This is a genomic window from Pseudoduganella sp. OTU4001 (assembly GCF_038440195.1).
Classification (GTDB): domain Bacteria; phylum Pseudomonadota; class Gammaproteobacteria; order Burkholderiales; family Burkholderiaceae_D; genus Rugamonas.
Window position 1 is genome coordinate 1 of record NZ_JASATG010000003.1, and the last position, 56,875, is coordinate 56,875.

The window sequence follows — 56,875 nt, forward strand, 5'->3', positions numbered from 1 at the left end:
ACACAGTACGGCTTTTCCGGTAACGCATCCAACCAAGTTTTGGCAAGAAGATTCTGCAATTGCCCTGATCGAGCTTGATCTGCTTCGCATCCGGGAAACGGAATGCATCGCTGCATCCTTTGCGCTTATATCGGGGATATGCGGCACGTCCCGCGAAGAAATTCTTGAATGCCTGGTCCAGATGCCTTAACGCATGCTGCAACGCGTGGCATGGCGCCTCCCGCAGCCAGGGGGTCTCCTGGCTATGACGCCATAGGGTCAAGTTTTTCGCCATCGCCTCATAGCGGATATAAGGCTTTCCAGCGGCATGATTCTCCTTGAGCAATGTCAAAGCGCGATTGAAAACGTGACGGCAAGCACCAGAAAAGCGACACATTGCGCGCTGTTGCCGGCCATCTGGAACCAGCTCGAATCGGAAGGCTTGAAGGCGTACCATACCTTCAGTATAGTTTGGTCTATGACCAGTTCAAGCGAGCTCCGCCATGGAAGACATTGCGTCTTTATGATGCATGTCCATTTGGTCTTTGTCACCAAATACCGCCGCAATGTCTTCAACAGCGAACTTCTGGAAGACTTGCGCAAGGTATTCGCGCGCGTCTGCATCGACTTCGAGGCGGAGCTGATTGAATTTAATGGGGAAGATGACCACGTTCACCTGCTGGTGAATTATCCGCCCAAGGTGGCCATTTCGCGTCTGGTGAATAGCTTGAAAGGCGCATCCAGCAGAGTAATCCGGAAGAAGAACTACCCAAGCATCAGGCAGAAACTGTGGGGTGGAGCATTGTGGTCGCCCTCCTATTTCGCAGGCAGTTGCGGCGGCGCTCCGATTGCCGTGATCCGGCAGTACATTGAACAGCAGCAAGCGCCACATTAGGCAGTAAAGGACGGCTACGCCGTCCGCGCTCTTGACCCCGCCCTAAACGGCGGGGTTTGCCGCGCCCTCGATCAAGATATCGTTAGGTACTCAGTTCAAAGCCATGTATATTGAAACAGCTGTGTATGAAGCACCGCAAATAGCTGCCGGTCTCTCTCCCGTCTCGCGCAGTCCGGCGACTCCCGTTTGATTCCCTCGCTTGTTGGCCATGCTGGTTGCTGCCTATTAGCGAAAGCAACACCACCAGGGATTCAGATGACCAGAGCTTCAACAACATCGACTTCGCTGGACAATGTCGTTACGCGCGCCGAAGAAAGCGATCCGGAACTGCGTCAACGGCGCATTGCGCTGGACGAGGCCGGATTGCAGTTAAAGCAGTGCGCGCCGGACATGAAACCGCTGGCGCTCCAGGATTATCGGGCAGCGCTGCGCAACCTATTACATTATCTCAGCACAAGCTACATCAACTAGCTGTTCGCGCAGCGCTTGAGCAAATGTGCGAAACGGTGGGAACGCGGTCCGCAGAAACGCCTACAGCCGCTGCACCACGTGGATATTGATCGCCCGCATCCCGTACGCGGACTCATCCAGGTCATATGAAACCAGCTTCTCTTCGAGGCTTCCGGCTTGCTGCTGACCGACAAAGTCTCCAATATCTGCACTGACATCATAGCCCCCGGCGTCAGGCCTGATCTGCCCGATACCCTTCAACCGGCTAAACCAATGGACAGTTCCTGTATGCATACTCATGTGAGTCTCCTTTTTTGTGGACGAACGAATCCAGTTCTCAAGTAGAGCCAGCGGTCGAGGATCGGACGGGAATGGCGCAAGGGCCGAACAGGAAGGAAACAGGACGGTGACAAAGAACCGATTTGGGAGTCGCAGTCTATAGGAAAGTAGCAAGTTTACCTAGCACTGAGTGCAATTTGCAGGATACTTCCGCCAAACAACGTTTATACCAAACGAAAAGGCCTGCGATAAACGCAGGCCTTTTGAATTCTGGTGGGAAGTGCAAGTTTCGAACTTGCGCCCCCAGCAGTGTGAATGGGACTGTTTTCCTAGTGCGCGCCCAACTTTCGCGTCTTACGGTGTCTACAATTCAGATTCACCCAGGTTTTTCATACTTTTTTCATTCTCTGTCGCGCCAAAAACTTTCGTTTCGCCGTCGTACCCGGCCGCAAGTATACCGCGCGGAGATGGCGATGAGGCCACTTCGTTTCAGACCGCCGGAAGTGGTGCCGACTGCCGCACTCGGCGCCCGCTGTTCCCGTACTCAATCCGATCCAAATACAGGGCACTCAAGGGCCGGTATTGAAGGCAGGGCTTGTGCAAGCACTATGGCGAAGGCTGCGCTTCACCGAGCGGGTTTGCCATTTATGCAGAACAGTGCAGTAGCGCCACAATCAGTTCGGCGTGTCCCTGCTAAGGCGTTTATGCCGATACATCTCTTCATCGGCGCGGACAAGGTACTCGGACAGAGGCACGTCGCCAAAAAGGTCGCAACTTATGACCCCAATACTCAACGACAACGCGCAGCCTGCCTCCTTACCCACGTTGAACAGTGACATACGCTCTTCCAACCGTTTCACGATAGCGGGCGGCGTGGCGTTATCGAAGGTAAACGCAGCGAACTCGTCGCCCCCAACTCGCCCGACCACATCGGCCTCCCGGAATACACTCTTGAACATGGTCGCTGCATCGCGGATCAACCGGTCGCCCGCCGCATGGCCGAACTGATCGTTGATACGCTTCAACCCATCAACATCAGCGAAGATCACAGCGCACGCCATCCCTTTTCGGCGCGCGATCAGCAAACACTGCTCGGATTTGGACAGGAAGCCACGCCGGTTCTGCAACCCGGTCAGTTCGTCCTGTGCCGCCAGTTCGCGTGCCGCCACCTTTTCGTGCTCACTCACGCGGAGTTCTTCGATGTGGCGCGACTGGGTCGCCGCAAAGACCTGATACTGTTCATGCACCGCTTCCTCCCTATGCAACTGGACCAGAAGGCTGTTAAGACGAACCCCGGCCAAATCCGCGACCAGTGGCAGCAGCTTAAGTGCATGCTCTTGCATTGCCGCCGCAGGGGGCGCCTTCCAGCTCAAGGCAATATAGCCACCACCGGCTCCGCTCGACAAGGGACTCACGACTTGCATGCCATCTTCCAATGCTAAGGCCTCTGCAGCCTCGCCCTGTCCGCCGCCAATGACCAACTGGCGTACACTGCGGCACATCCGATGGTTCAGCTCCAGGCATGCACTGTCCAGCGGCGTGTCCAGGTAATAGCAGCTGTCGCCGCTATCGGCGTTACTGATGAGTAAGATTGCATCAAGCCGCAAAGCGGCCAGGTACTCCGCGATTGCGCGCAAGGCTGACTCGATATCGACGGCGCACATTAGCGCTTTCGCCATCCCGAACAGCAATGTGAGCTCGCTCTTTGTTGGCTTATGCCGTAACACGGTCTGCACTGCCCCTCCCGTTTGACCTGGCAAGATTGCCCGCAGCATCGTCGCACCTTGGACCTGCAGGACGGAACTGCCTCCGCACCGGCAATTACGCTGGCGCTTCTAACGGCGATTGCTATTTCGTGCGCAAAATTTCGTCTCAATAGGCATTTTCGATGATCCACCAAGTTCGGTAGATAGCACTAGGTTCCACCGACAAAGCCATGTATATTGATTGTACCGCTTCACAGCACCGCAAATTATTGCCGGTCTCCGTCCTGTCTTGCCGTTGGTGGCAACTCCTGCCCGATTCCCACGATTGTTGAACCTGCTTGTTGGCGCGCTTCGCCGGGCCAGTCCCGACCATCCATATCTTTCAGGAGCTTTCATCATGTCTACGCAAACCGGTACCGTAAAATGGTTCAACGACGCCAAAGGCTTTGGCTTCATCACGCCTGACTCAGGCGGCCCGGACCTGTTCGTCCACTTCCAGGACATCCATGCCCCGGGTTTCAAATCCCTGACGGAAAACCAAAAGGTCTCCTACGAACGCGGCACAGGCCCTAAGGGCGAGAAGGCGACGAACGTCTGTCCCACTTGAGTGCCCGGCAAGCGACGGGAACCCTTTGCCGAACCTGCGCACTGCCGGGGCTGTTCGGTACCGGTTCGCCTCCCCTTCCGCCGGGAGTTTGGCCTGGCATGATCGGAATAGTGAACCTGCTATGGTCAGTGGCTGCCCTGACGATATCCAATCCAGTCCACCGCAGCGCAACCACTGAAGCGGAGGCAATATGAAAGACGTCACCCGACCCAACGAAGGCATGGCCTTGGTGGTCTATGCAGCAATTGAAATGGACGCATCCTTCGGCTGCGTGTTCGCATGGCAACATATGCAAATGCATGCCGTTCCACAATGTGTAGCGATGAGGGTACTCTCCCTGCTTGGCCCACGGCGCGCCTCGACTTCGAATGGCCGGCGCTCAATTGAGCAAGTGCATGTTACAGAACATGCGGCAAAGCGCGCAGGATTGGCGACGGTCATCAAGTTCCAAGTCCCCAGGATAAACACCAAACTCTCCGACACGATCGACCAGGCGATCGAGATGATGGGGATGCACAATCGCTTCTACGCCGAAGCGCTGCTGCGCATCCATGCCGTCAAAACACCAGCTATCATGCGGGTCCTTTTCGATGCGAAGCGCCGAAGGCGCATCGCCTCACTGTTGGTTCCTCCACCGCCGGCCCACCGCTTACGATTGTTGCACACGGCCTGAAGCCACCGTCCCGCCAGCGGAAGTTGTGGTGCTGAGACGCCGCTTGCAGATCTCAGTTTCTTGGCTTCGTATCCTGCACAAGATGGCGGTGGATTTCGGCCGTCAACATTTCGATTCGCTCCGCCATCATCTTGGTGAGTTCTGTCAGCTCAGTGTTCTGACGGAGCAGCTCCAACATGCGCGCTGATTGCTTGGCCGAAGCAATGGCGATCGCTTCGCGGTGCTTGGCATCGGCTTCAGAGTGGGCCTTGTCCCGTGCCGCCTGTCGCGTTTGTGCCAGCAAGATCAGCGGTGCCGCGTAGGCAGCCTGCAAGCTAAACGCCAGGTTCAAGAGAATAAAGGGGTAGACGTCAAAATTCGTCAGACCCAACACGTTGGCTGTAATCCAGATGGCGACAATGATGGTTTGCACCCCGAGAAAAACCGGTGTACCGAAGAAGCGCGCAAAGGCTTCCGCCTTCAGTCCGAACAGATCACTCCCAAACGTCTTGGATAAGTGCTCGTGCGGGCGATGAAACCGCAAATGATCGATATGCAACTCGCTGGCCGACGACAAATTTTCTCTCTGAGATGAGTTCATACAAGCTCCACACATTGCCCGGAATTGATTCGTTCACTATAACTCAAGCTGTGAACGGCAATGCCAGTCCGCTGTCGCAGAACGTCAGTTCACCGATAAAGATAGTAATGGCCTTTCAATGTGCAATACTCCAAATAGGAAGGAAAAGGTCAATGATTCACGCTCCTGAGCGAACGCGTCGCCAAAACGTGTGGATGACCGAGCTCGTGCAATACGGCGGTTCCCTGAGGGGAGTTATTGGTCTCGCCGAGGCTCACCGCTACCTGCTGTCCCGATGCGTTCCGCAGCACGTCGTTGATCGGCTTCTCTCTTACGTTAGGGGCCCGCGCCGCTTATAGTGATACAGGATTTCTGATGGAGGGAACATGCCGATTTATCGTTCCGAAGGCTTGCGTGCATATACCGAGTTCGAAGCAGCGCTTGCTGAAGAACATGCGGTGGTACATGAACTGGCTCAATGCGCCAAGATAGACGTCTACAACCTCGTCGCAAGTGATCTGTTTGATCGGGTTGCAGTCGCACATGAAAAAATGTTGGCGGCCTATAAGACCATTGAATGCTTCAAGCAATAGCTTCTACTGGTTTGCTGCATCCAATTCACGTCATACCAGCAGCGCAAGCCGGTCAAGGCGAGGCAATTCCTATGCTGCGGAGCGCGCGATACGAATTCGCTATGTCCCGAGCATTTGCAAAGTGCTAGCGTACCTAACCGAATTCGATCACGTGCGAAGCGAGGAAATCATGAGGACTATCTATTCCGATCGAAGGCTGGACGGGGAACAAAACCGTCACCTTGATCATGCCGTCGACCTGGTGCGCACGCATGGCTGGCATTATGCAGTCGTGTACCTGCGCAACCAACACATTCCGGATGCGATCATTCAACGCGTACTCTTTGGTGATTGGCAGCGCCGTCGGGTATCGGCCAACAAGCTCGTCATCTGCCAACGCCTGCAGCCAGGCGGACCGGTGAGCTAACCGCCGCCCAGGCGCCGATCGTAGCAGCGCATAAGTGGCCGCCCTGTGACGCCATGGACAAGTATGGACGCCGCCACCACACCTAGGGTCAATGTCACCAGTTGCTGCGCAGACGCGCCCGAGACGCCATGGTTGAGCGCGAACTCCAGGTAATACACCGAACCTATACCACGGATGCCCAACCATCCGACCAGCATGCTCTGCTGCAGGGGAACCGCAGCACCAGCCATCCCCAACAGGACCGACAGCGGCCGCACCACCAGGAACAAGGCGGGAACAAACCACCATAGACTGGCGGGGTTGGCAATGTACGGCAACATGGCGCCAACCACCAGCACAATGCCGAGTTCAGCAATTCGCTCCAGCTGTTCATTGAAGCCAAGCACCGCACGCGTCATCACCCCGCTGGCGTGATGCGAGTGGGTTGCTGGCTCGTTCATGCCTGGCGCCATCGGCTTCGTCCCCAGCAGCGGAAAGTTACGCGCGCTGCGCAGTGCCATCCCGGCAAAGAACACCGCCAGGAAGCCGGACGCGTGGCACAGCTGGGCGGCACCGAACGAAATAGCGATCACACCGAGCGCCAGGAACTCGTCCAGACCTGTGGCACTTTGGTGGCGCGTCCGCAAGTAAACCACCAGCTTGCCAAGCAGCGCGCCAACCAACACGCCGGCTGCGATACCGCCGACCATCGACCATAACAAGTCCAGCGCCCACCACTGCCTGCCGGACTCGCCAAGGTCGTGCAACTGCATCAGCCCCAATCCCAACAGCACCAGAGGAAACGCGGTGCCATCATTCAAAGCCCCCTCCCCGGCCAAGCTGAACCGAGCGGTGTCATGGATGGCGCCAGGTTCCGCCTGGATAGCCGTCGCGAGCACGGGGTCGGTAGGGGCCAGTATCCCGCCCAGCAAAACAGCCACCCCGAGCGGCATGGCCAAACCATAAACGCCAATGGCAGCGATGAGGGCGACGGTAATGGTCATCGATATGAATGCGAGACGATACGGAGCGATCCAGCGCCGGTCCAGGATAGGCACCTCCAGCTTCAGGCCAACGGAGAAAAGCGAAATCAACAACGCAATTTCCGTCATCAGCTCAAGCGTGGCGGCATCCTTGATCGGATGCAGGTCGATAATGGAAATTCCCAACGGCCCCAGCACCATGCCCCCCACCAAGTAGACCATCGCGCCACTGAGCGGTAGGCGAGACAGCAGCGTCCCGGTCAGCATCATGGCGATCAGGATCAGTCCTGCCAACAGCGCCCAGCCTGGATTCGACATTGATTCCCCGTTATGCGCGTTTCCCGCAAGCCGCCCGTGCATTTATATCGCACTCAGCCCATCGCGCGCGCTCCTCTTTATGGTAGCGCATATAATGAAAGCAGGACGCCGCCACGCGCCTTCTGCTCCGACGGAGGCTGGCATGGGATGCATGTTTCAGTGGGCAGCTTGCTACTGCCGCGCAGATGGCAGTCTTGGTCGCGTGTACCTCGATCCAAGCGCAGAGCCTGTCGGCGTTGCACTGATGGATGCGTTCCTTCGTTGGGATACCGGTCAGCGACATCCGACGCGTGACACGCCAACACCCCATCCCGGAACACGGAGGCAACTTTGCTGCATGATTTCCTTCAATATAATCGCAGCGAGCTAATTGCGCGCTGCCGCGACAAAGTGGCTCTGCGCGAACATTCCGCTACACCGGAACAGCTACTGCATGGTATCCCGTTATTCCTGGACCAGTTGGTGAATGCGTTACGCATGGTACAAGCCGAATGCACTGGCAACGGAGAGGATCTTTGCGCCTTCGTGTCAAGCGGTTCCTCCCACGCAGCCATAGGGGCGGCGGCCACGCTAAATGGCCAAGATATGCTTAGCCTCGGATTCCGCGTCGACGAAGTGGTCCATAACTACGGCGATCTGTGCCAGGCCATTACCGACCTGGCGGTCGAACGCGACGCCCCGTTCGAAGTGGATGAGTTCCGCACATTGAATAGCTGCCTTGACGTCGCCATCGCACACGCCGTCACCGCTTTTAGCCAACAACACGAGGCGCTCGCTGCGGACCGTCATGACGCCGCGGAAAACCAGCGCATGGGCTTCTTTGTACATGAACTGCGCAATCTCCTCGGCACCGCCGAGCTAGCGTTTGCAGCCTGCAAAATGGGCAACCTCCCGCTCTCCGGCGCAACTGGCGGTATTCTGAACCGCAGTCTCGGCGGAATGGAAGGTCTGATCAACAGCACCATAGATATCGTCCGCGACAAGCAACTCCATCACGAACACGATGTGTTTTCCCTGGCCGACTTCATTGCGGAAGTGGGAGCGACTGCGTCACTGGCAGCGATTGCGAAGGAACGCAGGCTGCGGATCCTTCCGGTTGACCGCCAATTGGCCATTCGCGGGCAGCGTCCGATGTTGCTCGCCGCCATCATCAATCTGCTGCAGAACGCGTTCAAATATACGCACCCGCACACCGAAGTGACATTATCCTGTCACGCCAGTCCTGACCGTATCCTGATCGACGTCGCTGATCATTGTGGCGGCATCGGCCACGATTTGGCGAAGCGCATGTTTCAGCCGTTTGAACAAGGCAGCGCAGACCGCTCTGGCCTCGGGCTTGGCCTGGCTATCGCAAAGCAGTTCGTTACGGAAAATGGAGGATCCCTCAGCGTCCGTGACATTCCGGACATTGGCTGTGTGTTTACGGTCAGCCTTCCGCGTCATTCCATGCCGAACTAAGGACAGCGCGAACTTGTCGGCACGCATAGTGGCATAGTAATACCCGGTCATTGTGCAATACTTGATTCATGCCGAAGGAGTGCGCGATGAACGAAAATACCGGGACCACACGGCGTGAAGACGTTTGGACCGCCGCCGTTGTGCAATATGGCATCGTCCTAAGCTCGATCGTAGGAGTTGCCGGCGCTCAGCGCTATTTGCTGTCCCGCTGCATTCCCTTGCGCGTCGTCGAGAGGGTTCTGTGCGCCCCCATCGACTCCCGCCGCACGCCGACGCGCGCCAAAATGCAAACCGAGTAGAGTGCCAAGCCGGTCCCACGCGCTAGTGTGGCGCCCGTCCACGTTGCCGCTTGTGGCGATACATTTCTTCATCCGCCCGAGCCAGGTATTCCGAGAGCGTTTCCTCGCTATGGAGATCGCAATTGATCACGCCAATGCTCATCGACAACGCGAGCCCACGATTTTTATCGGCATTATATTGGGCGATCTTGGCGCGAATGCGGTCGACGATGGTCGGCGGTGTCGCATTGTCAAACGTGAATGCCGCAAATTCGTCGCCGCCGACCCGCCCCACCACGTCCGCGTGACGGAACGCTGTGGAAGATGTGCGCCGCATCGCGAATCAGCCCATCGCCGGCCGCAAGGCCCTGCTGGTCATTAATCAGCTTCAACCCGTCCACATCAGCGAAAATCACCGCGCACGCCAACTCCTGGCGGCGGGCGATCAGCAGGCATTGCTCCGATTTGCGAGGCGCTTCGACCTTTTCATGCTCACGCGCAGTTCCTCCATGTGGCGCATTTGGGTCGCAGCAAAGGCATGGTATTGCTCCTGCACTACCTCGTCCCGGTGTAACTGGCCCAGGAGGTTGTTGAGGCGGCCACCGGCCAGTTCTGCAACGCGTGGCAGGAACTGGAGTGCTTGCTGCTGCACAGCCTGCTGCGGCGGGACCTGCCAGCTCAGTGCGATGTATTCGCCGTTCGCGTCATCCGAAAACGGCGCCACCACCCTGTCCGATTCGATCGATCAATCATGTCAGGACGCTGGTTATGCTATCGTCTATTCTGTCGAATCCACCTGGTACAGTGCCATGTCATGCTTTCCAGAGCGCCGGCAGCAATGCGTGAAGGCAGCGGCCATTGATCATGCGATTGATCTGGCCTGCACGCATGGCTTGTCTTTTTCCTCGGCCTATCTGCGTAACCAGAATCTAAGCAGCGAGACGATTACGCGAGTCCTGTCCGGACCGCAGGACCAACATCGCAAGCATCAATTTTCCAGGCCACATGCCCAATCGCCATATGCATCGGAGTCGCGGGACTCCGGCAATTCATCTGTCCGACAGCTGAGTTATAGGTCGCGCCCGGAACTGGGTCCTTTGCGGTGATCGCGGGAAAGTGTAAGCGCTGAACTACTAATTAGGTAAGCGGACGATCACTGCGCCGTCGGTCCGAACATTTCCCAGTGCCGCTGAACTCAACGCGGGCGGCGGCTCGCATGAGCACCGATGCAGCAAGCGAAACTTCCACGCCTGCATCCATCGCAGCTTGAAATGCGGCCTCCTGGCCGAACTTATCCCGCGTCAGAAGCGCAAGCGATAATCTGTCGGCCGTCTGCAAGTCGGTTCTTCTGGTCATTACCCATAGTAGGACGCATGGAAGGATGGTGTCGCACGCAAGCCTGCCGGAACGGCGCTCAATTTCGGCGAAGCAACGATTCGTAGGCGGTTCGGAACTGATCGTCGCCAGCCCATTTCGCTGCAATTTGTTTGGCGCCCGCATTCGCCGAAGCGATCACAAACGAGGCATTACCTCGATGACGCAACACGAATGGGCGGTCCCGCTCCGATGCGCCAAAGAACGCCTGCGCGGCCTGGCCAGGATCGCTGTACTCCGTACCGCGCTGGCCGATCTTGCATATCACGGTGTACGCTGTCCCACCATTACGACCACCCGGCTTGCCATGCATCGACAAAGATCGTCATCGCATCCTCCAACGCGTTGATTCCTGATTAAACGGTCACCCAGAAAGGAATTATTCCGCTGGCAGGCAGAAATGCATAGTTGGGCGCGCGACAGGTCGCTATGGTTCCCCATCCAAAGTGCGACGCGGCCCGTAATTGATTACACGTACGACTACCTTAGCTGGAACACCAGACAATCGTAAAAACTCCCCGCTGACCCGAAAGCCCTGGCGGAAATTCAACTCAAAGCTCTTGCTTACGACCGCAGCAAGAGGGACATTCGTCCGACGCTCGATGTTCATTGCGTCACGCTTTCCGGTCGGGCCGAAGTCAGCGGCAGCAACACAGTGGCGGCACATCCCCCGCCTGGTGTTGCGCGACCCATCGTCACGGTGCCGCCATGCATTTCCACCAGCGAACGGACCAGGGAAAGACCAATGCCCGAGCCTGCCCGCGAATGGTTCTGCGGGGCCCCATTCTGCGCATACATGTCGAAGACGAAGGGTAGAAACGCGGGGGCGATCCCGGGCCCGTTATCCTGGACCGTGATGCTGGCGCTGGCGCCACTGCGCGCGACAAGCACTGAAATTGATCCCTTCGCGGGAGTGAATTTGACCGCGTTGGACAATAGATTAAAGAACACCTGGACCAGTCGATCGAAATCGCCCAGTACCAGGAGGGGATCCCGGCAAAATTGGGTGGTGAGCTTTTGCTGGCGCGCCTCGGTCAGCGGCCGTACCATTTCAAGGGCTGCCGCCATCACGTCGGCCGTCCTGACTTGTTGCAGATCAAGCGCGAACTTGCCATTTCGGATGCGCGTAACATCGTCCAGCCCGTTGACCATGTGTACCAGGTAGTCAAGCTGCCGGGTAAGCGTCTGGCGCAAACGAGGCAAGCGTTCGTCGGTGGCCGTTAAGGTATCCAACGATGTGGCGACCAGCTTGATCGGCGCCAGTGGGGCGCGCAATTCATGGGCAAGTACGGCAAAGAATCGATCCTGATTCGTTAGCGCGATCTCTGCCTCGGCTTGCGAATCCCGCGCGCTCAACGCAGCACACAAAAGATGCAGGTTAGCCTCGCGCAGTCTCAATATAATTGCGTTGTCGCTAGGCGGCCCCATCCCGGCTTCATTATCCAGCAGTTCCATCCCAGCCTCCGATTGGCGCTAACGCACTAGCATCCTGCCACGATATTCCTATCCCGGTCGAAGTCAAGGCTTTTCCCTACCCCTTACCCGCCATGGTCAGCGCAAACTCCGTGGCCGGCAACGGCGGGAACAGGTGGAATCCCTGGCCAGTGTCGCACGCATGCGCCCTTAAGAAGTCCAGTTGTTCCGCTGTTTCAATGCCCTCGGCCACAACATGATGGTGCAACCTGTTGCCAATACTGATCACCGAATCGACCAGCACTTCCTCGGATCCCGGATGGATGCCCGCAACAAACGTCTGGTCAATCTTCAATGTGTCGATCGGAAATCGCCGCAAATAGCCCAAACTGGAGTAGCCGGTGCCGAAATCGTCGATGGCTATGCGGATCCCGGCAGCACGCAAGGCCTCGAGTTTCTGGATCGTCGCCGCGCTATCGCGCATGAGGGTCCCTTCGGTTAGTTCCAGTTCGAGCGACTGGGGAGGCAGACCGGTCTGGGCCAACGTCGCGAATACGGCCTGCAGGAAGTCGGAGCATTCGAATTCCTGCGCCGAGATATTGACACTGATGGTCTGCAGCGCATAGCCAGTATCTTGCCACGCCTTGGCTTGCCGGCACGCTTCGCGCAAGACCCAGCGGTCGATCAACTTGATAATCCCGCACTCCTCGGCAAAACCGATGAATGCCTTCGGCAACAGCAGCCCTTTGGTTGGATGGTGCCAGCGGATCAAGGCTTCCGCACCGGCGGTGCGGCTGCTGGCCAGGTTGACCTGGGCCTGGTAGTACAACTCAAACTCGTTCTGCTCCAGTGCCTTGCGCAGATCCACCTCCATGTGATGCCGTGCCACGGCACGCACATCCATGGGAGGCTCGAAGAATGCGAAACTGTTGCGTCCGTGCTCTTTGACGCTGTACATCGCAATGTCCGCATTGCGCATCAGTGCGTCAATATCGGCGACGTCATCCGGATAGATGCTAATGCCGATACTGGCGCCAATATGGAGTACGTGATGTGCGATGTTATACGGTGCGGTCAGCAGATGATGGATATGGGCGACACGGGCAGAAACATCTTCCGCATGCGCCACATCCGCCAACATGGCCACAAACTCGTCGCCGCCCTCCCGGCATACGGCGTCCGAACCACGCACGCTGGCAGCCAGGCGTTGCGCTACAGCTTGCAGCAAGAGGTCACCAATGCCATGCCCGAGCGAGTCATTGACTACCTTGAACCGGTCAAGATCAATGAAGAGCAAGGCCAGCTTGGCTCCTTGCGCCGCCGCGTGCGCAATGTGGTCGGCCAGCTGTTTCTTGAACTGTCGGCGATTAGGCAGTGTGGTAAGGTGATCATGATGCGCGAGATGGGTCATCTCCGCCTGGGCGGCACGCAATTGTTGCGCTAGTTGTTGCGCATTGATGCCGGAGATGAGTAATTGCCGATTGGCTTCCTGAAGCCGGGCAATGTGATCGCGCAGTTCGCCTTGCAGGCGCGCGTTCTCAACTGCGATCAGGTCGGGCATGGGAGAAACTTTGGTCCGCCGTGGACGGCGTCCCGGCAGCGATGGAGGTTCCGCGACTGCAGACGGCCTGGCGGGATCTGAACGCCGGTCGCGCCTGGTCTTGCGCCGTTCCTCCCAGCTTGTCATACCTCCCCCCTATGATTCGGAAGTCTCACCTCGTCGCACCTTGATCGGACGGCCCGACAGGATGCCTTCGTAGTCATCAAATCCGGGACCAATCACAATCTTGTCGTCGGAAATGTCGAACAGCCGGATGGCCTTGCTATGTCCGCTGCCACGCACTTTCACAACCGAGATCACGCGCCGGAACTCGCCCGCCATTTCAATATAGCGCTGCATGATGATCGCGTCCGCCAGGAACGCGTTGCCGTAGGGGCTGAAACGCAGATCCGTATAGCGGTCCTCCAGTTCCGTGGTCATCAGCACCGTCACGCCCATGCTGGTCAGGACCGTTACCAGTCGGTACAGCGATTCCCGGAAATCATCCTGGAATGCAGGCGCCAGCGCGAGCTCGAAGCCCGACAGCGAATCGATCACCACGCGCTTGGCATCCAACGCGCGGATCATGGTCACCATCTCGTACAGTGTTTCGTCAATCGAGAGATCGAGCGAGTGCGTATCGATCACGCCGATTTTCCCGGCCCGGACAAGGTCATCGAGTTTAGGGCTAAGCAGCTGACTGGGGCTCTTCTCAAAGGCTGCGATAACGCCAGTCTCACCGTTGCGCACGCCTTCGGCCAGGAACTCGGTCGCCAGCACGGATTTTCCAGAGCCAGATGGCCCCACCAGCAGAGCCGAGTAGCCGGCGGGAATGCCGCCGCCCAGCATCTGGTCCAATTCAGCGACACCAGTTGACAAACGCCGCTGTGCGGCAGATGCAGGGCGATCGCTTCTTGACGTCATGCCGCGCGAGACCACGGCGCGCGGGAAGATGTGCAAGCCGTCCTTGCTGATCCGGAACGTGTGGGATCCTGGACTATTGGCCTGGCCCCGCATCTTGACGATCTGAATCTTGCGCACAACGGAGTTGCGCTGCGCGCTTTGCGACAACCAGAAAATCCCGTCGGCAATTGTGTAGACAGGGCCGGTCTGGGACTCGTTCTCGACATACTCGCCAATCAGGAAGGTCGTCGCATGCCAACTGGTCATCTGCATCGACAAGCGCTGGACGAAGTGCTGCAAATCAGCCGGCCCTTTGTCGTTGTAGTCACTGGCCTGGACGATGGAACGGAAGGAATCCACGAAGATCAGGCTCGGCATGAATGCCTTGGTTTCCTCCGCAATGCGCGCCAGCACCAGGTCATAGTCGCCACTCATAATCTCGTCTGCGAGATTGACGAACTTGACGAAGCTCCCGGCCTTTTTCAAGTCAAAAAAGGAAAACTGCTGCTGGTAGCGCAGCATCTTCAGCGAAGGCTCCCCCAACACCGTGAAGAAGATGGCGCGGCAGTCGGGCCCCGCCAATGAGAACATCATCTGATGCGCCAGCGTCGTCTTGCCGCATCCAGGCGCCCCTGCGATGAGGTTGAATGAAAACTCCGGGATACCACCTCCGAGCAATTCGTCCAGCCCGGGAATACCCGTTGCCAGGCGTTTGATGATTACCTTATTGCTCATGTCTAATTATCCTCGCCCAGGGCACCCAGGGCATCGTCTCCCCACGCCGCACGCAAAATGCCGTCGGTCAGGGAATCGCCAATTAAAGAAGCCACGAGGTCAACGAAACTCGACAGCAGGGCCGCGCTCGCCGCCAGTGCGTCCTCGTGGGTACGGGTTGCCAGCGTCAACCGAAGGTTGTCCAGTTCCGTCTCTGCGCTGGAGGCTGGTTCCGCGTTTATCCATGGATATGCTTGCGCGGTCAGGAAGAGCGTTCGCTCAAGCAGGAAATTGAAGCCATCTTCGCTCACCAGTGACGCCACCTGCAGACGCAGGGGGCGCAACAAAGCGATGAGCGCACTGCCCGGCTCACCGGCCGGCAATGACAATAGCAATTCCTTGATCTGTTGGCGCCGAGCCCCAGGGTTTTCCATATCAATCTGAATACACTGCGAATTTGATCCAATCGGACGTTGCATGCATTCAGGCAGGACAGCGCCGCATCGATCCTGTGCAAGTGGCGTGACGTCATTCGAGAACGGCTGCAATTTCAAATCATATATCATTCTCTGCGCCATTGATAGGCATACCATACGGGTTCCCCCCGGGCTCCGGCTGACCACCAGGCGGGCGCTGCGCGAGAGCTGCGTCGAGGTGTTCCTTCGCGTACTGCAGGCCAAGCGTCCGGGCCGCCTGCGCTGTCCAGGCAATCACGTCCACACGGTAATACCGGGGCAGCCGTTCGTCGATGTGCTGAATCGTCAAGAAGCAATGCCGTCGCGCACTGGTTTTACCCCGTTTCGCCTGATCCACCACGCAGCAAATCTCGTGGCTACGATAGAGTTCCATGGATTGCTCCTATGAGGCACGAATAGATTTGCCGCCGTTCCGCTCAGGCTACAGGAAAGCTGGCGACGACGTGTAGGCGCGCCGGCTCAATCACGGTAGGAGCGAACGCCGGAGGCCAGGAGGGCTTGCTGCCGCCGAGGCTGGGCTTGGCACTCCATACCCCGCAGCGCGCCTTCACGCATGGACCTGACCGCAGCAATGCCGTTGTTGCGCCGCGCACGCAAGGTTACCGTGGCCGTGTCCAGCCGCGCTATCTGGCGTACCATAGAATTGACGCTTCCAGCAATGGCCCCGCTCCACCGATGTGGGCCGGGGCGTGCCCGATTCTGATGTAGCACCTGGCCTGGCAAGGAGCACGCGAAACATGGAAACTCTCACCGCGAAAGCGCGCGAACGCGTTCTTGACATCCTGAACCGTGGCCGCGACATGACGCTGGCCACCGTCCGTCCGGATGGCTATCCCCAGGCAACCACGATCAGTTACGCCAACGACGGTCTGGTCATCTACGCCGGCATCGGCCTGGGCAGCCAGAAAGCCCACAACATCCAGCACAACAACAAGGTATCGGCCACCATCGATCTCGACTATCCCGACTGGCACCACATTCTCGGTCTATCGCTCGCCGGAACCGCCGAGTTTGTGCGGGGCGACCAACAGATCGCGCACGCGTCGCAGGCCCTGCTGCACAAATTCCCGCAGGCGGCAGAGTTCATGACGGCCGAGGGCACGCTGCCATGGCAAGGCATGCTATTGCTGCGTATTGTTCCGAGCGTGGTCTCCTTGCTCGATTACAGCAAGGGCTTCGGGCATACCGAGCTGTACGCGGTGCGCGGGCCGGCCTAGCCAGTGCTCAATGCGCGCGGTCGCGCGCGAAGTCGATAAACCCGCGCTCCACCGAGGTCGACAGCAGCCGCACCTGCAGCAGCTGTCCGAGCCGAGCATCGGGCAATTCGCCCACCAGGCGCCCTTCGGCTGGCGGCGCAAAGATCCTGACCCAGATCCCTTGCGTATTCACGCCCGAGACGATGGCGCGGAATACCTTCCCCACCGAATCGTGCAGCAGCAAGGCGGCCTCCGACTTGCGCATTTGCCGCTCCACTTTCCGCGCGGCGTCTTCCTGTCCCGTGCAATGCAAGGCCAGCTCGCCCAGCTCGCTCAGCGTGTAGGGCGGCGGGCTGCCCGCCAGAACGGCCTTGAGCAAACGCTGCGTCACCAGGTCGGGGTAGCGCCGGTTGGGCGCGGTCGAGTGCATATAGTCCTGGACCGCCAGGCCGAAATGGCCAATGGCGGGCTCGCCCTGGCGCTCCACCACATACTCCCCTGAGCCCATCAGCTTGATGATCTCCAGCGACAGGTCGGGAAAGCTGGCCGGCGCCAGGCGGTGTTGCCGCGCCAGGAAGTGCTCTAGCTTTGCGGCATCGGGCTGGGCCGGCAGTTTGGCGCCATAGCCATGCGCCAGTTCCACAATGCGCTGCCAGCGTTCCGGCGAGCGCACCACACGCCGCAGCGAGGTGGCGCCATGCGCCATCAGGAAACGGGCGGTACAGCCATTGGTGGCGATCATGAACTCCTCGATCAACTGGCGCGCCCGGTTATGCTCTTGCAGGCGGATATCCGCGATACGGTTGCCTTCAAACACGGCCCGCGGCTGGAACGTTTCGAACTGCAGCGCGCCCGACGCCAGGCGCAGCGACCTGAGCAACTGCGCCAGCTGATCCTGCAAGCGCAACTGGGCATCCAACCCGGCCACCGCCTGCACGGCCGGCGGCATCGGGGCCTCGCCCTGCAGCCACGCCGAGACGGCGTCGTATGCGAGCTGGGCTTGATTGCGTACCAGCGCGCGATAGATCGTGGCGTCGGCCAGCACGCCGGCCGCCGAGAAGTCCATCTGCACCACCACTGCCAGCCGGTCGGCATGCGGCGCCAGCGAGGTCAGGTCAGTACATAGGAGCTCGGGCAACATGGGGAAGCTGCGGGCCGACGTGTAGACCGACGTCGTATTGTGATGGGCATGGGCGTCGACCGGCGAATCCTTCTTGACCAGCGCATCGACGTCGGCAATGGCCACCAGCAAGCGCAGGCGTCCCGTGGCATCCACCTCGCACACCGTGAGCTGATCAAGATCGCGCGAGTCGTCATTGTCGATCGAACACCACAGCAGGCCGGTAAGCTGCCGTACCTGCGCGCCATCGTCGCGCGCCGGCCCGGTCAGCCGGTTAAGCTGTTGATGGACGGCAAGCGGGAACTCCGGTTCCAATCCCCTGCTGAACATGGCCAGCGCCGCGATGGTGGCGAGATTGGCGCGGTGATTCCTGATCGCTTGGCTCATCGTGTCACCCCGCAGGGCAGCCACCCGATTTCATCGCTTCGGCGCCGCCGGCGCCGCAAACAATCCACGCTGTACGTCCCGGCGGAACTGCTCCGGCCAGATCGAGCCATCGCCAATTTCATACTCCCGCACCTGGCCGGTAGGCAGACAGCGTACCAGCAGGCGCCCCTGGATGGGGAGCAACTCATCGCTTTGGGGGTCGGTCGTTTCGGACTCGGACAGCTGGAAATCATCGCGCCGCAGTTGCCTTTCGGCCAGCGTCCGCCAGAACTGCGCCATTTCATCGGGCTCGATCAGTTTCATCTCATACCTCCGCTTGCAGGCGCCGCCGCAGCGCCGACTCCATTTAGCCGTGTTCCCGACAAGGATGGCCTTGACTCAAGTCAAAAAAGGCACACAATCCGTAATTATCCCCCTCTTGCATGGTAGACGCTTCCGCCCCCGCCAACTAGCCTGAATCACGCGTGCCGGCACGGCGCTGCACAGACCGTGACACAGCAACAGTGGAGAATAGCGATGACAACATACCGATACTATCGGCGCGCGGCGGGCGTATTTGGTTCAGGGCCGAGCTCCATCAGCTTCAATGGGCGCCAGTACATGTACCGCGGCTACGCCTATGACAAATTCATCGACGCTTATCACTACGCGCAGTTGATGTTGCTCCATCCAACCCTGGCATTGCCGGCAGCGCCAATCGCCCTACCAATCCAGGTCCACGCCCCGGCCGCCGCAGATCGGCTGACCATGCGGCAGTTGGGCGTTGCGTATGCCGCGGGCCGCTACTTTTACGGCCCTTACCGCTATGATTGCCTGAACGATGCCTGCGATTTCGCCCGTTTGCATCCGGGGCAGGAGCTGAGCCAACCCAATGTGCGCACCGCACTGGAACAGCAACATATGAACCAACTCCAGCAGCGCGGCATGCTGGATGGGTCGGATTTGAAGTTTCTCCTCGGGGGGCGCCTGGGGCATTACGATATCTTCCCGCAGAATGCCCCTGTGGCGCTTACCTTCAAACTGCACCGGCAAGCCAAGCCGCTGGCGGCGCCGCATGGCAGCCAGCGGCCATAGTCCTGCCGGCCGCCACGCCAGTGTTCAACAGGAACATTCCCTTCGCCGCCTGAACTTCCAGGCGGAAGGCCGCTGCGCCTTCCGACGTCGGCCCAGCTTACAGCTGCTGCCGGGCGATCCGCCCTGGCCGTAAGAGCACCTGCGGCTTCTGCGGCGCCGGGCACAGGCACGCATCCGGCTCATCCTCATCGCAAGAGGAGAAGCCATCATGCCACGTCCCAACAACATGGCCTTCGGGCGACGCGCGCCGCTTGCTGCGATCCTGCTGAGCGCCTGCAGCGCCGGATGCGCCTTGCGGCTGCAGGTGGTCGAGCGCGACATGCTGCAAAACCGCGCGCTGACGCTGGTGCTGCACCATGCCACGGCGATCGCCAACCCGGCCCTCCTTCCCGCAGCGCTCGACATCCTGGCCCCCGTCCCCCCGGCGCTTGACCGCCAGGGCCCCTATTGGCCGCGCTTCGACACTGGCAGCGCCCCCGCACTTGCGTTGCGGGAGGCGTGCCGGCGCCACTGGCCAACTTGCCACTGGTGGCGGCGGGCGCACCGCTGCGGCAGGACGCCATCGCCCCCGCCTATCGCTGGCGCGCGCCTGTCCCGGGCGGCCACTGGCTGGTCGCCGGCCTCAGCAACTATTACGGGCCGCCTTCGCGCCTGCTGGTGGCGCCCGGGTTGCAACAGGTACTCGGACTGCAGATCCGCTCGCACTACGCGGCCCGCGTGGAGGACGGCGTCCACATCCTGCGCATGAGCATCGAGTTGCGCAACACTGGCGCACGGCCGCTGCACGACTTGCAGTTCCGCCTGTGCTTCAGCGACAGCGTAGCCGGTATCGGCAGCGCGCCGTCGCAACGGCTTTTTGTCACCGCCTTCCATCGCACCGAGGGCGCAGCCACCTATAGCGCCACCGCCACCGCGGATGGCCTGGGCCGGCGCGCCACCACGGGCCATGCCGCCACCGCCCAGGCGCCGCTGCTGCTGCCGGCAGAGGTGCACAGCTTCTCCATGGAGCTGCGTGGCCGCCTGGCCGAAGCCGCCGCCGAGCGGCATCCCGCCTACCTGGTTGCGCTGCGCGAAGCGCCAGGCGGTGAGCGGCTGTGGCCGGCGAGTGCCATCACGGGGGCCGACACTGGCCCAACGCGCTGGTACTACCGCCAGGCTGCCCTGCTGGTGCCCGCCCCCTACCGTTTTCTGCTGAACGACGAGCAGGCCGTCGTCAGCGCTATCTGAGTTCAGCGCGCTCGTAGAGCGACCGTTGAACATTGAGGCAACCTGGTTGGCAAACTAACCGCCCTCGCCCCTTTCAGACCCCTTCGACGAGAATCCAATTGCTGATGGCGATTTGAGCGCAATACCGAATAATCTACGAAGGAAGCGCCGTACTACCGAATCAGAAAGACGGCACCGATTCTCGAAACTCCGTACTCTTTCCGTACAATTCGCTTCAGCAACAAAAAAGGCCCGCATCGCATTGATGTAGGCCTTTGATTTTACTAAATAAATTTGGTGGGAAGTGCAAGTTTCGAACTTGCGACCCCTGCAGTGTGAATGGAGAAAAACGAAACTTTGGTGGACGTCGAGAGACCCGTTTTCATAGTGCGAGGCCGTCTTTCGTGTCTTTCGTTGTCTCCCCAAATTCACCCCGGTTTTTCATACTTTTTTCATACTCGATTTGCGGAAAACTTTCGTTTTCCAGTTCGAGCGCTGAGCGAAAAAACGAAAGTCCCGGTGCATCTCTGAACGTTGAAGCCCCTCCGCGCACCAGGCTGCCAATGGTGAGGGCAAGCCCGGTGGGGCCACCCTCGTCGCAATCCCAAGCGAGAAATGCCGAGTATGCCAGCCGGTTAACGTCATGGCAGTACTCGGAATACCGCACTAAATCTTAAAATCATCAAATGCGACGCGCTGGGCTCCAAACTCCTTCAACATCTCACGCGTAGCGTGGAGCATCGCCGGGGGGCCGCAGACATAAAAATCACTTTCGCGGGCATTCGTGTGATGGCGCAGGAACTCGTCCATAACCACCTGATGCACCATGCCTTGCAAAGGATAGGCTCCGCCGCCGTCGCCGTCGGACAACACCACATGCCACGAGAAGTTGGCGTGACGCCGCGCCAGCTCATCGAACTCTTCCCGGTATGGCACATCGCGCTCACTGCGCGCGCCATACCAGAAGTGGATCGGTTCCGACGCGCCCGATGCCAGCAGCGAATGGATCATTGCCCGCAGCGGCGCCATGCCTGCCCCGCCGCCGATGAAGATCTTCTCATTGCGTCCTTTGCGCAAAGCAAATTCGCCGAACGGTCCATTGAACGTTACCCTATCGCCAGGCTTGAGCGAATACACATACGACGAGCCCTTGCCAGGTGCGTGGCCGCTACCCAGCATGCCCGGCGTGAATCGGACCAGCAAGGACAGGCAGCCACCCGCTTGCGCGGGAGGTTTGGACAGCGAATATGAACGGCGCAATCCCGCTTTGGAGCGCAATACTGAAGGCAGTGAGATTGCCTTCCAATCGTCATGATGATGTTCCGGCAAATGAATATCACTCACGGCCAATTTGTAGCGCGGGATCTGCAACTGCACATAGCTGCCCGGCCGGAACTCAGGCCCAGCCTTCTGGTCAGGGCGCAATACGATTTCGCGCAGGAACGGCGTAATGGCAGTGACCTGCTCCACAACGGCTTCCCGGCTGACCATCAGCGCGGCACCGTGGCTGACAGCAATCTCCATGTCCCCTTCCACCACCATGCCGCAGGCTAACCGATGGCCACGCCGCACACGCTGCTCGGCGATGTGCTCCATATCGGACGAGGACGCCGCTGGCGCTTGGTGACAGGCCCGGACTTCGCACAAACCGCAGCTCTGGCCACCGCCGCAGTTGGATGGCAGTTGGATGCCGGATCGCGCCAGGGCATCGAACACCGAGTCGCCCACATGGCTCTTGACGATTCCCAGCCGTTTGCCAGCCTCGTCCAGCACGGTGATGTGTTTAGGCGGCAGCCAGCGCGCCGGCACGAACTCGTGCAACCGCACGCTGGTGCACAGCAACCAGAGACCAGTCAGCGCCATCCACAATCCCGCCCCGGCAGCCAGCACCACCAGCGAGTTATTGAAATCCTCGCGGCCGCTGTAATCCATGATGTGCAACATCCAGGCAATATCGAACAGGCGCCAGGTCGCATTGCGGCGTTCCAGGATACGTCCGTCTTCGGCCGACACATAGATCGTGGTTGCATCTTCGTCGTCGAAGTCCACGCGCCAGCTCGGACCTGAATGTTTGCGCGTTTCGAGTGTCGGCTGTTTCTGAAGTTGCGGCGTGCCTGGCTTACCGGCCCCCTTATAGTCTGCACGCGCCACTTCGAGCGCGTGTCCAGCCGTCACTTGCAGCGGCTGCCCACTGCGCGCATCGACCAACCAGGTGCCTTCGCTATTTTTCAGGCGGTAGGCCGGCACCTGCGCCAGCCAGTGGCTGTCAAGCGATTCGACCGGCGCCTTCGCAGCAGCCAGGATCGTAGCCGGCGGCATCAGTTCCGCCGCTGGCCAAACGGCTAGCGGCTTGGCGGGTGCACGATGTGCCTGCCCCGCGACCACATGGTGGTCGAAAAGGCTCATGACCAGGCCGCTGGCCAACCAGAGCAGGAACTGCAATCCCACCAGAAGGCCAACCCATTTATGTAGTTTTCGCAGCAGCGGAGTCATCGGGCAGTCCTCCGGCGCACGGTGAACCAAAGCAGCCAGAGGCCACTTAACGCAAACAGGGTTCCGGCCACGGAGGCCACGCGCAGCAGCGTGTTATTGACATCGGTGCGCTTGTCGTAATCCATGATGTGCAACATCCATAAGAAGTCGAATACTCGCCACAAAGTATGGCGTTTCGCAATGACTTCGCCTGTAGTGGGCGAGATCCACAGTGTGGTGAAGTCGTCATCCTCGAAGTCGGCGCGCCATAAAGGCGCCTTGCGAGAGGCCACTTCCTGCGGCAGCTCTTGCAGGAGGCTCATCTGCTTCAACCCGCCCTCGCCTTGGTACGCTTCCAGCGCCACGCGCTGCGCGCGCTGCTGGTCAAGCGGTTCGAGGCGCTTGCCGTTCCAGGCGTCGACCAGACTGATGCCATCAGCGTGCTTGACCTCATATACTTCCGCTTCCAGCAACCGTTTCAGCCGAAAGCCTGTCATCGTCGGAAACTGCGCGGCCAACTGGGCTGGCTGTATCCCCACTGCCTTCGCCTCCACCGGTGGGCGCTCGGCATGGGCCAGGTGGTCGCCATGGATGACGTCGATCGAGATTGCCGTCATGTATAGCCCGCTCGCCATCCAGAACAGCGCCTGGATGCCAACCAGCAGGCCGAGCCACTTGTGTAAGCGGCGTGACCAAAATGCTTGTTTCATAAAATCCTCAGTAATCCGTGCCGAGCTGGCCCTGTGGTGAAGTACACCACAGGGCCGCTAGCTTACATGCGATAGCTCAGTTTGACGTGCCAACGACGACCCAGCAAATCGTAGGTCATCGTGTCGGTGTTGGCGTCGGTCCAGCTCTGAATGAACGGAGCCTTCTTGTCCCACAGGTTGTCGATACCGAAAGCCAGTGTCATGGACTTGCCAAACGTGCGCTTGAACTGCAAGTTATGGTAGGTCACGCTCGGCGCATGGTCACCGATGTCGCCCGCACTTGCATTCAGGTCGGTTGCCTTGCCGATGTATTGCAGGCTGTACGAACCCGACCATTCACCACGCGACACCGTCAACGTGTCGAACGAGCGCCACTTGGTGAAACTACCGCGCCCGCCGGTGATCTTGCCGGCATACGCAAGCGTTTCACCGCCTTCGAATGGCGTGACATCATAATTCTTCAGATACGACGCTTCGGCATTCAGCGAAGCCTTGTATCCGGCGAACTGGAAGGTGTACAGGCCACCCAGGTCGAGGCCCGAAATGTTCTCATGCGCAGCATTGGCAGGCTGAGCGGACAGGAAGTCCACCTCACCGGTGAGGCTGTTACGAGTGAAGTGCTCGCTGCTGCAGAACAGGTGGCTACGTCCCGTGGATTCATAGCAAGCGCGCAGCTTGGTAGAGCCGTCGACGCGCGCAATTGCATCGGTGATCTTGAAGCGGAAGTAGTCGACCGTCAGGACCAGATCGCGGGCAAAGTCCGGGGTCCAGACGGCGCCAGCCGTAAAGGTGCGGGCATCCTCCGGTTTCAGGTTCAGGTTTCCGCCCGACGTCGTGAGCACCGTATTGCCCAGCTGCTTGTAGCCAACGGGCACGCCCGCCGCCTTGCAGTTCGTAGCAATGACCGACGACGCCGGCAGCGCGCTCCAGTTGCTGCAAGGATCGGTCGTCGTCAGATTGCCTTCCGCCGTACCGCCATACAGTTCAGGAATGCTTGGGATGCGGAACGCCGTCGAATAATTGGCGCGCAGTTTCAGCGCGGGACGCACCTGCCAATCGACACCCGCTTTATAGCTCGTGTTGGAACCAAAGAGCTTGTACTTCGAGTAGCGCACTGCCGTATTCAAGGCCAGCGAGTCCGCCAGCCAGTGCTTGTCGAGCAGCGGAATAGCAGCTTCGGCGAACACTTCCTTCGCGTCGTAGTCGCCGGCAATAGCGCTTTGCTGGTTGGTATTGGCAATGCCCGACACCGTCATCTGGTCAGGATCAAGCCAGCCACGATCACGGCGCAGCTCCACACCCGAAGCGAAACCCACGTCGCCAGCAGGCAAGGTAAACAAGCGGCCGCGTACATTGGCTGTCAAGCTCTTCTGTTCGTTGCCACCGTTATCGCGCAGATCGGACATGATGTAACGCAGCACTTGTGGCGTCACATCGCCAAAGCCCAGGTAATCGGCGCAGGGGATCGTTGCATTGGCCGCCGTACTGCAGACTGCGCGATTCAGGGTCTGGTCAACGCGGTCCAGGTTGGCGACGTTGGTTGTGGTGCTGACGCCAGTGTTGCGCCCATAGTTAGCCGCGACGTTCCAGTCCCAGTGCTCGCCGATCTTGCCATCCATGCCGACCACCACGCGCGTAGTATCGACCTCCTGCAGGAAGTGGCGCACGCCGGCTTCCTCAAGGCGGCGGCGCTGCAGCAGCACATTCTGGCCAGTCGGATTGGTCGGATGGTTGGCTGCAATATTGATCGGACGGTAGACGCCCAGTGCACCTGGCGTCGCCAGCTGCTGGGAGCGGCGGTTGGTGTACATCAGTTCCGTGAACAGGTGTTTGTCACCGTCGAGATTCAGGGTACCGAATGTGCTGAAGCTCAGGCGTTTGATCGGGTTGACAGCATTCAGCGATGGATTGCTGTTGTAGTTGTGCTTGTCGCCATTGTAGCGCTCATAGAAGTTGCCATTTCCGCCCGGTGTCTGGTTGAAATTGACACGAGTCCCATCGGCCAGCACGCCACGACCACCGATGGTGGACGAGCTACCCACGCATACCAGTTTGCCATCGGCTTCGCCCAGGCCACACGGGGCACGGTCGGCCATGTTGACTGTACCGCTGTCGGTGTAGTCGAGCGCGGCCATCAGGCTGCCACGCTCACCGTTGATGCCCCACGCCAGGTTCGCTGCCTTGTCGCGCGCATCATCGCGGGTGGTCTGGCCGTAACGTGCCGTCATTTCCAGGCCGTCGAAGCCCTTCTTGGTGATCAGGTTGACCACGCCCGCCACAGCGTCGGCGCCGTAGATTGCGGAGGCGCCATCCTTCAGCACTTCCATGCGCTGGATCATCGCCACGGGGATCATGTTCAAATCCACCGAGCTGTTGGCGCCTGTGCCGCCACTGACCACGCGGCGGCCGTTGATAAGTACCAGCGTGCGGTTCGAGCCAAGGCCGCGCAGATTCACTTGCGTGGTGCCGTAACCGTTTTCGCCCCAGTAGGCGTTGGTCTGGTTACCGGCAAAACCAGCCGAGGCCGACATGCGCTGCAGCAGGGTATCCACCGACGTGGCTCCCGAGCGCTCGATGGCGTCCTTGTCGATCACCGTGACGGCACCGATGCCTGTCATCATGGAGCGGTTCAGGCTCAGGTGGCTGCCGGTGATCACCACCTGTTCAACATCCTTGCCTGCATTCTGGGTTTGTGCGGTGGCATTGAGTGCAACGCCTGCGGCCAATACAGCTTGAATGGCGGTTGCCATGGTCTTTTGCTTCAACATCGGAACTTCCTTTCGCATCATTTCAGCCCTGGCCACAACAATCGATGCGTAGCGCTAGGGCGACTCCACTGCCGCGCAATGTGCGCGACGTCTTTTTCTGGAATAGCTGACCCGGACGACGGCGGGGAACCGTCTAGTCAGTTGTGCTTAGGAGAAATGCTGACGCGGGGGGCGTTCTAACCCCTCTGGGATATAGCCGACGTGAGATACCGGCAGCACTGCGAGATACGGCCTCGAAATTTCCCAAGGTGCGGGATTGCCGCTCAAGTTAGGCAGCGCGGCATAAGCACCGCAACACGTCACGCAGGGACCGCACACACTCTGATCCGCTTCCTGCGCCGGTGCTTTGACAACCTTCTTGATTTGCTTGGTGCCGTGCCGGCCCATTGTCGCCTTCTGGCGTTTCACCCGCTGCGAGACTTTTGCGTAGCCCGCATGCCCAACCTTCATGGTGTGCCCACTTGGTTGACGCTGGTGGCCAATATCGCAAGAAAGTTGCGCGACGCTGATCTGTGCCTGCGCCGGGAGCGCAAGCATCAGCAACCACAACAACCATGTCTTGACGAAACGATTCATGATTTTCAGTCTAACATGGTTTTTCAATGAAGCAAAAGCGCGCGTTCTGAATTGGCTGCCTCTATGTTTCCTGGATAAGACACTATGCGTGTTTGATACGGCCGGACGGCAGCCGGGGCGAAGTCAGGTGCCCCGGCTGCCTCACCTTGCAGGTGGAATCCTCGTCAGTCTCGATGCTTCGCCGGGAAGCCCGCCTCGGCCAGCGTGGTGCAAATATCCGCTACTGACACTGTCGATGACACCAGCACGGTACGCTGCGCTAGGTCGATCTCGAAAGTCGCTTCGTCATCGACAGCCTTGATTGCGCGCCCTACTTTGCCCGCACAACCGCCGCACGTCATGTCCTGCACTTCTAATGTGATCATAATGTCACTCCTAAATGATTGGAGCACCCAGTATCTGGCTTGCCACGGTGGGAAGGTCAAGCCCGGCACCCGCCCCATTCTCCCGCCGGGATAGGCAGGATCCAGCAGTCAGTCCTTCCCGGCGTCTTTGCAAATCGTGTAGCATCGTGCCTGCAAGCGCCCATGATTTCCCGCCCCAGACCCAATGACCAATTTCCACCGCCGTAGCATCCTTGTGTTGGGTTTGTTCCTGTGCAGCGCCATGCGCTCGACTGCTGCCGGAACCGTCCCGGTTCGCATTGCCCTGTCCGATGCCATGCCTCCCATCAGCTTTATGGAGCATGGCCAGGCCAATGGCATGTTCCGAGAAATGCTGGAAGCCTTGTTCGAGCAGGCCCCTGGCTATCGCGCCGAATTCAACGCCTATCCATGGGCACGAGCACAATGGCTGCTGCAGAATCACCAGATGGACCTGTTCCTGACCTTCCCTTCGCAGGATCGCCGGAAATACGCGGAGTTCACGCGGCAAGCGGTATTCACGCTCGATTATGGCAACCTCGTCTACCGCGCCGGCAACAGCAACGCCGACAAGATCCTCGCTGCCAACAGTTTCGAAGATCTGCGCAGCTTAGTGTTTATCAGCCAGGACATGGTGGCATGGGAGAAGGAGAACGTTCCTCCATTCATTTCCCGCTATAGCGTGCATAACCCAGCGGCAATCATGCATATGGCCTACCAGCGCAAGACCGGCGACTTCTTCATCATGCCGGTCGAGCAGGCAATCTACTATTCGAATATGCTCGGCTACCGCAAGCAGCTCGCGATTCGTAAAGTCGACTTCATCCCTAATAGTCAGGTGCCATTCCACATTGGCGTACGCAGGTCATACAGCGGCGGCGAGCAGCTGCTCGCCACACTTGAGGCAGCAATGAAAACGCCGGGCTTCCAGGCCAGGCGCCGGGCGATCGAACAGAAATACCGCACCCTGGCGACGGCACAAGCACCTCAGAGTGGCGCGTCCCGCTTGAAGTAAGCCGTCAGGCCGCCGTAGGCGGCGCCAGGATAGTCAACCACGACGCCGCGAACAATGCCGCCAGCAAGACCACCGCTTCGATCTGCAGCAATGCCCGCACAGTTGTCTGTGCGCGCGGATCCCGCACAACCATTGGCAGACCGAACAGCTTGTTAAAGCCCCCCAGACACAGGGCCACGGCAACCATGGACAGCTTAACCGTTAAGGCCATCACATAACCATTGGCAGGCAGCAGCGCGCCGACGCTGCCGATACGATGCCAACCGTTGTAGGCTCCTGTCACCGCGACGACTAATACGGCCACCATCGCCGCGTCGGACATGCGCGCGAGGTAGCGATTGGCATCCCCACCATCGACAACCATTGGCGCGCTGGGCGCCAGCGCGGGTCCTGCCGACACCAGGACAATGCCGAGCCAGGCGCCGATAGACGCCAGGTGCAGCGCCTCCATCACATGAGTTGCCGTCAACAACCCTGCCTCCCCAGCATGCCCCATCGACGCACGAGCGAAGGTCAGCAACAACAGCCCACCTAGTTCAACGGACCACCAGGCTCCCGACGGTGCAAACCATCGGAGCCCAAAGAGTGCGATAAGTGCGAGCAGGACGACGCAACCCGTGCGCCCGAAATCCGTACCCAGCATCGGCAGCAAAGCCTGGTACGCATCGGCCAGCGGCAGACCACTCATCGCCGCAGCTCCAGCCATTAGCACCAGCAGTGCGCCTACGATAGCCAGTCCCGATGCCCACAGGTCAAAGGTCCGCAACTGTCGGACCGCGTCTCCGCCGCCAGCGCGGCCCACCAGCCAACGTCGTGCAATCAGAGAGCCTACCAGCCAGCAATAACCGACCGACAGCATGAAAGCCGCCATCGCCTGCAACATCAGGACCGGATCCATCATTTCACCGTGAACTTGAACTCGCCGGTACGGCGATGCCCATCGTGGCCGGCGACCGCCCATTTCACCGTATAGGCGCCGGCGCCAAGCGCTGGCACGGCCAGTTTGACCGCCGCTGGGTTTCCAGCGTCCGGCACCGCCTTGCCGGCACTTACCTTATCTCCCTTGGCGTTGCTGACCGTGACACTGGTAAAGGCGGGCTCGATCTTCTCGTTGAAGGTAAGCACGATGTGCTGGGGCGGCGCTGCAAGCACCGCGCCGGACTGCGGCTCCGATGCTTTCAGCACGGCGTGCGCAGCTGCCAAGGGACTGGCCACGGCAGTTGCCAGTAGTGCGCCCCCGGCGATCAAAGATCGTAATGTCTTCATGATGTGATCTCGCACGCCTTACTTCGCGCCGTCCAGGGCCGTGACGGTCAGGGCGCCGTTCACCTTCTCCACCGTGAACTTGACCTTGTCGCCGGCCTTCACCTTCTCCAGCATGGCCGGATCCTTGACGCGGAACACCATGGTCATGGCACCCATGCCCATGTTCTTAAGTTCGCCGTGCTTGATGGTGAGTTTCTTGGCTTCTTTGTCCACCTTTTTGATTTCGCCGTCCGTGGTATCGGCAGCAGCCGCAGGAGCGGAATGCGCAGCATGGTCATGGTCACTATGCTGTGCCAGGGCCGGAGCGCCCATCAGGGTGGCGCAAACGAGCGCAGTTGCACGCAGGGTGTTGGTCATCGATTTCATCGCTATTCTCCTAATATGGTTGATTCAATGCTGGCTGTGGCCAGCGGGTTTGCGGACGTTGACTTCAACGTCTTTCGGGTACTTCAACGGCATCAGCTTGCCGCCCGCGTCGCGCGAACGCTGCGGTTCGGGCAAGCTGCCGGTCCATTCGTAGGCGACCGTACCGGCAGGATGCTGGTACCAGCCCGGATCACTATAGTCGCCGCGCTTCTGGTTCTTGCGCACTTTGAGCACGGTGAACATGCCGCCCATTTCAACGCCGCCAAACGGGCCCTCCCCTGTCATCATCGGCAGGGTGTTTTCCGGCAGCGGCATTTCCATGCCGTCCATAGAGCCACCTTTATCGCCCATCACCATGTAGTCCGGCACGATCTTGTTGATTCGTTCGGCAACACCGCGATGATCGACGCCGATCAGGTTCGGCACATCGTGCCCCATGGCGTTCATCGTATGGTGCGACTTATGGCAGTGGAACGCCCAGTCGCCCGGCTCGCTGGCAATGAACTCAATGGCCCGCATCTGCCCCACGGCCACGTCGGTCGTCACCTCCGGCCAGCGCGAGGCCGGCGGCGTCCAGCCGCCATCGGTCCCGGTCACGACAAACTCGTGGCCATGCAGATGGATAGGATGGTTCGTCATGGTCAGATTGCCCGCGCGGATGCGTACCTTGTCACCCTGGCGCACCACCATCGGATCGATCCCAGGGAACGCGCGGCTGTTGAACGTCCACAGATTGAAGTCGAGCATCGTGTTGGTCTTCGGCGTATAGCTGCCCGGCTCGATATCGTAGGCGCTGAGCAGGAAGACGAAGTCACGGTCGACGGCCATGAACGAAGGGTCTTTCGGATGGGTGATCCAAAAACCCATCATGCCCATCGCCATCTGCGTCATTTCGTCGGCATGCGGGTGATACATAAAGGTGCCAGGGCGGCGCGCCACAAATTCGTAGACAAAGGTCTTGCCCGGCGCGATGCCCGGCTGGTTCAGCCCCGTCACACCGTCCATGCCATTCGGCAGGCGCTGGCCATGCCAGTGCACGCTGGTATGTTCCGGGAGCCTGTTGGTCACGAAGATCCGCACCCGATCGCCTTCCACTACCTCAATGGTCGGGCCTGGCGATTGGCCGTTATAGCCCCACAAGTTGGCCTTCATGCCCGGTGCGAACTCGCGCACCACCGGTTCGGCAATCAAGTGAAACTCCTTGACGCCATTATTCATGCGCCATGGCAAAGACCAGCCGTTGAGTGTAACAACCGGGCTGAAGGGACGGCCGTTGGGTGGCGGAGGCGGCACGATGGTTTTCGCGCCGTCCATGATGACGGCTTCGGGCAAGGTTGCGGCGCCCGCCTTGCTGATGGCGGTGGCGCTGACAGCCACGGCGCCTGCACCTTTAAAGAAATCTCGTCGGGAAATCATTGCATGGTCCTTATTCGTTGGCGCCGGCGCCATTGATGGCGGCCTGCAGCGCGGTGTCGGCGATCCAAAAATCGCGCTGGGTTTCAATGGCGGTGTTGACACTGCTGAGTTGTTCGCGCGCGTCGGCCAGCAACTCGAAGACGCTGGCCAGCATCCCGTTGTAACGCAACAGGACCTCGTCCGAGATCTTCTTGCGCAGCGGCACCACGTCGTCTCGGTAGTGCCGCGCGATATCGTAAGTGGTACGGTAGGCGGAATAGGCTTCGCGCACTTCGGAGCGCGCCCGGACCGCCTTGTCCGCAGTGCGGTGCACCGCTTGCATGTACAGGCCCTGCGCCTCGGCCACCCGTGCGCCACCCCAGTCGAAGATCGGCAGTTCGAGGGAAATCTCGTAGCCATTCTCGCGCGGGGCGCCGTTGGTGCTCTTGTTTGCATAGCCAGCATCGAGCACATTGATGAAGCGTGTGGCTCGCGTCAGTCCCAGCGCGGACGCCGTCGCTTCCACGTCCCGCCGCGCGATCAGCACGTCGAGACGTTGCGCCATGGCCTGGGCTTCCGCATCCCGCCCATCGCGCAGATCGGTCGGCAAGTCCGGCAGGCGATCTGGCAATTGCAACGACTGCTGCGCATCCCACAGGCCCAAGAGGCGGACCAACTGCTCACGCGTGGCCGTTGCCTCGTGGCGTGCGCGTGCCAATTGCGTCTGCGTATCCTGATAAAAAGCCCGCTCGCGCGCCTGGTCCAGTTTGCTCCAGTTGCCAACCTTGGTCATCCGGTCGGCCAGCTCCACCGACGCTTCCGCAGCACCCCGGACTTGCTCGGCAAAGGCGGCCGACTGGGCGGCGGCCACCGCAGTAAAGTACGCTTTGCGGGTGGCGTTGGCCAACTGAACCGCCTGCCCCGCGGCCATCAGCTTGGCTTGTTCGAATCGTCGCTTCTCAATACCGGACCGGGTTGGCAGCGTCAACAGTCCGATCACATCGAACGAGACGCTGCGCTCGATCTCCACCTCGTCGCCGCCACGCATCTTGCCGAAGCTAAAGCCAGGATTGCGCATCCGGCCGGCCTGGACGAACTGCGCTTCGGAGACACCAAGCTCCGCAAGGCTGGTCCGCAAAGCGGGATTGTTCATCAGCGCAATCTTCACTGCTGCGTCCGCCGTCAACGGTTGCGCCAGCAGTACGCGTACTTCGTCGGAGGTGCGCTGGTCTCCGTCGGCAGTGGTTTTCGCCAGCACTACAGGCTGACCAACGCGTTCCTGGGTCAAGCGCGATACTTCGCCATAGCCGCCGTCGGCTGAGAAGTTCGCGCAGCCCGCCAATACGAGCACAGACACGCCGATCGCTGTCCGACGCAGGATGGGAATCAGTACAGTTGCCATGTCACTTCTCCTTCGCCGGTGCATGGTGCCCGTCATGCTTGTTGGTCGCAGGCTTGGCTTCTTTCGGTACCACAGGCGTTGCGGCGACGGGCGTAGCCGGCGGTGCCATCACATGATCGCTGTGGCCGGCGTGCCCAGCTGCTGCGCTTCCGGCGACCTGTCGGTTGGCGTCGACCCACAGTTGGTCCGGGGTCGACTGGTCTTCCATCCGCTTCCCACTATCGGAAAATACGGATTGGTATATCAGGGGCGCTACAGGCGCAGCCGGATCCGCCACCGCAGGCAAGGGCCTTGCGGACTGCGCGGATGCGGCAAGCGACACTGCGGCTACTGCCAGCGGCAGTAATCGAATAGTCTTCATGACGATCTCAATAGGTCAAAGCGGCTGGCGCGAGCCAGCGGGAGGCGGAACAGCGTCCGCAACGACTGCGGTCAGCAGGCGAGCCGAGGGGGGCGTTCGAGTGTAGGCGGGACGAATGCGGTCATCGCGGGTTCGCGCGAAGACCAGGCACTGAGAGAAGTAAAGTGGCCGGAAAGGCCAGCCAATGCACTTGGCGGCGCGACGGCACCGACACAGCAGTTGGCGCTGCTGTTGCACTTGGCGTGGGGACTTCCCACCTTGGCGATCTGGTCACCCTCATGGCAACACTCCGCCATACCAGCCATGTCGGCTGGTCCGGCCTCAGATTGCATTGCCATATGAGCATGATGCTCCGTCGCCATGGCGGCGCCGGCTGGCATGGCCGCAATCGCGCCACCCTGCAAAGGCAGGACTGCGATGACGAATACCAGCAAGTAATGGAGCAAGATACGCATGGAGGGAAATCTTAACCTAAATCAAGGAACCGCAGCAACAAGATCACTCTACACCTTCCCATGACAGGAAGGTCAAGGTGAATGCGCGACATGCGCGCAGCCACCCTGCACCTTCCAGTGCCTTTTCGACAAGTTCTTTCCCGGGCGTGCCGACCGCTCCAGCCCAACCACCGATCGCGCCGCGGACCGGACCGAAACGTAGCCGGCCAGTCCGCGTCGTCGCTACGCCGCAGTGCCCATCTTCTGGCAAGCGGCTGCGCAATCGCGGCACGCCTGCGCACAACGCTGGCAATGATCCATCCGGTGCTTGCCGCACTCTTCCGCACAAGCGGTGCAGACTTGGGCGCATAGCCGGCAGAATGCTGAGGCGTGGATGCTGGCACGGGCCATGACTGCCGCTGCCAGGCGGCAAACCTGGGCGCAATCGATATCATTGGCGATACATTTAGCCATCATTTGCATATCCTCTTCACGCAGACAGGATGCAGCGCAGTGGTCGCAAGCATCTGCGCAGCGATTGCAGGCATCAATACATGATTGGACGTCGAGCTGGTTCATGGTTTTACTCCTTTAGATCGTGTTCTTCGAGATTTCTGGCGTTGTGACCAGAGGGCGCGGCCGAAATGGCTTGCCCTGCCGCGAGTGGAGGCAGGCATGCGCCAGTGTTGTCTTGGAGTTGGCTTGCTAGCAGCCACGCTTAGGCGGGGGTTTCGGGCAAGGAGTGATATGGCTTTCAAATGAGACAGGCGCAGCGACGGTGACATCTGGTTGCGCCCCCTGGGCGAGCGGCAGCTCAATAAGTGGTGGTGGCGCCGCCGGTCCTAGTCCACATGACATACAAGGATGGCAAGGTTTCAACTGCATATCCTGCACGGCAGAACTCCCCGCACCCTCCGCGCGAGCTTTGTGACATGGCTCCTTCTGCGTCTCAGCGACGGAGGAAATGCGGATCAACAAGCCAGTGCGCTGTTGCGTTCGGTCACAACATCCCCCGGTGGCGGCCGCAAGCCCTTGCAGCGGCACGCACACCATCAACAAACACAGTAGCCATGTTCGAAGCCGACGGTTCATCGCCATAGATTACAGCGCACACAGGTTTCGCGCGACACGGTTCCGCGCGGAAATGAGTCCCCATTTCGCGCGCCGGTTCCTTCACAATTCCTATGCTTTCTGCAAGCGTCGTCGCCGCAATAGAAGATAGGCCGCCGGCACCACGAACATCGACAGCAACGGTGCCGTGATCATGCCGCCGACCATGGGCGCCGCTATCCGTTGCATCACTTCCGATCCGGTGCCGCCTCCGATCATGATCGGCACAAGACCCGCAATGATGACGGCAACCGTCATGGCCTTGGGCCGGACCCGCATCACGGCCCCTTCCATGATCGCCGAAAGCAGCCCAGGTTCATTATGTTGCGGGCGCGGCTCCCAGGCATGCTTGAGGTACAGGATCATGATTACGCCAAACTCGGCCGCAACACCTGCCAGCGCAATAAAGCCAACGCCCGAGGCAACCGACAGGTTATGCCCCAACGCCCATAACAGCCAGATGCCTCCAGCCAAGGCGAAGGGCAACGTCGCCATGATCAGCAGCGCCTCATCGACGCGCCGGAAGGTCAGGTACAACAGCACAAAGATGATTAGCAACGTTGCGGGCACCACCACCTTGAGCCGCGCCGTGGCGCGCTCCAGGTATTCGAACTGGCCAGACCAGGATATGGAATACCCAGGTGGTAAAGTGACTTGACTGGCGACCACCCGTTGCATCTCACGTACCGCCGAGCTCAAGTCTCGTCCGTGAATGTCAACGTACACCCACCCAGACAGACGCGCATTCTCGCTACGCAGCATGGGCGGACCGTCACTGATACGCACAGAGGCCACATCCGATAGACGCAACTGCGCGCCGCGTTCCGTCAACAGGGGCAAGTCGCGCAGGCTTTGCAACGAATCGCGCAACTCGCGTGGATAGCGCACATTGATCGGGAAGCGCTGCAACCCCTCAACCGTCTCGCCGATATTGTCGCCGCCAACAGCACTGGAAATGATGCTTTGCACCTCGTCGATATTCAGGCCATAACGTCCTGCCGCCCCCCTGTCGATGCTGATATCCACATAGCGCCCGCCATTGAGCCGTTCCGCCAGAGCGGAGGAGACGCCGGAGACTGGCTTTACCGCCTGCTCAATCGCGCTGGCAATGCGGTCGATCTCTTGCAGGCTGGTACCCGCGACTTTGATCCCGACCGGACTCTTGATCCCGGTCGCCAGCATGTCGATGCGGTTCCGGATCGGCGGCACCCAGATATTGGCCAGTCCCGGGACTTTGACCACGCGGTCCAGCTCCGCCACCAGCTTGTCCGGTGTCATTCCGGCCCGCCACTGGTCGCGCGGCTTGAACTGGATGGTGGTCTCGAACATCTCAAGTGGCGCCGGGTCGGTCGCCGATTCGGCGCGGCCCGCTTTGCCGAACACACTGTGCACCTCCGGCACCGTCTTGATCAAGCGGTCGGTTTGCTGCAGCAGCTGCTGCACTTTGCCTGCCCCCAGGCCGGGCAATGCCGACGGCATGTACAACAAATCCCCTTCGTCCAGCGGCGGCATGAACTCGCCACCAAGATGCAGCAGGGGCCACAACGACAACACCGCCAGCGCGGCGGCCAGCGCCAACGTCGCTTTAGGCCAGGCCAGCACCCGCACGAGCAGTGGTCGATAGGCGGCAATCAGCCAGCGGTTCAGCGGATTGGCATGCTCATCCGGTATGCGGCCTCGAATCAAGTATCCCATCAAGACCGGAATCAAGGTTACCGCCAAGCCTGCCGCCGCCGCCATCGCGTAGGTTTTGGTGAAGGCCAGCGGTGCGAATAACCGCCCTTCCTGGGCTTCCAGTGTGAACACCGGCACGAAGGACAGCACAATGATCAGCAAAGAGAAGAACAGGGCCGGCCCCACCTCCGCCGCCGCCACGCCGATCACCCGCCAATGCTCTTCACCTTCGAGAACACCGTCTGGGTGTGCATGGCGCCACGCTTCGATATGCTTGTGCGCGTTCTCGATCATGACCACCGCCGCATCGACCATGGCGCCAATGGCAATAGCAATCCCGCCCAGCGACATGATGTTGGCATTCACACCCTGGTAGTGCATGATGAGGTATGCCGCCAGGATGCCAAGTGGCAGCGACACAATCGCTACCAGTGCGGAGCGCAAGTGGAACAGGAACAGCGCGCACACCACGGCGACCACAACGAATTCTTCCAGCAGCTTGTGCTCCAGATTGGTCACCGCGCGCCGGATCAGGTTAGAGCGGTCATACACCGGCACGACCTCGACCCCGGATGGCAGGCTGGCCTTCAACGCGGCCAGCTTCCCCTTGACGGCGTCGATGGTCTCCAGGGCATTCTTCCCCGACCGCATGACCACCACGCCGCCCGCCACTTCGCCCTCGCCATTGAGGTCGGCGATCCCGCGCCGCATTTCGGGGCCGAGCTGAATCGTCGCTACGTCGCCCAGCCGCACTGCCACACCAGATTCGCTGGCACTCAGGGGAATCTGACGGAAGTCGTCCAGCGTGCGCAGGTAGCCCGACGCACGCACCATGTACTCGGCTTCCGCCATCTCCAGCACCGATCCACCAGTCTCCTGGTTGGCGCGCCGGATTGCCTCGATCACCTTGCCGTGCGTAAGGTTGTAGGCCCGCAGCCGCGCAGGATCAAGGACAACCTGGTACTGCCGCACCATGCCGCCCAGGCTCGCCACTTCGGCTACATTGGGTACCGCCTTCAACTCGTACTTGAGGAACCAGTCCTGCAAGGCGCGCAGTTGGGACAGGTCATGCTTACCGCTGCGGTCCACTAGCGCATACTCGAAGACCCACCCAACGCCGGTCGCATCGGGTCCCAGAGATGCACGCGCCTGCGCGGGCAGCCGCGCCTGTACCTGGTTCAGGTATTCCAGCACGCGCGAGCGCGCCCAGTATGGATCGGTACCGTCTTCGAAAAGCACATAGACGAACGAATCACCGAAGAAGGAGTAGCCGCGCACGGTGCGTGCCCCTGGCACCGACAGCATCATGGTCGTTAGCGGGTAGGTCACCTGGTTCTCCACGATTTGCGGCGCCTGGCCCGGATAGCTCGTGCGGATGATCACCTGCACGTCGGACAAGTCAGGTATCGCATCAAGTGGCGTGCGTTGCAACGCCCAGACACCCCACCCCGCCAGCATTGCCGACGCCAATAGCACCAGGAAACGGTTGCGGATCGACCACAGGATCAGTTGGGCGATCATTTGCGTTCTCCATGCTGGTGCGCGTCGCCAGCCGCGACGGGCGCCATCTGTGTTACCTCAAAGCTGCCGTCGGCACGCTGGACAAAGCGGAAGGTGACCCGCGTTCCAGCTGCCACACCAACAGGTACACCGCCGCGCGGCAGCTTGAACCCCATGGTCATGGCAGGCCACTTCATCGTGGCGATGGGGCCATGCGATAGCGTGATCTCTTCCTTGTCGATCGATTCCACCAGCCCTTCCCCCTGGTGCGTCATGGCAGTCACGGCGCCTTCCATGCGCTGGGTGCTGCCTTTCAGGCTCGCTTCCGAGTCAATCAGGAACTGACCCGAGACCGCAACCTTCTGCCCCTCCTGCAGCCCCGCACGGATTTCCGACTGACCGTTGGCTTCAGCACCCAGTTCCACCTGCACCGGCGCGAACTTGCCCGCGCCCTGCTCCAGCATCACCACGCTACGCGTGCCGGTACGGATCACCGCCTCCGTTGGGACCAGCAGGACCGGCGCCGCATTGCGCGCGGCAAAGTCCATCGTCACGAACATTCCCGGCATCAGGCGTCCACCCGGGTTGGACAGGACGATCCGGGCGCGCACCGTACGCGTAGCCGGGTTAACCTCGGGCAGGATGGCCGCAACTTTACCGCTCAACTCCTGCCCTGGCTCTGCCGTTGTACGTGCCGTCACCTTGCTTCCAGGCGCCACCCGGGCCAGCACACTTTCCGGCAGTTCCGCGTTAACCCAAACCGATTCCAGGCCGTTGATGCGGTAGAGCGGCGCCCCCATGGCGACAGCCATGCCTTCGCGCACCAACAACTCGGTGACTACGCCGCTACTCGGCGCTGTCAGCGTCTGGCGCGTCTGCACGCGCCCTCCTGATTCGACCTGTCGGATCTGCTGCTCTTGCATCCCGGCCAGGCGCATGCGCTGCCGCGCCCCGTCAATCATGGCGGCGCTGGCGGACTGCATTTGCCGCACGGCGAGGAACTCTTCCTGCGCGGCGATCCATTCAGGCATCGTCACTTCCGCCAACGCCTGCCCCTTGCGCACCAACTCGAGAGGACTGCGCACGAGTACCCGCTCCACGAATCCATTGGCACGTGCCTGCACGACCGTCACGTCCTGTTCATTGAAGGCGACATTACCGACGGCCGACAGCGCCTGCGGCAGCGCTGCGCGCGTCACGGCGACCGTACGCACGCCCAGGTTCTGCTGTACCCGCGGGCTGATGCTGACACCCCCGCTATCGCCCGCGTCGTCGGAATACACAGGCACAAGCTGCATATCCATAAACGGCGACTTGCCGGGTTTGTCGAATTTCTGGCCAGGGACCATTGGGTCATGCCAATACAGTGGTTTGCGTTCGCCTGCCACTGGCGCAGCAGCAGACGCGGCCGACCGTTTGCCGAGCTGGTAGGCACCGAAGACGCCAGCGACTGCCAGGATGGCAGCGATCGCCAGCGCCAAAACTACGTTTTTGTTTGTCATGGATTGACTCGCTTAAGAGTTACAGCGCCGTCCTGCGCCGAAGCCGAGATGGGAGCGATGAAGGTCAGCTGCGCCCACACTCGCGCGTTTTCACGTTCCAGCTGTAGTGCCTGCAGGCGCAGTTCGCTTTCGGCGCGCTGCGCCGAAAGCACGTCGACCAGGCTGGCCTTGCCGCCCCGGTACGCCGCTAGTACCGAAGCGGTGCGTTCGCTGGCCAACGGCACCAGCTCCTGCCGGTAGCGTGCGATCCGGGTGCGCCCCGACTGCCATTCAGCCAGTTGGCCCCGTACTTCGGCGATGTGTTCGCGCAGGGCTTCGTCGCGCTCGGCTTGCGCCTGATCCGCCTCCGCCAGCTTGGCCGATGTTTCACGATCCTGGCGCCGCTTCCGGTCCCACTGGAGGGGCACCGACACGCCAAACGACACCATATTCGGATAACCGGACCCGCGTTGCTGCAGCGCGATCTCCACGCTCCAGTCGGCGTGACGGTTAGCGCGCGCCAGTTCCGCCTCGGCCTGGGCCAGGTCGGCCTGCCGCGCCAGCACGGCCACCTTGGGATGGTGCGCAAGCGTCACGTCAAGCGATCCCGGGTCGATGCTGACCGCACTCGTATCCGGCTCGCCTGTCAGTACCGTGTCTACGGGCAGGTCCGTCCAGCGCGCCAACATGATGGCTGCAGAACGCGCCTGGCCTTCCAGTTCGGACGCGCGGTTTTCCAAGGCAAGTAGCGCGACACGCGCCTCCAACACCGATGCCGGAGTGCTGCGGCCACCTCGGAACGCCGCCTGGGCTGCGGCAATCTCGTCGCGGGCCTGCCTCGTCTGCTCCGTCAGCTCACGGAGCATACGGTCGAGGTAGTAGCGGTCCAGCCACGCGATCGCCGTATCGCGCTCAATGGCAGCCGTCACGACGGCAGCTTCCGCCCGGCTTCGGTCGGCTTCGCGCGCGAAACGGAGCGCGCGCCAGCGCTGCTTCTCACTGCTCGTGAGCTCCTGCATGATGCCGATCCTTCGCATGGTCATGAAGTCTGCCCCCAGCTTGAAGCGCTCGGGGCCGCCTACGGGAAGATTGTCGATACCAGCCTTCAGGACGGGATCAGGTAACTGCGCGGCAGCCACGGTCATATCGTCGGCAGCGGCAATCGCATGGCCGCGAGCTGCTAACTGACGTGAGCGCTCAAGAGCGCGCGCCTGCGCTTGCGCCAACGTCAGCGACCGCGGCGCCGCTGTCGCCATGGTGGCTCCAAAAGCGAGCAAGCATGCGAGCGCCACTCGTCGCCGCAGCGACAAATTGATGAGGGAAAACATGAAACCTCCAGATTGCAATTAAAATATCTACGCGTAACCCGCACGGGCCGACGCGATGTCAATTCAGGCAATCAGGAAGTCAAATTCGGAAACAGCAATGCGCAATGGCAATAGGTGGGGCGACTTGCCGTCCCCAGTCAGGCGGTGCGACTGCACCGTAGAAAGGTATCGGTGTCCAACTTGCTGGTGTGACATGGCCTGCGAAGTCAGCCGCAAAGAAGGGCAATACCAGCGGCGCATCAGGTTTGTCCAGCGATTGTTTCGCCGCCTGGTCGACAGCTTTCGCCTTGCAAAGACTCGGCTGGCTGGCGTCCATGCCAGCGCAATTGACACCAGCCGCTGCCAGATCCCCACCTTTCGGGCAGCTATAGGACGCCACAGCCAACTGCATGAACAGCAGACTGAAGAGCGTCACCACTGCGGCGACAAATCTGGATCGACGGCACATCTTCATGGCGCGATCATATCCCTGTTCGGTGCGCCTTTCAAGTCCACCGGCTTGCCAGCGTGCCTCAGTCGCAGCGCATTGGTAATCACTGAGACCGAACTGAGGCTCATCGCCAAGGCTGCGACCATGGGCGACAACAGCATGCCATTCACTGGATACAACAAACCGGCAGCGAGCGGAATCCCAAGTGCGTTGTAGACAAAAGCAAAGGTCAAATTCTGCCGCATATTGCGCACCGCATCCGACGAAATTGCCCTGGCACGCGCGATGCCGCGCAGGTCGCCCTTGACCAGGGCAATGTGGGCGCTGTTGATCGCCACGTCCGTCCCAGTACCCATCGCTATGCCGACATCTGCTTTAGCCAGTGCCGGCGCATCATTGATACCGTCCCCTGCCATTGCCACCACGCATCCCTCACGCTGTAGTTGTTCGACCAGCTGAAGTTTATCTTGCGGCTTGACTTCCCCATGTACCTCTCCGATGCCAAGTTGCTGCGCGACCCAGCGCGCTGTGGTCGGGCCATCTCCGGTCGCCATGATAACGCGGACGCCCAAGCCGAGAAGAACCCGCAACGCTTCATAAGAGCTCTCCTTGATGGGATCGGCAACCGCCAAAATCCCAGCGAGTTGCTTGTCGACCGCCAACAGCATGACGCTGGCACCACGCCCGCGCAATAGTTCGGAAGCTTCGCCAAGCTCTTCCCACGGCACGCCATCAGCGTCCATCATGGCAGAGTTCCCAAGCGACAGATACTTGCCCTCGACCTCGCCGCGCACACCGATGCCACTCGCCGATTCAAACTGCGACGCTGCCGCCAGCGCGAGACCTTGGGCTCGCGCATACGCCACGATGGCATGCGCCAGTGGATGTTCGCTGCCCTGGTCCAGGCTGGCGGCCAGACGCAAAACCTCCGAATCCTGCCACCCTGGCGCAGCCACGACGGTATCGAAGACGGGCTTGCCCTCGGTCAGCGTGCCTGTCTTGTCCACGATCAGCGTGTCTACCTGGCGCATGCCCTCGATGGCAGCCGCATCGCGAAACAAGATACCCAGGGTCGCCGCGCGCCCGGTCGCGGCCATGATCGACATTGGTGTCGCCAATCCCAAAGCGCAGGGACACGCGATGATCAGAACCGCCACAGCATTGACGAAACCGAATACCCAGCTAGGTTGCGGGCCGAAAAGGCCCCATACCGCGAGCGTCACGAACGCGATCACTACCACCGCCACGACGAAGTAACCTGCCACGACGTCGGCCAGGCGCTGCATTGGGGCACGCGAGCGCTGCGCTTGAGCGACCATGTGCACAATTTGCGCCAGCATCGTTTCCCCACCGACGCGTTCCGCCCTCATCACCAAACTGCCGCTGGTATTCAGGGTGGCGCCGACCACCTTGTCTCCTGGGTGCTTCGTCACTGGCAGCGGCTCGCCCGTCAGCATCGATTCGTCGATCGCGCTGTCGCCGCTGACGACGGCTCCATCCACGGGCACTTTTTCCCCCGGACGGATGCGCAACAGGTCGCCGACATGGACGTGTGCAAGCGGGATGTCATCTTCCGCACCATCATCCCGAATCCGCCGCGCCATCTTAGGCGCCAAACCCAGCAGCGACTTGATGGCCGCCGACGTCTGAGATCGCGCCTTGAGTTCAAGTATCTGACCCAGCAAAGTCAGTGATACGATCACCGAGGCGGCTTCAAAATAGACTCCAATTCGCCCGTGCTCCATGAATGACGGAGGAAAAATGCCAGGCATCCAGGTCGCCAGGACGCTATATCCAAATGCCGCCAACACGCCCACGCCGATCAACGTCCACATATTCGGGGCCAGATTACGGACCGATGCCACGCAGCGTACCAAAAACGGCCAGCCCGCCCATAGCACGACGGGCGTCACCAGCGCCAGTTCGATCCAGCTTTGACCAGCCAAGCCGTGCGGGAAGAGTCGTGGTCCGAGCATCGCCAGCACCGTGACGACCACCGTCAAGGGCAGCGTCCACCAGAAGCGCCGCACAAAGTACTTAAGCTCGGAATCGCCTTCTTCATCGAGCAGTGGCAGCACAGGCTCCAACGTCATTCCGCACTTGGGGCAATTTCCGGGCGCGCTTTGGCGCACCTCGGGGTGCATCGGGCATGTATAGATCGTTGCGCTAGCTTCCACTAGTGTCCGCCTCCCCCGAACTTGCGTGCCAGCCAGGTGAATGTGAATCCCATCGCAAAGGCCCACAATCCCATCACCCAAGCCGCACTGAAGTAGGAACGCCAATTGTAGCCTTGTCCAGGCATCAGCCGCGCAAAGTCCATGCCGTGGAACAGATCGCTCACAAATGCGACGAAGGCATCGGGCCACCAAAGGGCCGCCACTGTGCATAAGCTATAGAACAGCAGAACTGTCAGGGCTAGAGCGCATCCACTCGCAACGGGTTTCATGATCCACTCCATTGTCGCCCGATGGAAGGAACGAACGCGGGCGTGACCCGTGCGTACTCGCGGTAGATGTCACCGAAGACCGCCTCCGCATCGCGCTCTTCGGCATGCGCAAGACGCATGTACACAACGACCAGAACCGGGAACATCAGAAGGGTTAACAATGTCGGCCATTGCAGCAGGAACCCGAACATTATCACGACAAACGCGACGTACTGCGGATGCCTGATCCGTGCATACAATCCTGTTGTCGCGAGTCGGCGTTCTTGTTGCGATTTGAACAAAACGTTCCATGCGGATGCCAGCATGATGAATCCGCCAAGAATCAACAGATTGCTGATCAGGTGGAATGGGCCGAAATGCGGATTGAGACGCCAGCCGAACGCGATTTCCAGCAAGTGCCCGGCATCATGAGACAAAAAGTCAATGCCCGGGAAGTGGCTGGACAGCCACGGCATCAGCAGGTAGATCGTCAGTGGGAAGCCGTACATCTCCGTGAACAACGCTACGATGAACGCTGAAAAAGCGCCCAGCGAGCGCCAGTCGCGGCTGCTACGCGGCCGGGAAAAGCTGAAAGCGAAGATGATAAAGATGGCGGCGTTCAGAGCGACCAGCGTCCACAAGCCATAGGCGTCGTCATGTTTCATGGCAAGTGTTCCTTGCGATTGTGCGACTCGGATTCCATTTCTACGCCATGACCCACATGGCCAACGTGGTGGCCGTGATGGTGAAATAGGTGCATGAGCGGGCACGCGAGCAGCAGCAAATAGGGTAACACTCCCATCAAATGCGCACGATGTTCCGACCAGAGGAAGAATGCAGCGACTGCCAGGAAGCCATACAGCACCCACCGGGCACGCCTGCGCGGTGCATTGTTCATCATGACCTCCTAATGTCGCTCTGTCCTGCAGGCGTCCTTCATCATTCGATGCTCGCTTAGCATCTGCTCCATCATTTGCTGCATGAGCGCCTGGTGCTCGGCAATCCATTGCTCGTGCTCCTGCATGGACATTTCTTTTGGAGGCTTCATTGAGCGCATTTGATTGATGGCATCCTCCATCATCTTCATGTGCTGGGCCATGAGGTCACGCTGTTCGGCGCCTTTTGCTGCTTCCGCAGCGGCGAGCTTTTGCTTGGCTGCCGCAGCCATTCGCTGTGCAACGCGCATGGACTCATCCGGGCCGGCAAACACGCTGCCAGAAGCGAGGGCAAGGCTAATCATTAACATCCCGGCAGTTCGTGTACTCATGATGGATCTCCTAAGGTTTAGTGCGGCTGCTTTGAACGGGTCTTCGGTTCGAGCCTAGTTCTTCGTGTCGCCTGCCGATGCCGATTTGCCAGCCCCACTGGCTTCCGGCTTCTTCTCCTTGCGAGACTTCCTCTCCGGCACCCACAAGCCTTTACCATCGCGCATGTGGTTGTGCGGCGTAACGGTGGACTTCTTTTCTTTGTCAGCTTGTGCAGGGGCGGAGGACTTCACATCGGACTGGGCTGACTTTTCCTTCGGAGCGTCCGCGCTCGAGGCTGGAAGTACTGTGACAAATGCCAGAGAGGCGACGATCTGGCTAAGGATTAGGCTGAGGTTGGTTTTCATCATCACTCCTTTACGGTTACGCGGGAAAGATCTGGAATCACCTTACCCCCCGCGAGCGCGACTAACCATGATATAGATCATTTTTTACATTCAAGTCACTTTCTTCTGAGAGGACCTGAGCTTGCGCCGTCCCACCTTCCATGCTTCCAGCACCAACAACGGTACACTCCCTATGGCGAAGGACAACAGGCAATCCTCAATCGACAAAGGCGCAATCTGTAGCGCCGCCTCAAAAGCAGGCACATGATGAATTAGCAATTGCGCTATGACCGAGGCCACCACGACCGCAAATAGGCGCCCATTCGTAAGGAAGCCAAGCTCAAAGATGGTCTTGTCCGCGCTACGGGCACCAAATGAACGGAACAGTTCTCCAAACACAAGGCTGGTGAAAGCGAGATTGCGCGCCTGTTCCAGCCCCCGCGCCTCCAGCGCCCAGGCAAACACGGCAAGAGTCAATCCAGCCTGCATGAACCCTACCAGCACGACTCCCACCCACTCCTGTCTCCCGAGAAGCGGATCGGTGGGCCGACGTGGCGGACGTGATAACACCGCAGGATCGGTTGGTTCGGCTGCCAGCGCCAGGGCCGGCAAGCCATCTGTCGCCAAATTGATCCAGAGGATATGTAGTGGTAACAATGGGAACGGTAAGGCCAGTAGTGCCGCGCCAAGCATTACTGCCAATTCCCCCACATTGCCCGCCAGCAAATACGCCACGGTCTTCCTGATATTGTCAAAGATCCCTCTGCCCTCCCGGAGCGCGGCGACGATGCTGGCAAAATTGTCGTCCGTTAAGATCAGATCAGCAGCCTCCCGTGTCACCTCCGTTCCAGTGATTCCCATCGCGATCCCGACATGCGCTTCTCGCAAGGCGGGCGCATCATTCACCCCATCACCGGTCATCGCCACCATGGCTCCTCGCGCCTTCCACTCCCTGACAATACGCAGTTTGTCCTCTGGGGTCGCACGCGCGTGCACCCAGTCGCGCGCGCTTTCATCGGGCCGGATGATTCCCATTTCCAGCGCAATTGCTTTGGCCGTTACTGGGTGATCTCCAGTGATCATGACGGTCCGCACACCTGCTTGCTGAGCTTGGGAAACGGCTGCGATTGCTTCAGGCCGTGGGGGATCAGAAATGCCAACCAGACCCAACACGGTCAGTTCTTCCTCCCGCGCCATACGTCCCGTGGCAATTGTCAGAACGCGTAAGCCGCGCGCCGCCATTGCCGTCGCCGCCTCCACGACTCCTGGAGGCAAATAGGTCGCCTGCTGGAAAACAGATTCCGGTGCGCCCTTCACGTAAAGGATGCCATCGGATCGTTGAATGGCCATGCGTTTCCTGGACGAATCAAACGGCAGCACCGCCACTCTAGGGACATCCGCTTCGAGCGCTGCCCGCTCGATTCCCTGTTCCCGGGCCGCGATCAGCAGCGCGACTTCCGTTGGATCACCCACCCCGCCGCCACTTGGCGCCAGTTCCGCGTCGCAACAAGCTGCCGCCGCAAACAGCAACGCACGCTTGTCTTCGGCCACGACCTCTCTTACGCTCATAGCGCCAGCAGTCAACGTCCCTGTCTTATCCGTGCAAATGACGGTTGTACAACCAATTGTTTCGATCGCATGCAGCCTGCGGACCAATACCCGCTGCACCGACATGCGCTGCATCCCTAGCGCCAAGGCGATGGTTACGACCGCCGGCAGGCCCTCAGGGACAGCGGCAACCGCCAGGGAAACAGCCGATATGAGCACGTTCTGCCACGACTGCCCCTGCACCAAACCCACTAGCGCGACGACAGCGACTACAGCCAAGCAGAGCCCAATTAGCAAATGGCTCAGTTTCTCGAGTCTGGCCTGCAATGGTGTTGGCCCCTCCGACACGGACTGCAGCAGCCGTGCAATCTTTCCCAGTTCCGTGCGCGAACCTGTTGCAATGACCACTGCCGCGCCGGTTCCGCCGACGATTGAAGTGCCCATGTGCACTGTGTTATGCCGCTCGGCCAAGGGCGTGGAAGGGCTGTCCGGAGTCATTGCTTTTTCCACAGACATACTCTCGCCTGTGAGCGACGCCTCGTTCGCTTCCAACGCATATGAAGCGGTAACCCGGGCATCTGCCGCCACAATGTCGCCTGCTTCCAACAACAGAATGTCGCCAGGTACGACGTCTGCTGCAGGGATCAGTGAACTCGCGCCATCACGCAACACTCGCGCGCGAGGCGCAGTAAGCGACCGCAACGCAGCCATCGCCCGTTCCGCCCGATACTCCTGAAAGAAGCCTACTAGACCGTTAATAACGAGGATGCACGCGATCGCTATCGCATCGAGCCACTCGTCCATCGCCCAAGAGATGGCACTAGCCAGCACCAGCAAACCAATCAGCGGGCTCAGGAACTGGTCAAGCAGTAGTCGCCAAGGCGACTTTGGCTGTTCTTTTTCCAGCTCATTGCGGCCACATTCAACGAGACGCCGTGCTGCCTCCATTTGGCTCAATCCCGTTTCCTCAGGCACCCTTGCGGTGTTCATTGACCTTCTCCAATTCTCACGTTTTCCGGGCGCCATTGATGACGACGCCATAACGTATAAGCTGCTGGCAGCACCAGCAGGGTCAGAATCATGCAAGACAGCAGACCGCCAACTACCGGCGCTGCCGTGCGTGCCGTAAGGTCGGCGCCCACGCCACCTTCCCAAAGCAAAGGCAACAGGCCGAGCACCGTGGTAGCGACGGTCATCACCAGTGGTCTAACGCGGCTCGAAGCGCCATCCAGAACCGCTTCGTCGATATCACTTGCCTGGCGAAGCCGCCCTTCCTGGCTGTAGCGCTGATAGGCCTGGTCCAAATAGACGATCATCACGATTCCAGTCTGGCCCGCTACGCCGCCAACAGCGATCATACCTACCCAGACAGAGGTCGAAAGGTTGTAGTCCATGATCGACAGCAGCCACACGCTGCCGGCTAACGCGAACGGGATCGACAACAGAACGAGCAAAGTCTGTTGCCAACCACGTAGCGAGACATACAGGAGTCCAACAATCAGCACGAAGGTAATCGGCAACATCACCAGCAGCCGCTCCTCCATCTCTTGCATGAACTCGTACTGTCCCGTCCATTGCAGACGATAGCCCGGGGGCAGCGTCAAATTTTCCGCCACGATGCGCTTGGCGTCGCTTACCCAGCCGCCAATATCGCGCTTGCTACTATCGAAGTCGGCGAATACAAATCCAACCAGTACGCCCCCCTCATCCTTAATCATGGGTGGGCCGCTCACAACACGAATTTCGGCCAACTCCCCTAGGGGCACGGTTGGACCCAGTACACGCCCCGCATCGACCGGGTCATTGTTTCCAACACCCTGGGGCATGCCGCCCTGCCGCATGTTGGCCGCCGCCACTGTACCCGCGCCTGCGGCGCCGGACATCCCATACATTCCCCCTGCCGTACCGCCGGCGGCGGCCAGCGCTGGCGCGGCAGACGAGACGCCGCGTCCACCTTGCTCTGGAAGTACGCTAAATGCAGCGCCACTGACCGCAACTGGGACCAGTAACGCCTTGAGCGCAGCCGGGTCGGAGCGGAAGTCGGCGGCATACCTCGCATTCGCAGAGAACCGCGAACGCCCCGCGATCATCGTCGATACCGGCATGCCGCCTACTGCCGCTTCGACGATCGAGTGCACGTCGGCCACCGTTAATCCGTAACGGGCGATTGCGTCTCGCCGAGGAATGATGTCAATGTATTCGCGCCCGGTCTGGCGTTCAGCGAACGTACTGCGGGTCCCCGGTACAGTCCGCAGGAGCCCTTCGAGCTGCAAGCTCAAACGTTCGATCTGCACAAGGTCGTCGCCAAGCACTTTGACACCGACTGGGGTACGTACGCCGGTAGAGAGCATGTCGATGCGGGTCCTGATTGGCGGCGCCACCGCGATCTGGTATCCGGGCATTTGGAGAGCGCTCGCGATTTCCGAAGACAATTCGTCCAGGGTAAAGCGCCGCTGCTTGGGCCAAATCGCTTCGACCATGGGTGTAAAGACACCGAGACGACGATCCGCATGCCAACGCTTGGCGGGCCGCATTGGCCATTGCTCACGCGGCTTTAGCACCACTGTGATTTCGTTCATATCCAACTGGGCGGGATCGGTCGCCGTCTCGGCGCGGCCTGTTTTTCCATGGACAGAGAGGACTTCCGGAAAAGCCTTGATCGCACGATCCTGTTCAATCAATGCGCGCCTGGCTTCCTCGATCGAGATTCCTGGGAACGTGGTCGGCATGACCAACAGCGAACCCTCATTCAGGGGAGGAAGGAACTCCGTACCCAGCTTCATAAACATCGGAATTGTCGCAATCACCACAATCGCCGCAGCCGACACTACGGCGATACGCCACTGGATGACCTTGCGTGCAATGGGCCGAAAGGCGCGCGACAGCAATCGGTTAACGGGATGCTCTTCCTCGGTGCGAAAGCGACCGCGCAAGAGCAGCACCATCAGTGGCGGCGCCAACGTGATCGAGAGCACCGCCGCAGCGAACATTGCCACGGTCTTGGTATAGGCAAGCGGATCGAACAGGCGCCCGGCCTGACCGGTCAAGGCAAAGATCGGGAGGAAGCTCACCGTGATGAGCAGTAATGAATAGAAGATGGGACGTCCCACCTCCTGACACGCTTCGATAATGATGCGCTTGCGGTCGGCGTCCGGACCGGCAGCGGCCAGCCGCACGTGTGCGTTCTCGATGAGCACGATCGCCGCATCGGCCAACTCGCCTACGGCAATGGCAATGCCACCCAGCGACATGATGTTGGCAGTCAGCCCCAGATAACGGAATGCTATGAACGACAGCAATACGGAAGTCGGCAGGATAATCATGGCGATCAATGCTGAGCGCGCATGGAACAGGAATACCAGGCAAACCGCCGAAATGATCAGACCCTGCTGCAACAAGGTCTGTACCAGGCTGTCGATTGCGCCCTCAATGAGCTCTGAACGGTCATACGTCGGAATGATTCGCACTCCGGAAGGCAACGCCAATGCCGCAATCTGCGCCTTGATCGCCCTGTTTACCTGGAGCGCGTTAGAGCCGATCCGCATAACAACGATGCCGCCCACCGCCTCGCCTTCGCCATTCCAGTCAGCAGCGCCGCGCCGGATCTCCGGGCCGTACTGCAGCGTCGCGACATCACGAAGTCGAACCGGAATCGCCCCTGGCCCCAGTTTGACCACGCTTTCCTCAAGATCCTGCAGGGACTTGACATAGCCCCGTCCCCTCAGAACGTACTCTCGGCCCGCCATTTCCAGAACGCGCGCACCCACCTCGGAATTCGCCCCTTGCACAGCCCGTGAAACATCGCTCGGCGTCGCCCCGTATTGCAGCAGCTTCTCGGCGTCCATCAGGACCTGAAACTGCCGCTCGTACCCGCCCAGGGAGGCCACCTCCGCAACACCCGCGACGGCTTGCAGCGCGGGCCGGATCGTAAAATCCTGCAGTTCGCGCAAGCGGGCCAGATCGAGCTGCCCCGAATCGTCCTTAATGACATACTGAAATACCCAACCGATCCCGGTCGCATCGGGTCCCAACTGGGGCGCCACATCGGGTGGCAGCGCGGCCCGTGCGCGGTCGATTTGCTCCCCGACACGCGTTCGGGCCCAGTAGATGTCCGTCTTATCCTTGAAAATGACATAGATGAAGCTCATGCCAAACATGGAATAGCCGCGAACGGTGCGCACTCCCGGGGTGCTTTGCAACGCTTTTACCAATGGATAGGTCACCTGCTCTTCCACCAGATCCGGTCCTCGTCCCATCCATTCAACGAACACGATCACCTGTGGGTCACTCAGATCCGGCAGCGCATCGAGCGGTGTTTTCTGTATAGAGTTGACCGCCCATCCTGCCAACAGCAGGACTGCCGCGAACACACTCCAACGATGGGTCGCGCACCAGCCAATGATCCGCTCAATCATGCTGGTGCTCGCTTTCTGTCTTTACCGTTTTCTCAGGAGCTGGCCGATTCGTACTACTTCCATGACCACCGTGGGTAGCCTGCCCACCAGAACCGCGCAGGCGACTCTCCGAATCAAGCAAAAATACACCTGATACGACGACCATGGCCCCCGGCTCGATCCCATCCAAAATTTCGATCTTCTCACCGCTACGGCGACCTACCCTTACCCGGCGCGGAACATATTTTCCATCAAGCGCCCGTTGGTAGACATACTGCGCCTCGCCCGTGTCGACCACCGCCTCGCGCGGCACCGTCAATGCCTTCCGCGCCGGCGCTTTGATGGCGGCTGTCCCATACATGCCTGGCCGCAGCAACCCGTCCGTGTTTTCTAGGGCGAAGCGCACCTTCAACGTCCTGCTCTCGCTGACCATCGGTTCGATGAACTCTATTTTTGCGGTTCTGGACAGCTGGCCGAACTGGAGTTGTGCAACCTGTCCAATTCTCACCCAGTCCGTGGCAGCCACAGGCACATCGGCAATGGCCCAGACCCGCGAGAGGTCCAGGATCACAGCGATCTCAGTCGAAGGATCCACTGCGGTTCCAGCCGCCACGCCGCGATGCGCCAGGATGCCACTTCCGGTCGCGTAAAGCGTCACTACCTTGCGAGCCTTGCCAGTGGCTTCAATGCCCTCGATCTCACGCTCGCTCATGCCGAAGAATTTGAGCCGGGTCCGTCCGCTTTCGACCACCGCGCTGGGCGGGCCAACGAATGCACGCGCCGCCAGATGGTCTAATTGCGATGCGTAGAGCTCTTGCGAGAAGATGTCGATAATCGGCTGCCCGGCTTTGACGCGCTCACCAGTGTTTGGCACATGCAGCTTCTCAACCCAGCCGCTGACCCTGGTATGAATATGGAAGATGCGCGATTCATCAGGAACGATCGTCGCGGCCGCACGCTGGTCTTCAACGCTCTCCTCCAGGGTCGCCGGCGCAGCCCTCAGCCCGATACTGCGTTCCTGCCCCTGAGGCAAAGTCACCTCCGCGCGGCCATTGTTTGCCGCAGTCCCATGGGCCGGCTGTGGTGCGGGCGCCGACGTGGCGTGCCTCGTTTCCGGCCACCAGCGCGCCAGCACTAGTGCGAAGACCAGCCCGCCAACGAATGCTGCAAACAATTTCAGCTTAGCGTTCAATTGGATTCTCCAGCAAAACTTCCGACCGCGTTCATATAGCGCGCCCACGCCACGCCGAGCGCACTCTCTGCCATCGCAGCGTCCTCCTCGACCTGCCAACTGGCCTTAATGGCTTCCAGTGCATTTACCAAAGGCGCCCGCCCGCTGGCGTACTCTGCCACTGCTGGCGCAATCAGCCTTTCGGTGCGCGGCACAATATCGGCACCAACGGTGTCCAGGCTAGTGACAGCTCCGCGCAGAGATTCGAGCGCAGCGATGGTCTCTCCCTCGATCATCCTCAACATACCCTCGCGGTCGGCTTCAGCCATGCTCTGCATGGCGCGGGCCTCCCCTACGCCAGCCTTAAGGCGGTCGAACCAGATCGGCACGCTGATGCCAACCATGAGCATGTAGCCCTTCCCACCAGCCATGGTATCGGCCTTACCGACACGGACCATCGCCATCGGCTTGTACATGGATTTCATAACCTCGACTTCGGCACGGCTGCGCGCGATCTCCGCCTGGCTGATCTGGACGCCGGGGTGGTTCTGCAGGGCTTGCTCCAGCGCAGAGGCCGTGCTGGGAACATTGCGGATCTGCCTGAGCAACCGCTCCGTGTCCAGTGGCGGGACTGCCCTGCCGGTTGGCTGTCCAATGGCTGCGTTGAGCATCGCCTCTGCAGACCGGGTCTCGGCCTGCAACAGTGACTGGCGATTGCGAAGACGCGCCGACTCCGCCTCCAACCGCAGTACGTCAAGTTGGCCCCCGCTTCCGGACGCATGGCGGGAAGCGGCCATACGTGTCAGCTGTCCTACCAGCACAACCTGCTTATCGAGGATGCCGACCATACGTCTTCGCTCGTGCAGCATGAAGAATGCCGATGCCACTTCAGACTGGATTTTCAGCAGAACCTGCCGCGACTCTCCCTCTACACGTCCAACATCGGCTTCCGCCGCGGCGCGCTTATGGGAACGAATATGTGACAGTGGGAAGGATTGCTCGATGCTCAAGCTACGGTCAGAGCGCATCATCTTGTCCACCGGCTTATGGTCGATGGCTGGCGTGATCACGGGATCATCCAGCGCCGACACCACGACCGGGCGCAAGCGCGCCGCTTCGATGCGCGAGGACGAGGCCTTAAGTTCGGCCCGGGCTTGGCGCGCAACGCGGAGCGCATCCGTCAGCTCGAACGCTTGCCCAGGCGGTGAGGCGTTCGCGGTCTGCCCCGAGTATGCCGGAAAGAACAATGCTACCGCCACGATCCAGGCTATGGACCCGCGATTGGAGCCTCCGATGGGTTTCTTGCGCATAGCTCGCTCCGGTTCTTTTTTTGCGTTTTATGGGCCATGTTAGGCGGCCGCCACGTCCCACGGGAATGATCTAGGTCAAATCAGCGCCCCCTGGTGACCGATTGCATGGCCAGCGCCAAAGCTTCGGAAATGTCAATGCCGGCACACGCATGCTCGATAGTGTTGCAGCCGACAATCTTCGCCACGCCGCAGGCGCTCAGCGCAGCGAACGCATCCCCGGCAAAGATAGGATGCACCACGGCGCACACCGCCGGTGGCAGCGCGGTGGTCTTGAGGTGCGCTACCGCCGCCATCATGGTGCGCGCGGTGGAGGCAATATCATCCACCAGAACAGGGGTATGCCCATGCCAGCGCCCGATGTCAGGCACCGAGACCTCTACGTCGCGGTCACCGTGGCGGGTCTTTTCCAGCACCGTGAACGGGCACCCAACTGCGCTGGCCACCTCTTCGGCCCACTGTTCACTCTCGGCGTCCGGCCCGATCACTAGTGGCTTGTCCAGATTGGCGCCAATCCAACGGAAGATGGCAGGCGCGGCATGTGCAACTCCAGTGTTGATGGGGTAGATCTCATCAAGTGCGCGAATTCGGTGAAGGTGGGGATCCACCGTCACCAGCCAGTCGACCGCAGAACCAATCAACGTGGCGACATGATGCGATGTAATGCCTTCGCCATCATTGAAAACTGCGTCCTGTCGCATATAGGCAAGATAGGGCGAGACCAGGCCAATACGCGTTGCGCCGATCTCGCGCGCGGTTTTGGCAGCCAGATACAAGGCAATGAGTTTTTCGTCAGGATGGACCAGCGTGCAAACGAGCGCAACTTCCCGTCCGACAACTGGCGTCTGGTAACGAATGTAGGACTCGCCATCCGGGAAACGGCGTGCTGTCAGAACACCTATCTCCCATCCCAACGCTTTCGCCAGCAGGGAAGTCATATCCTCATTTCCAGGCATCGACAACAGCAGGGGATTGCCCATCATCCCTCCGTCACGGCAACGACGGCCGCAATCGATTCACCGTAAAGACGCGCGTACTCAAGTTCACCACGGGATTCCGCGTGAATGGTGAACAGCGGCTCCCCAACCTCAACCGCCCTTCCAACAGGACAATGCAGATATATGCCTGCCGCCGCGGACTTGGGTGCGCCGGCCAGTTTGGCGATGCGGGCTAACTTGCGATTGTCAATACTGTCGACGCGTCCCCTGTGCGTGGCCCGCATCGCGTAAGTGAATCCCGCCACGGGCGGTTCCCGCATTCCCCCTTGCGCCGCGCAGATTGCCTGGAACTTGCGCCACGCCGCGCCACTATCCAGCACCCGCTGTACGAGCTCTTGCGCCTCAGCCGCTGGGATCAGCTTGCCCATCGCTACAATCGACGCAGCGAGCAGCAGAGCCCTCTCTCGCAAGTCGCGCGGAGCTTCAGTCGCCCCATTCAAGACCGCCAGCACATCGCGGGCCTCCAGCGCTGGTCCTATCCCGCGCCCAATCGGCTGCGTGCCATCAGTGACCAAGCCGCACACGGTTAATCCAAAAGCGTCACCCACCGAGCGTAGCCTGGACACCAGGCGTTCGCCAGCCGCACTCGTACGTACTTTGGCGGTGGGGCCGACAGGGATATCCACCAGAACGTGGGTAGAACCGGCCGCGATCTTCTTGGATAGCACGGACGCCACCAGTTGGCCGTCGCTATCGAGGTCCAACGGCCGTTCCACGCGGATCAAGATATCATCGGCCGGACTCAAGTTCACCGCCCCGCCCCAAACGATGCAGCCACCTTCATCCCAAACGACCCTCTGTATCTGTTCGATCCCAAGCTTGACTGGTGCGAGGGTTTCCATTGTGTCGGCCGTCCCGGCCGGCGAAGTGATCGCACGGGACGACGTTTTGGGAATTGTCAGGCCGCAGGCGGCGACGATCGGCACTACGAGCAAAGTGGTGCGGTTGCCAGGCAGACCGCCAACGCAGTGCTTGTCGACAATGGGCGCGTCTTTCCAGCTAAGCCGGCTTCCGGCATCGACCATGGCGCGTGTCAGCGCGATCATTTCCTGCAGGTTCATGCGATCGCCGGCGCATGCTGCCAGGAAGGTGGCCATTTCAATATCGGAGTAGTTACCTGCCACCACGTCGCGCACGATGGCCCCTGCCATCGCATCATCCAGCGGCGTGCCGTACAACTTGCCCCGTACATGCGAAAAAGAATGCAGGGGCTGGAGGTGAGCCACGCCGACCGTAGCCCCTTCGCAAGCCCCCAAAGCGCGCCATGCAGCCTCGGACAGTCCTGCTTCACCTGGCGCAATGATCGGCGTTCCCACCACGTTAAGCGTGGCAATGATGCGGCGCTGCCGATACCACACCTCAATGCGCGACTTTGCCTCAAAGCCTTCCGACTGGCAAATATGGCAATCGTCCCGCATATAAATGACCGGCTCCTGATAAGTGTCGATATGCATGCGCCTAACTTGCAATGTCGGCATGCCAGTCTCGCTGGGCTCCGCGCCTGCACCGCAAGCTTCAGTCATCGTCGACACCTTTTCCCTCCTCCCCCATCTCTGCGACGTCGCCATACTCGGGAACCTGGCATGGCCAGCCCAGGTCTTGCGATATCCGCGCACGCAGCGCTTCGGCTGCCTCGGGCTCACCGTGCGTAATAAACAGCTTCTTCGGCGGCATTTTGAAATGTGCCAGCCACGACAGCATCTCGTTGCTGTCGGCGTGCGCAGAAAGGTTGTCTATTTCCAGAACCTGCGCCCGTACCGGGACTAATTCGCCATGGATTTTGACCGTATCCGCCCCCGCCACCATGCTGGCACCACGGGTGCCGCCGGCTTGGTGACCAACAAAGATCACGGTATTGCGTGGGTTGGATGCAAAGGCCTTCAGGTGGTGTAGTACACGTCCACCTGTCGCCATACCGCTTGCCGCGATAATCACCATCGGGACTCGCTTTTGCAGCAGGGCCTTCGATTCCTCTACCGAGTTAATGATCTGGGCGGCGTGACACATGGCGTGGCATTGCTGTTCGGTTAGACGATGGTCCTTGCGATGCTTGTGATAAATAGCCGTGGCGTCCTTGGCCATTGGACTATCGAGGTAGACAGGCAGGACAGCGGGAATGGCTCTCGACTCCTTGAGCAGGTGAAGGTAGTACAACAAGGACTGGGCCCGTCCAACCGCGAAAGACGGAATAACTACCACACCGCCGCGGTTTGCCGTATCGCGAA

Annotated in this window: 56 protein-coding genes and 2 pseudogenes (1 of these 58 cut by a window edge); 14 read left to right on the forward strand and 44 right to left on the reverse strand. The window is 60.1% G+C overall.

Annotation, left to right across the window (positions count from 1 at the left end; all coding sequences use genetic code 11):
• The coding region (locus AAHE99_RS03485; protein ID WP_342115022.1) for a hypothetical protein at positions 1-190 on the forward strand (190 nt) is incomplete at its 5' end.
• A 165-nt stretch (positions 191-355) separates the two neighbouring features.
• Here the strand turns inward: AAHE99_RS03485 and AAHE99_RS03490 are convergent.
• Positions 356-436, reverse strand: a pseudogene (locus AAHE99_RS03490) (hypothetical protein); the annotation flags it as partial.
• A 21-nt stretch (positions 437-457) separates the two neighbouring features.
• Between AAHE99_RS03490 and tnpA the strand changes: the two are divergent.
• The gene (gene tnpA / locus AAHE99_RS03495) at positions 458-874 is read left to right on the forward strand and encodes an IS200/IS605 family transposase (protein ID WP_342114456.1); all 417 of its coding nucleotides are present in this window, start codon (positions 458-460) and stop codon (positions 872-874) included.
• Between the two features lie 255 nt (positions 875-1,129).
• Positions 1,130-1,345, forward strand: coding sequence for a hypothetical protein (locus AAHE99_RS03500; protein WP_342114458.1), 216 nt, complete (start codon positions 1,130-1,132; stop codon positions 1,343-1,345).
• A gap of 60 nt (positions 1,346-1,405) precedes the next feature.
• Here AAHE99_RS03500 and AAHE99_RS03505 read toward each other — a convergent pair whose 3' ends face one another.
• Both AAHE99_RS03505 and AAHE99_RS03510 read right to left on the reverse strand, forming a co-directional pair.
• Entirely contained in the window at positions 1,406-1,624 is a 219-nt protein-coding gene (locus tag AAHE99_RS03505) for a cold-shock protein (RefSeq protein ID WP_342114461.1), read from the reverse strand.
• 653 nt (positions 1,625-2,277) lie between these two features.
• Positions 2,278-3,339 (reverse strand): GGDEF domain-containing protein, encoded by a 1,062-nt coding sequence (locus AAHE99_RS03510; RefSeq protein ID WP_342114463.1) that lies wholly within the window; start codon positions 3,337-3,339, stop codon positions 2,278-2,280.
• 367 nt (positions 3,340-3,706) lie between these two features.
• Here AAHE99_RS03510 and AAHE99_RS03515 point away from each other — a divergent pair, with 367 nt between their 5' ends.
• Together AAHE99_RS03515 and AAHE99_RS03520 are read left to right on the forward strand one after the other, a co-directional pair.
• A complete protein-coding gene (locus AAHE99_RS03515) occupies positions 3,707-3,916 on the forward strand; it encodes a cold-shock protein (protein ID WP_342114465.1) in 210 nt (69 codons plus the stop codon).
• Positions 3,917-4,106: 190 nt separating this feature from the next.
• On the forward strand, positions 4,107-4,589 hold the full coding sequence (locus tag AAHE99_RS03520; RefSeq protein WP_342114467.1) for a hypothetical protein: 483 nt from the start codon (positions 4,107-4,109) through the stop codon (positions 4,587-4,589).
• 52 nt (positions 4,590-4,641) lie between these two features.
• On the opposite strand, the gene AAHE99_RS03525 is transcribed toward AAHE99_RS03520, so the two are convergent.
• Positions 4,642-5,169 (reverse strand): DUF1003 domain-containing protein, encoded by a 528-nt coding sequence (locus tag AAHE99_RS03525; protein WP_342114468.1) that lies wholly within the window; start codon positions 5,167-5,169, stop codon positions 4,642-4,644.
• Between the two features lie 365 nt (positions 5,170-5,534).
• Here AAHE99_RS03525 and AAHE99_RS03530 point away from each other — a divergent pair, with 365 nt between their 5' ends.
• A complete protein-coding gene (locus AAHE99_RS03530) occupies positions 5,535-5,741 on the forward strand; it encodes a hypothetical protein (RefSeq protein WP_342114470.1) in 207 nt (68 codons plus the stop codon).
• Positions 5,742-5,910: 169 nt separating this feature from the next.
• Positions 5,911-6,147, forward strand: a complete 237-nt coding sequence (locus tag AAHE99_RS03535) for a hypothetical protein (RefSeq protein WP_342114472.1) — start codon at positions 5,911-5,913, stop codon at positions 6,145-6,147.
• Here the strand turns inward: AAHE99_RS03535 and AAHE99_RS03540 are convergent.
• The gene (locus tag AAHE99_RS03540) at positions 6,144-7,427 is read right to left on the reverse strand and encodes a cation:proton antiporter (protein WP_342114473.1); all 1,284 of its coding nucleotides are present in this window, start codon (positions 7,425-7,427) and stop codon (positions 6,144-6,146) included. The two genes, AAHE99_RS03535 and AAHE99_RS03540, sit on opposite strands and share 4 nt — an antisense overlap.
• Before the next feature lie 330 nt (positions 7,428-7,757).
• On the opposite strand from AAHE99_RS03540, the gene AAHE99_RS03545 reads away from it, so the two are divergent.
• Both AAHE99_RS03545 and AAHE99_RS03550 read left to right on the forward strand, forming a co-directional pair.
• On the forward strand, positions 7,758-8,885 hold the full coding sequence (locus AAHE99_RS03545) for a sensor histidine kinase (RefSeq protein ID WP_342114474.1): 1,128 nt from the start codon (positions 7,758-7,760) through the stop codon (positions 8,883-8,885).
• 86 nt (positions 8,886-8,971) lie between these two features.
• The gene (locus tag AAHE99_RS03550; RefSeq protein WP_342114475.1) at positions 8,972-9,184 is read left to right on the forward strand and encodes a hypothetical protein; all 213 of its coding nucleotides are present in this window, start codon (positions 8,972-8,974) and stop codon (positions 9,182-9,184) included.
• A 22-nt stretch (positions 9,185-9,206) separates the two neighbouring features.
• On the opposite strand, the pseudogene AAHE99_RS03555 reads toward AAHE99_RS03550, so the two are convergent.
• The 8 genes and pseudogenes from AAHE99_RS03555 to AAHE99_RS03590 form a co-directional block, all read right to left on the reverse strand.
• Positions 9,207-9,579: pseudogene (locus tag AAHE99_RS03555) on the reverse strand (GGDEF domain-containing protein).
• Between the two features lie 29 nt (positions 9,580-9,608).
• Positions 9,609-9,887, reverse strand: a complete 279-nt coding sequence (locus AAHE99_RS03560) for a hypothetical protein (RefSeq protein WP_342114477.1) — start codon at positions 9,885-9,887, stop codon at positions 9,609-9,611.
• Positions 9,888-10,577: 690 nt separating this feature from the next.
• Entirely contained in the window at positions 10,578-10,850 is a 273-nt protein-coding gene (locus AAHE99_RS03565; protein ID WP_342114478.1) for a hypothetical protein, read from the reverse strand.
• A 293-nt stretch (positions 10,851-11,143) separates the two neighbouring features.
• Positions 11,144-11,992 carry a sensor histidine kinase gene (locus tag AAHE99_RS03570; RefSeq protein WP_342114480.1) on the reverse strand — a complete coding sequence of 283 codons (849 nt, stop codon included), beginning with the start codon at positions 11,990-11,992 and terminating at the stop codon, positions 11,144-11,146.
• A gap of 76 nt (positions 11,993-12,068) precedes the next feature.
• Complete coding sequence (locus tag AAHE99_RS03575; RefSeq protein ID WP_342114482.1) at positions 12,069-13,511, reverse strand: putative bifunctional diguanylate cyclase/phosphodiesterase; 1,443 nt, start codon at positions 13,509-13,511, stop codon at positions 12,069-12,071.
• Positions 13,512-13,646: 135 nt separating this feature from the next.
• On the reverse strand, positions 13,647-15,128 hold the full coding sequence (locus AAHE99_RS03580) for an ATPase domain-containing protein (RefSeq protein ID WP_342114483.1): 1,482 nt from the start codon (positions 15,126-15,128) through the stop codon (positions 13,647-13,649).
• A 2-nt stretch (positions 15,129-15,130) separates the two neighbouring features.
• Positions 15,131-15,673, reverse strand: coding sequence for a hypothetical protein (locus tag AAHE99_RS03585; protein ID WP_342114485.1), 543 nt, complete (start codon positions 15,671-15,673; stop codon positions 15,131-15,133).
• Positions 15,663-15,956, reverse strand: coding sequence for a hypothetical protein (locus AAHE99_RS03590; RefSeq protein ID WP_342114488.1), 294 nt, complete (start codon positions 15,954-15,956; stop codon positions 15,663-15,665). The genes AAHE99_RS03585 and AAHE99_RS03590 overlap by 11 nt, the downstream gene beginning before the upstream one ends.
• Positions 15,957-16,320: 364 nt before the next feature.
• On the opposite strand from AAHE99_RS03590, the gene AAHE99_RS03595 reads away from it, so the two are divergent.
• Entirely contained in the window at positions 16,321-16,800 is a 480-nt protein-coding gene (locus AAHE99_RS03595; RefSeq protein ID WP_342114490.1) for a pyridoxamine 5'-phosphate oxidase family protein, read from the forward strand.
• A 7-nt stretch (positions 16,801-16,807) separates the two neighbouring features.
• Here AAHE99_RS03595 and AAHE99_RS03600 read toward each other — a convergent pair whose 3' ends face one another.
• Together AAHE99_RS03600 and AAHE99_RS03605 are read right to left on the reverse strand one after the other, a co-directional pair.
• On the reverse strand, positions 16,808-18,286 hold the full coding sequence (locus AAHE99_RS03600) for an RNB domain-containing ribonuclease (protein WP_342114492.1): 1,479 nt from the start codon (positions 18,284-18,286) through the stop codon (positions 16,808-16,810).
• A 30-nt stretch (positions 18,287-18,316) separates the two neighbouring features.
• Entirely contained in the window at positions 18,317-18,589 is a 273-nt protein-coding gene (locus AAHE99_RS03605) for a transcriptional regulator (protein WP_342114494.1), read from the reverse strand.
• A gap of 213 nt (positions 18,590-18,802) precedes the next feature.
• Here AAHE99_RS03605 and AAHE99_RS03610 point away from each other — a divergent pair, with 213 nt between their 5' ends.
• Positions 18,803-19,360, forward strand: coding sequence for a hypothetical protein (locus tag AAHE99_RS03610; RefSeq protein WP_342114495.1), 558 nt, complete (start codon positions 18,803-18,805; stop codon positions 19,358-19,360).
• A 97-nt stretch (positions 19,361-19,457) separates the two neighbouring features.
• On the opposite strand, the gene AAHE99_RS03615 is transcribed toward AAHE99_RS03610, so the two are convergent.
• Positions 19,458-19,718 (reverse strand): hypothetical protein, encoded by a 261-nt coding sequence (locus AAHE99_RS03615; protein ID WP_342114497.1) that lies wholly within the window; start codon positions 19,716-19,718, stop codon positions 19,458-19,460.
• Positions 19,719-19,858: 140 nt separating this feature from the next.
• Between AAHE99_RS03615 and AAHE99_RS03620 the strand changes: the two genes are divergently transcribed.
• Positions 19,859-20,587, forward strand: a complete 729-nt coding sequence (locus AAHE99_RS03620) for a hypothetical protein (protein WP_342114499.1) — start codon at positions 19,859-19,861, stop codon at positions 20,585-20,587.
• Between the two features lie 645 nt (positions 20,588-21,232).
• On the opposite strand, the gene AAHE99_RS03625 is transcribed toward AAHE99_RS03620, so the two are convergent.
• The 5 genes from AAHE99_RS03625 to AAHE99_RS03645 form a co-directional block, all read right to left on the reverse strand.
• On the reverse strand, positions 21,233-23,059 hold the full coding sequence (locus tag AAHE99_RS03625; protein WP_342114501.1) for a 2Fe-2S iron-sulfur cluster-binding protein: 1,827 nt from the start codon (positions 23,057-23,059) through the stop codon (positions 21,233-21,235).
• Positions 23,056-23,748: a PepSY domain-containing protein gene (locus AAHE99_RS03630; protein ID WP_342114502.1), complete on the reverse strand. Its 693-nt coding sequence runs from the start codon at positions 23,746-23,748 to the stop codon at positions 23,056-23,058. Before AAHE99_RS03630 ends, AAHE99_RS03625 begins: the two co-directional genes overlap by 4 nt.
• Before the next feature lie 62 nt (positions 23,749-23,810).
• Positions 23,811-26,498, reverse strand: coding sequence for a TonB-dependent receptor (locus AAHE99_RS03635; protein ID WP_342114504.1), 2,688 nt, complete (start codon positions 26,496-26,498; stop codon positions 23,811-23,813).
• Positions 26,499-26,663: 165 nt separating this feature from the next.
• On the reverse strand, positions 26,664-27,092 hold the full coding sequence (locus AAHE99_RS03640) for a hypothetical protein (protein WP_342114506.1): 429 nt from the start codon (positions 27,090-27,092) through the stop codon (positions 26,664-26,666).
• 164 nt (positions 27,093-27,256) lie between these two features.
• Positions 27,257-27,457 carry a heavy-metal-associated domain-containing protein gene (locus AAHE99_RS03645; RefSeq protein WP_342114508.1) on the reverse strand — a complete coding sequence of 67 codons (201 nt, stop codon included), beginning with the start codon at positions 27,455-27,457 and terminating at the stop codon, positions 27,257-27,259.
• Between the two features lie 184 nt (positions 27,458-27,641).
• Between AAHE99_RS03645 and AAHE99_RS03650 the strand changes: the two genes are divergently transcribed.
• A complete protein-coding gene (locus AAHE99_RS03650; RefSeq protein WP_342114510.1) occupies positions 27,642-28,469 on the forward strand; it encodes a substrate-binding periplasmic protein in 828 nt (275 codons plus the stop codon).
• A gap of 4 nt (positions 28,470-28,473) precedes the next feature.
• On the opposite strand, the gene AAHE99_RS03655 is transcribed toward AAHE99_RS03650, so the two are convergent.
• The 5 genes from AAHE99_RS03655 to AAHE99_RS03675 are packed head-to-tail and all read right to left on the reverse strand — an operon-like array spanning position 28,474 to position 32,898.
• Positions 28,474-29,370, reverse strand: a complete 897-nt coding sequence (locus tag AAHE99_RS03655; protein WP_342114513.1) for a CopD family protein — start codon at positions 29,368-29,370, stop codon at positions 28,474-28,476.
• Positions 29,367-29,735 carry a copper resistance CopC family protein gene (locus tag AAHE99_RS03660; RefSeq protein WP_342114515.1) on the reverse strand — a complete coding sequence of 123 codons (369 nt, stop codon included), beginning with the start codon at positions 29,733-29,735 and terminating at the stop codon, positions 29,367-29,369. Before AAHE99_RS03660 ends, AAHE99_RS03655 begins: the two co-directional genes overlap by 4 nt.
• Before the next feature lie 18 nt (positions 29,736-29,753).
• Complete coding sequence (locus AAHE99_RS03665; RefSeq protein ID WP_446728891.1) at positions 29,754-30,092, reverse strand: copper-binding protein; 339 nt, start codon at positions 30,090-30,092, stop codon at positions 29,754-29,756.
• Between the two features lie 33 nt (positions 30,093-30,125).
• Positions 30,126-31,517, reverse strand: a complete 1,392-nt coding sequence (locus tag AAHE99_RS03670; protein ID WP_342114519.1) for a copper oxidase — start codon at positions 31,515-31,517, stop codon at positions 30,126-30,128.
• Positions 31,518-31,527: 10 nt separating this feature from the next.
• Entirely contained in the window at positions 31,528-32,898 is a 1,371-nt protein-coding gene (locus tag AAHE99_RS03675; RefSeq protein ID WP_342114521.1) for a TolC family protein, read from the reverse strand.
• A 699-nt stretch (positions 32,899-33,597) separates the two neighbouring features.
• On the opposite strand from AAHE99_RS03675, the gene AAHE99_RS03680 reads away from it, so the two are divergent.
• Positions 33,598-33,729, forward strand: coding sequence for a hypothetical protein (locus AAHE99_RS03680; RefSeq protein WP_342114523.1), 132 nt, complete (start codon positions 33,598-33,600; stop codon positions 33,727-33,729).
• A gap of 207 nt (positions 33,730-33,936) precedes the next feature.
• Here AAHE99_RS03680 and AAHE99_RS03685 read toward each other — a convergent pair whose 3' ends face one another.
• From AAHE99_RS03685 to AAHE99_RS03770, 18 genes are all read right to left on the reverse strand, one after another.
• Positions 33,937-34,272, reverse strand: a complete 336-nt coding sequence (locus AAHE99_RS03685; protein WP_342114525.1) for a four-helix bundle copper-binding protein — start codon at positions 34,270-34,272, stop codon at positions 33,937-33,939.
• 603 nt (positions 34,273-34,875) lie between these two features.
• Positions 34,876-37,998 (reverse strand): efflux RND transporter permease subunit, encoded by a 3,123-nt coding sequence (locus AAHE99_RS03690; RefSeq protein ID WP_342114527.1) that lies wholly within the window; start codon positions 37,996-37,998, stop codon positions 34,876-34,878.
• Complete coding sequence (locus AAHE99_RS03695; RefSeq protein WP_342114530.1) at positions 37,995-39,479, reverse strand: efflux RND transporter periplasmic adaptor subunit; 1,485 nt, start codon at positions 39,477-39,479, stop codon at positions 37,995-37,997. Before AAHE99_RS03695 ends, AAHE99_RS03690 begins: the two co-directional genes overlap by 4 nt.
• Positions 39,476-40,786, reverse strand: a complete 1,311-nt coding sequence (locus AAHE99_RS03700) for a TolC family protein (protein ID WP_342114532.1) — start codon at positions 40,784-40,786, stop codon at positions 39,476-39,478. Before AAHE99_RS03700 ends, AAHE99_RS03695 begins: the two co-directional genes overlap by 4 nt.
• A 79-nt stretch (positions 40,787-40,865) precedes the next feature.
• Positions 40,866-41,240 (reverse strand): hypothetical protein, encoded by a 375-nt coding sequence (locus AAHE99_RS03705; protein WP_342114535.1) that lies wholly within the window; start codon positions 41,238-41,240, stop codon positions 40,866-40,868.
• Positions 41,237-43,360, reverse strand: coding sequence for a copper-transporting P-type ATPase (locus tag AAHE99_RS03710; protein ID WP_342115012.1), 2,124 nt, complete (start codon positions 43,358-43,360; stop codon positions 41,237-41,239). The genes AAHE99_RS03705 and AAHE99_RS03710 overlap by 4 nt, the downstream gene beginning before the upstream one ends.
• Before the next feature lie 32 nt (positions 43,361-43,392).
• The gene (locus tag AAHE99_RS03715) at positions 43,393-43,662 is read right to left on the reverse strand and encodes a DUF5676 family membrane protein (protein ID WP_342114537.1); all 270 of its coding nucleotides are present in this window, start codon (positions 43,660-43,662) and stop codon (positions 43,393-43,395) included.
• Positions 43,659-44,306, reverse strand: a complete 648-nt coding sequence (locus tag AAHE99_RS03720) for a methyltransferase family protein (protein ID WP_342114538.1) — start codon at positions 44,304-44,306, stop codon at positions 43,659-43,661. The genes AAHE99_RS03715 and AAHE99_RS03720 overlap by 4 nt, the downstream gene beginning before the upstream one ends.
• Positions 44,303-44,542 (reverse strand): DUF2933 domain-containing protein, encoded by a 240-nt coding sequence (locus tag AAHE99_RS03725; protein ID WP_342114540.1) that lies wholly within the window; start codon positions 44,540-44,542, stop codon positions 44,303-44,305. The genes AAHE99_RS03720 and AAHE99_RS03725 overlap by 4 nt, the downstream gene beginning before the upstream one ends.
• A 6-nt stretch (positions 44,543-44,548) precedes the next feature.
• Positions 44,549-44,908: a hypothetical protein gene (locus AAHE99_RS03730; protein ID WP_342114542.1), complete on the reverse strand. Its 360-nt coding sequence runs from the start codon at positions 44,906-44,908 to the stop codon at positions 44,549-44,551.
• A 54-nt stretch (positions 44,909-44,962) separates the two neighbouring features.
• Entirely contained in the window at positions 44,963-45,256 is a 294-nt protein-coding gene (locus tag AAHE99_RS03735) for a hypothetical protein (RefSeq protein ID WP_342114544.1), read from the reverse strand.
• A gap of 87 nt (positions 45,257-45,343) precedes the next feature.
• A complete protein-coding gene (locus tag AAHE99_RS03740) occupies positions 45,344-47,770 on the reverse strand; it encodes a cation-translocating P-type ATPase (RefSeq protein WP_342114545.1) in 2,427 nt (808 codons plus the stop codon).
• A complete protein-coding gene (locus AAHE99_RS03745) occupies positions 47,767-51,195 on the reverse strand; it encodes an efflux RND transporter permease subunit (RefSeq protein WP_342114546.1) in 3,429 nt (1,142 codons plus the stop codon). Before AAHE99_RS03745 ends, AAHE99_RS03740 begins: the two co-directional genes overlap by 4 nt.
• Positions 51,188-52,366 carry an efflux RND transporter periplasmic adaptor subunit gene (locus AAHE99_RS03750; RefSeq protein WP_342114547.1) on the reverse strand — a complete coding sequence of 393 codons (1,179 nt, stop codon included), beginning with the start codon at positions 52,364-52,366 and terminating at the stop codon, positions 51,188-51,190. Before AAHE99_RS03750 ends, AAHE99_RS03745 begins: the two co-directional genes overlap by 8 nt.
• On the reverse strand, positions 52,363-53,655 hold the full coding sequence (locus AAHE99_RS03755; protein ID WP_342114548.1) for a TolC family protein: 1,293 nt from the start codon (positions 53,653-53,655) through the stop codon (positions 52,363-52,365). The genes AAHE99_RS03750 and AAHE99_RS03755 overlap by 4 nt, the downstream gene beginning before the upstream one ends.
• An 80-nt stretch (positions 53,656-53,735) precedes the next feature.
• Entirely contained in the window at positions 53,736-54,635 is a 900-nt protein-coding gene (locus AAHE99_RS03760) for a ribose-phosphate pyrophosphokinase (RefSeq protein WP_342114550.1), read from the reverse strand.
• Positions 54,632-56,128: a thymidine phosphorylase family protein gene (locus tag AAHE99_RS03765; protein WP_342114552.1), complete on the reverse strand. Its 1,497-nt coding sequence runs from the start codon at positions 56,126-56,128 to the stop codon at positions 54,632-54,634. Before AAHE99_RS03765 ends, AAHE99_RS03760 begins: the two co-directional genes overlap by 4 nt.
• A 37-nt stretch (positions 56,129-56,165) precedes the next feature.
• Positions 56,166-56,875, reverse strand: partial view of an MBL fold metallo-hydrolase gene (locus tag AAHE99_RS03770; RefSeq protein WP_342114554.1) — the 3' portion only. It continues 679 nt past the right edge of the window; the window shows 710 of its 1,389 coding nt (coding positions 680-1,389); its start codon lies beyond the right edge, outside the window — the gene reads right to left on this strand; it ends in the stop codon at positions 56,166-56,168.

Coding starts and splice junctions, on each gene's coding strand:
- AAHE99_RS03550 (WP_342114475.1), top strand. CDS start 8,972: ATGAACGAAAATACCGGGACCACACGGCGTGAAGACGTTTGGACCGCC.
- AAHE99_RS03675 (WP_342114521.1), bottom strand. CDS start 32,898: ATGGCAACTGTACTGATTCCCATCCTGCGTCGGACAGCGATCGGCGTG.
- AAHE99_RS03695 (WP_342114530.1), bottom strand. CDS start 39,479: ATGACAAACAAAAACGTAGTTTTGGCGCTGGCGATCGCTGCCATCCTG.
- AAHE99_RS03540 (WP_342114473.1), bottom strand. CDS start 7,427: ATGTCGAATCCAGGCTGGGCGCTGTTGGCAGGACTGATCCTGATCGCC.
- AAHE99_RS03535 (WP_342114472.1), top strand. CDS start 5,911: ATGAGGACTATCTATTCCGATCGAAGGCTGGACGGGGAACAAAACCGT.
- AAHE99_RS03600 (WP_342114492.1), bottom strand. CDS start 18,286: ATGAGCCAAGCGATCAGGAATCACCGCGCCAATCTCGCCACCATCGCG.
- AAHE99_RS03500 (WP_342114458.1), top strand. CDS start 1,130: ATGACCAGAGCTTCAACAACATCGACTTCGCTGGACAATGTCGTTACG.
- AAHE99_RS03680 (WP_342114523.1), top strand. CDS start 33,598: ATGAGCATGATGCTCCGTCGCCATGGCGGCGCCGGCTGGCATGGCCGC.
- AAHE99_RS03655 (WP_342114513.1), bottom strand. CDS start 29,370: ATGATGGATCCGGTCCTGATGTTGCAGGCGATGGCGGCTTTCATGCTG.
- AAHE99_RS03565 (WP_342114478.1), bottom strand. CDS start 10,850: ATGCATGGCAAGCCGGGTGGTCGTAATGGTGGGACAGCGTACACCGTG.
- AAHE99_RS03725 (WP_342114540.1), bottom strand. CDS start 44,542: ATGATGAACAATGCACCGCGCAGGCGTGCCCGGTGGGTGCTGTATGGC.
- AAHE99_RS03610 (WP_342114495.1), top strand. CDS start 18,803: ATGACAACATACCGATACTATCGGCGCGCGGCGGGCGTATTTGGTTCA.
- AAHE99_RS03640 (WP_342114506.1), bottom strand. CDS start 27,092: ATGAATCGTTTCGTCAAGACATGGTTGTTGTGGTTGCTGATGCTTGCG.
- tnpA (WP_342114456.1), top strand. CDS start 458: ATGACCAGTTCAAGCGAGCTCCGCCATGGAAGACATTGCGTCTTTATG.
- AAHE99_RS03700 (WP_342114532.1), bottom strand. CDS start 40,786: ATGTTTTCCCTCATCAATTTGTCGCTGCGGCGACGAGTGGCGCTCGCA.
- AAHE99_RS03670 (WP_342114519.1), bottom strand. CDS start 31,517: ATGATTTCCCGACGAGATTTCTTTAAAGGTGCAGGCGCCGTGGCTGTC.
- AAHE99_RS03575 (WP_342114482.1), bottom strand. CDS start 13,511: ATGCCCGACCTGATCGCAGTTGAGAACGCGCGCCTGCAAGGCGAACTG.
- AAHE99_RS03595 (WP_342114490.1), top strand. CDS start 16,321: ATGGAAACTCTCACCGCGAAAGCGCGCGAACGCGTTCTTGACATCCTG.
- AAHE99_RS03630 (WP_342114502.1), bottom strand. CDS start 23,748: ATGAAACAAGCATTTTGGTCACGCCGCTTACACAAGTGGCTCGGCCTG.
- AAHE99_RS03585 (WP_342114485.1), bottom strand. CDS start 15,673: ATGATATATGATTTGAAATTGCAGCCGTTCTCGAATGACGTCACGCCA.
- AAHE99_RS03720 (WP_342114538.1), bottom strand. CDS start 44,306: ATGAAACATGACGACGCCTATGGCTTGTGGACGCTGGTCGCTCTGAAC.
- AAHE99_RS03715 (WP_342114537.1), bottom strand. CDS start 43,662: ATGAAACCCGTTGCGAGTGGATGCGCTCTAGCCCTGACAGTTCTGCTG.
- AAHE99_RS03685 (WP_342114525.1), bottom strand. CDS start 34,272: ATGAACCAGCTCGACGTCCAATCATGTATTGATGCCTGCAATCGCTGC.
- AAHE99_RS03665 (WP_446728891.1), bottom strand. CDS start 30,092: ATGACCAACACCCTGCGTGCAACTGCGCTCGTTTGCGCCACCCTGATG.
- AAHE99_RS03615 (WP_342114497.1), bottom strand. CDS start 19,718: ATGGTGCAGCACCAGCGTCAGCGCGCGGTTTTGCAGCATGTCGCGCTC.
- AAHE99_RS03520 (WP_342114467.1), top strand. CDS start 4,107: ATGAAAGACGTCACCCGACCCAACGAAGGCATGGCCTTGGTGGTCTAT.
- AAHE99_RS03650 (WP_342114510.1), top strand. CDS start 27,642: ATGACCAATTTCCACCGCCGTAGCATCCTTGTGTTGGGTTTGTTCCTG.
- AAHE99_RS03740 (WP_342114545.1), bottom strand. CDS start 47,770: ATGAACACCGCAAGGGTGCCTGAGGAAACGGGATTGAGCCAAATGGAG.
- AAHE99_RS03530 (WP_342114470.1), top strand. CDS start 5,535: ATGCCGATTTATCGTTCCGAAGGCTTGCGTGCATATACCGAGTTCGAA.
- AAHE99_RS03625 (WP_342114501.1), bottom strand. CDS start 23,059: ATGACTCCGCTGCTGCGAAAACTACATAAATGGGTTGGCCTTCTGGTG.
- AAHE99_RS03705 (WP_342114535.1), bottom strand. CDS start 41,240: ATGAAGATGTGCCGTCGATCCAGATTTGTCGCCGCAGTGGTGACGCTC.
- AAHE99_RS03605 (WP_342114494.1), bottom strand. CDS start 18,589: ATGAAACTGATCGAGCCCGATGAAATGGCGCAGTTCTGGCGGACGCTG.
- AAHE99_RS03730 (WP_342114542.1), bottom strand. CDS start 44,908: ATGAGTACACGAACTGCCGGGATGTTAATGATTAGCCTTGCCCTCGCT.
- AAHE99_RS03570 (WP_342114480.1), bottom strand. CDS start 11,992: ATGGAACTGCTGGATAATGAAGCCGGGATGGGGCCGCCTAGCGACAAC.
- AAHE99_RS03505 (WP_342114461.1), bottom strand. CDS start 1,624: ATGAGTATGCATACAGGAACTGTCCATTGGTTTAGCCGGTTGAAGGGT.
- AAHE99_RS03735 (WP_342114544.1), bottom strand. CDS start 45,256: ATGATGAAAACCAACCTCAGCCTAATCCTTAGCCAGATCGTCGCCTCT.
- AAHE99_RS03645 (WP_342114508.1), bottom strand. CDS start 27,457: ATGATCACATTAGAAGTGCAGGACATGACGTGCGGCGGTTGTGCGGGC.
- AAHE99_RS03745 (WP_342114546.1), bottom strand. CDS start 51,195: ATGATTGAGCGGATCATTGGCTGGTGCGCGACCCATCGTTGGAGTGTG.
- AAHE99_RS03635 (WP_342114504.1), bottom strand. CDS start 26,498: ATGGCAACCGCCATTCAAGCTGTATTGGCCGCAGGCGTTGCACTCAAT.
- AAHE99_RS03590 (WP_342114488.1), bottom strand. CDS start 15,956: ATGGAACTCTATCGTAGCCACGAGATTTGCTGCGTGGTGGATCAGGCG.
- AAHE99_RS03525 (WP_342114468.1), bottom strand. CDS start 5,169: ATGAACTCATCTCAGAGAGAAAATTTGTCGTCGGCCAGCGAGTTGCAT.
- AAHE99_RS03765 (WP_342114552.1), bottom strand. CDS start 56,128: ATGCCGACATTGCAAGTTAGGCGCATGCATATCGACACTTATCAGGAG.
- AAHE99_RS03580 (WP_342114483.1), bottom strand. CDS start 15,128: ATGAGCAATAAGGTAATCATCAAACGCCTGGCAACGGGTATTCCCGGG.
- AAHE99_RS03515 (WP_342114465.1), top strand. CDS start 3,707: ATGTCTACGCAAACCGGTACCGTAAAATGGTTCAACGACGCCAAAGGC.
- AAHE99_RS03690 (WP_342114527.1), bottom strand. CDS start 37,998: ATGATCGCCCAACTGATCCTGTGGTCGATCCGCAACCGTTTCCTGGTG.
- AAHE99_RS03710 (WP_342115012.1), bottom strand. CDS start 43,360: ATGCACCCCGAGGTGCGCCAAAGCGCGCCCGGAAATTGCCCCAAGTGC.
- AAHE99_RS03755 (WP_342114548.1), bottom strand. CDS start 53,655: ATGCGCAAGAAACCCATCGGAGGCTCCAATCGCGGGTCCATAGCCTGG.
- AAHE99_RS03760 (WP_342114550.1), bottom strand. CDS start 54,635: ATGATGGGCAATCCCCTGCTGTTGTCGATGCCTGGAAATGAGGATATG.
- AAHE99_RS03660 (WP_342114515.1), bottom strand. CDS start 29,735: ATGAAGACATTACGATCTTTGATCGCCGGGGGCGCACTACTGGCAACT.